69 protein-coding genes (1 of these 69 running past the window's edge) are annotated in these 57,671 nt (G+C 30.1%); 51 read left to right on the top strand and 18 right to left on the bottom strand.

The window, feature by feature from the left end; genetic code table 11:
* The 14 genes from AC6H33_RS11450 to AC6H33_RS11385 all read left to right on the top strand — a co-directional run.
* Positions 1-367, top strand: the end of a protein-coding gene (locus AC6H33_RS11450) for an oxidoreductase (RefSeq protein ID WP_497606016.1). Its footprint begins 404 nt before the window's first position; 367 of the gene's 771 nt are visible here — the last part of the coding sequence; its start codon lies off the left edge, out of view; the stop codon is at positions 365-367.
* On the top strand, positions 364-756 hold the full coding sequence (locus AC6H33_RS11445) for an acylneuraminate cytidylyltransferase family protein (RefSeq protein ID WP_497606015.1): 393 nt from the start codon (positions 364-366) through the stop codon (positions 754-756). The genes AC6H33_RS11450 and AC6H33_RS11445 overlap by 4 nt, the downstream gene beginning before the upstream one ends.
* A gap of 2 nt (positions 757-758) precedes the next feature.
* Positions 759-1,478: a hypothetical protein gene (locus AC6H33_RS11440; RefSeq protein WP_497606014.1), complete on the top strand. Its 720-nt coding sequence runs from the start codon at positions 759-761 to the stop codon at positions 1,476-1,478.
* A complete protein-coding gene (locus tag AC6H33_RS11435) occupies positions 1,475-3,724 on the top strand; it encodes an NACHT domain-containing protein (RefSeq protein ID WP_497606013.1) in 2,250 nt (749 codons plus the stop codon). Before AC6H33_RS11440 ends, AC6H33_RS11435 begins: the two co-directional genes overlap by 4 nt.
* A gap of 53 nt (positions 3,725-3,777) precedes the next feature.
* Positions 3,778-5,193, top strand: a complete 1,416-nt coding sequence (locus tag AC6H33_RS11430) for a DUF8371 domain-containing protein (protein WP_497606012.1) — start codon at positions 3,778-3,780, stop codon at positions 5,191-5,193.
* A gap of 1 nt (position 5,194) precedes the next feature.
* On the top strand, positions 5,195-6,424 hold the full coding sequence (locus AC6H33_RS11425; protein ID WP_497606113.1) for a CDP-glycerol glycerophosphotransferase family protein: 1,230 nt from the start codon (positions 5,195-5,197) through the stop codon (positions 6,422-6,424).
* A 115-nt stretch (positions 6,425-6,539) separates the two neighbouring features.
* Positions 6,540-7,904, top strand: a complete 1,365-nt coding sequence (locus AC6H33_RS11420) for an IS4 family transposase (protein WP_497603908.1) — start codon at positions 6,540-6,542, stop codon at positions 7,902-7,904.
* On the top strand, positions 7,892-8,893 hold the full coding sequence (locus AC6H33_RS11415) for a hypothetical protein (RefSeq protein WP_497606112.1): 1,002 nt from the start codon (positions 7,892-7,894) through the stop codon (positions 8,891-8,893). The genes AC6H33_RS11420 and AC6H33_RS11415 overlap by 13 nt, the downstream gene beginning before the upstream one ends.
* On the top strand, positions 8,871-10,139 hold the full coding sequence (murJ, locus tag AC6H33_RS11410; protein ID WP_497606111.1) for a murein biosynthesis integral membrane protein MurJ: 1,269 nt from the start codon (positions 8,871-8,873) through the stop codon (positions 10,137-10,139). Before AC6H33_RS11415 ends, murJ begins: the two co-directional genes overlap by 23 nt.
* 14 nt (positions 10,140-10,153) lie before the next feature.
* The gene (locus tag AC6H33_RS11405; protein ID WP_497606110.1) at positions 10,154-10,963 is read left to right on the top strand and encodes an aldolase/citrate lyase family protein; all 810 of its coding nucleotides are present in this window, start codon (positions 10,154-10,156) and stop codon (positions 10,961-10,963) included.
* Positions 10,964-11,530 (top strand): sugar transferase, encoded by a 567-nt coding sequence (locus tag AC6H33_RS11400; RefSeq protein ID WP_497606109.1) that lies wholly within the window; start codon positions 10,964-10,966, stop codon positions 11,528-11,530.
* Position 11,531: 1 nt separating this feature from the next.
* Positions 11,532-13,283 (top strand): asparagine synthase (glutamine-hydrolyzing), encoded by a 1,752-nt coding sequence (asnB, locus tag AC6H33_RS11395; RefSeq protein WP_497606108.1) that lies wholly within the window; start codon positions 11,532-11,534, stop codon positions 13,281-13,283.
* 39 nt (positions 13,284-13,322) lie between these two features.
* Entirely contained in the window at positions 13,323-15,053 is a 1,731-nt protein-coding gene (locus AC6H33_RS11390) for a polysaccharide biosynthesis protein (RefSeq protein WP_497606107.1), read from the top strand.
* A gap of 42 nt (positions 15,054-15,095) precedes the next feature.
* The gene (locus AC6H33_RS11385) at positions 15,096-15,431 is read left to right on the top strand and encodes a hypothetical protein (protein WP_497606106.1); all 336 of its coding nucleotides are present in this window, start codon (positions 15,096-15,098) and stop codon (positions 15,429-15,431) included.
* Between the two features lie 33 nt (positions 15,432-15,464).
* Here the strand turns inward: AC6H33_RS11385 and AC6H33_RS11380 are convergent, their stop codons facing one another.
* Positions 15,465-15,833, bottom strand: coding sequence for a hypothetical protein (locus tag AC6H33_RS11380; protein WP_497606105.1), 369 nt, complete (start codon positions 15,831-15,833; stop codon positions 15,465-15,467).
* 336 nt (positions 15,834-16,169) lie between these two features.
* On the opposite strand from AC6H33_RS11380, the gene AC6H33_RS11375 reads away from it, so the two are divergent.
* The 32 genes from AC6H33_RS11375 to AC6H33_RS11220 all read left to right on the top strand — a co-directional run bounded on the left by AC6H33_RS11375 (position 16,170) and on the right by AC6H33_RS11220 (position 35,924).
* On the top strand, positions 16,170-16,469 hold the full coding sequence (locus tag AC6H33_RS11375; RefSeq protein WP_497606104.1) for a hypothetical protein: 300 nt from the start codon (positions 16,170-16,172) through the stop codon (positions 16,467-16,469).
* Positions 16,470-16,790: 321 nt separating this feature from the next.
* Positions 16,791-17,876 (top strand): PD-(D/E)XK nuclease family protein, encoded by a 1,086-nt coding sequence (locus AC6H33_RS11370; RefSeq protein WP_497606103.1) that lies wholly within the window; start codon positions 16,791-16,793, stop codon positions 17,874-17,876.
* 282 nt (positions 17,877-18,158) lie between these two features.
* Positions 18,159-19,178, top strand: coding sequence for a hypothetical protein (locus AC6H33_RS11365; protein WP_497606102.1), 1,020 nt, complete (start codon positions 18,159-18,161; stop codon positions 19,176-19,178).
* Between the two features lie 95 nt (positions 19,179-19,273).
* A complete protein-coding gene (locus AC6H33_RS11360) occupies positions 19,274-19,414 on the top strand; it encodes a hypothetical protein (protein ID WP_497606101.1) in 141 nt (46 codons plus the stop codon).
* 10 nt (positions 19,415-19,424) lie between these two features.
* Entirely contained in the window at positions 19,425-20,531 is a 1,107-nt protein-coding gene (locus AC6H33_RS11355) for a CHC2 zinc finger domain-containing protein (protein WP_497606100.1), read from the top strand.
* 83 nt (positions 20,532-20,614) lie between these two features.
* Positions 20,615-20,818 (top strand): hypothetical protein, encoded by a 204-nt coding sequence (locus tag AC6H33_RS11350; protein WP_428016893.1) that lies wholly within the window; start codon positions 20,615-20,617, stop codon positions 20,816-20,818.
* 132 nt (positions 20,819-20,950) lie between these two features.
* Positions 20,951-22,057, top strand: coding sequence for a DNA polymerase III subunit beta family protein (locus AC6H33_RS11345; RefSeq protein WP_497606099.1), 1,107 nt, complete (start codon positions 20,951-20,953; stop codon positions 22,055-22,057).
* A complete protein-coding gene (locus AC6H33_RS11340; RefSeq protein ID WP_497606098.1) occupies positions 22,041-22,319 on the top strand; it encodes a hypothetical protein in 279 nt (92 codons plus the stop codon). Before AC6H33_RS11345 ends, AC6H33_RS11340 begins: the two co-directional genes overlap by 17 nt.
* A gap of 9 nt (positions 22,320-22,328) precedes the next feature.
* Positions 22,329-22,571: a hypothetical protein gene (locus tag AC6H33_RS11335; protein WP_497606097.1), complete on the top strand. Its 243-nt coding sequence runs from the start codon at positions 22,329-22,331 to the stop codon at positions 22,569-22,571.
* Between the two features lies 1 nt (position 22,572).
* Entirely contained in the window at positions 22,573-22,767 is a 195-nt protein-coding gene (locus AC6H33_RS11330; protein ID WP_497606096.1) for a hypothetical protein, read from the top strand.
* A gap of 25 nt (positions 22,768-22,792) precedes the next feature.
* Positions 22,793-22,957, top strand: a complete 165-nt coding sequence (locus tag AC6H33_RS11325; RefSeq protein WP_497606095.1) for a hypothetical protein — start codon at positions 22,793-22,795, stop codon at positions 22,955-22,957.
* Complete coding sequence (locus AC6H33_RS11320; RefSeq protein ID WP_497606094.1) at positions 22,957-23,334, top strand: hypothetical protein; 378 nt, start codon at positions 22,957-22,959, stop codon at positions 23,332-23,334. The genes AC6H33_RS11325 and AC6H33_RS11320 overlap by 1 nt, the downstream gene beginning before the upstream one ends.
* Entirely contained in the window at positions 23,334-23,525 is a 192-nt protein-coding gene (locus AC6H33_RS11315; RefSeq protein WP_151944467.1) for a hypothetical protein, read from the top strand. The genes AC6H33_RS11320 and AC6H33_RS11315 overlap by 1 nt, the downstream gene beginning before the upstream one ends.
* A gap of 101 nt (positions 23,526-23,626) precedes the next feature.
* Positions 23,627-26,374, top strand: a complete 2,748-nt coding sequence (locus AC6H33_RS11310; RefSeq protein ID WP_497606093.1) for a helicase-related protein — start codon at positions 23,627-23,629, stop codon at positions 26,372-26,374.
* 108 nt (positions 26,375-26,482) lie between these two features.
* On the top strand, positions 26,483-27,640 hold the full coding sequence (locus AC6H33_RS11305; RefSeq protein ID WP_497606092.1) for a hypothetical protein: 1,158 nt from the start codon (positions 26,483-26,485) through the stop codon (positions 27,638-27,640).
* Complete coding sequence (locus AC6H33_RS11300; protein ID WP_497606091.1) at positions 27,637-27,846, top strand: hypothetical protein; 210 nt, start codon at positions 27,637-27,639, stop codon at positions 27,844-27,846. Before AC6H33_RS11305 ends, AC6H33_RS11300 begins: the two co-directional genes overlap by 4 nt.
* Before the next feature lie 103 nt (positions 27,847-27,949).
* The gene (locus tag AC6H33_RS11295; RefSeq protein ID WP_497606090.1) at positions 27,950-28,711 is read left to right on the top strand and encodes a hypothetical protein; all 762 of its coding nucleotides are present in this window, start codon (positions 27,950-27,952) and stop codon (positions 28,709-28,711) included.
* 71 nt (positions 28,712-28,782) lie between these two features.
* Entirely contained in the window at positions 28,783-29,022 is a 240-nt protein-coding gene (locus AC6H33_RS11290; RefSeq protein ID WP_497606089.1) for a hypothetical protein, read from the top strand.
* Positions 29,012-29,365: a type II toxin-antitoxin system PemK/MazF family toxin gene (locus AC6H33_RS11285; RefSeq protein WP_497606088.1), complete on the top strand. Its 354-nt coding sequence runs from the start codon at positions 29,012-29,014 to the stop codon at positions 29,363-29,365. Before AC6H33_RS11290 ends, AC6H33_RS11285 begins: the two co-directional genes overlap by 11 nt.
* A gap of 165 nt (positions 29,366-29,530) precedes the next feature.
* The gene (locus tag AC6H33_RS11280; RefSeq protein WP_497606087.1) at positions 29,531-30,547 is read left to right on the top strand and encodes a DUF6094 domain-containing protein; all 1,017 of its coding nucleotides are present in this window, start codon (positions 29,531-29,533) and stop codon (positions 30,545-30,547) included.
* A gap of 8 nt (positions 30,548-30,555) precedes the next feature.
* On the top strand, positions 30,556-30,777 hold the full coding sequence (locus AC6H33_RS11275; protein WP_497606086.1) for a hypothetical protein: 222 nt from the start codon (positions 30,556-30,558) through the stop codon (positions 30,775-30,777).
* An 89-nt stretch (positions 30,778-30,866) separates the two neighbouring features.
* Positions 30,867-31,187 (top strand): hypothetical protein, encoded by a 321-nt coding sequence (locus AC6H33_RS11270; protein ID WP_497606085.1) that lies wholly within the window; start codon positions 30,867-30,869, stop codon positions 31,185-31,187.
* 8 nt (positions 31,188-31,195) lie between these two features.
* Positions 31,196-31,366, top strand: coding sequence for a hypothetical protein (locus AC6H33_RS11265; protein WP_216081139.1), 171 nt, complete (start codon positions 31,196-31,198; stop codon positions 31,364-31,366).
* A 64-nt stretch (positions 31,367-31,430) separates the two neighbouring features.
* Positions 31,431-31,634, top strand: a complete 204-nt coding sequence (locus tag AC6H33_RS11260; RefSeq protein ID WP_497606084.1) for a hypothetical protein — start codon at positions 31,431-31,433, stop codon at positions 31,632-31,634.
* Positions 31,631-32,308 (top strand): hypothetical protein, encoded by a 678-nt coding sequence (locus AC6H33_RS11255; protein ID WP_497606083.1) that lies wholly within the window; start codon positions 31,631-31,633, stop codon positions 32,306-32,308. The genes AC6H33_RS11260 and AC6H33_RS11255 overlap by 4 nt, the downstream gene beginning before the upstream one ends.
* A complete protein-coding gene (locus AC6H33_RS11250; RefSeq protein WP_497606082.1) occupies positions 32,292-32,750 on the top strand; it encodes a hypothetical protein in 459 nt (152 codons plus the stop codon). Before AC6H33_RS11255 ends, AC6H33_RS11250 begins: the two co-directional genes overlap by 17 nt.
* A 36-nt stretch (positions 32,751-32,786) precedes the next feature.
* Entirely contained in the window at positions 32,787-33,314 is a 528-nt protein-coding gene (locus tag AC6H33_RS11245) for an HD domain-containing protein (protein ID WP_497606081.1), read from the top strand.
* 10 nt (positions 33,315-33,324) lie between these two features.
* A complete protein-coding gene (locus AC6H33_RS11240) occupies positions 33,325-33,570 on the top strand; it encodes a hypothetical protein (RefSeq protein ID WP_497606080.1) in 246 nt (81 codons plus the stop codon).
* Entirely contained in the window at positions 33,563-33,877 is a 315-nt protein-coding gene (locus AC6H33_RS11235; RefSeq protein ID WP_151944449.1) for a hypothetical protein, read from the top strand. The genes AC6H33_RS11240 and AC6H33_RS11235 overlap by 8 nt, the downstream gene beginning before the upstream one ends.
* 79 nt (positions 33,878-33,956) lie before the next feature.
* Positions 33,957-34,427, top strand: a complete 471-nt coding sequence (locus tag AC6H33_RS11230; RefSeq protein WP_497606079.1) for a hypothetical protein — start codon at positions 33,957-33,959, stop codon at positions 34,425-34,427.
* Complete coding sequence (locus AC6H33_RS11225; RefSeq protein ID WP_216081138.1) at positions 34,420-34,581, top strand: hypothetical protein; 162 nt, start codon at positions 34,420-34,422, stop codon at positions 34,579-34,581. Before AC6H33_RS11230 ends, AC6H33_RS11225 begins: the two co-directional genes overlap by 8 nt.
* A complete protein-coding gene (locus AC6H33_RS11220; RefSeq protein ID WP_497606078.1) occupies positions 34,578-35,924 on the top strand; it encodes a hypothetical protein in 1,347 nt (448 codons plus the stop codon). The genes AC6H33_RS11225 and AC6H33_RS11220 overlap by 4 nt, the downstream gene beginning before the upstream one ends.
* A 151-nt stretch (positions 35,925-36,075) precedes the next feature.
* Here the strand turns inward: AC6H33_RS11220 and AC6H33_RS11215 are convergent, their stop codons facing one another.
* Together AC6H33_RS11215 and AC6H33_RS11210 are read right to left on the bottom strand one after the other, a co-directional pair.
* Entirely contained in the window at positions 36,076-37,356 is a 1,281-nt protein-coding gene (locus tag AC6H33_RS11215) for an HNH endonuclease (protein WP_497606077.1), read from the bottom strand.
* A gap of 37 nt (positions 37,357-37,393) precedes the next feature.
* The gene (locus tag AC6H33_RS11210; protein ID WP_497606076.1) at positions 37,394-37,987 is read right to left on the bottom strand and encodes a plasmid pRiA4b ORF-3 family protein; all 594 of its coding nucleotides are present in this window, start codon (positions 37,985-37,987) and stop codon (positions 37,394-37,396) included.
* A 151-nt stretch (positions 37,988-38,138) separates the two neighbouring features.
* Between AC6H33_RS11210 and AC6H33_RS11205 the strand changes: the two genes are divergently transcribed.
* The 5 genes from AC6H33_RS11205 (at position 38,139) to AC6H33_RS11185 (ending at position 40,128) form a co-directional block, all read left to right on the top strand.
* Positions 38,139-38,348 (top strand): hypothetical protein, encoded by a 210-nt coding sequence (locus tag AC6H33_RS11205; RefSeq protein ID WP_497606075.1) that lies wholly within the window; start codon positions 38,139-38,141, stop codon positions 38,346-38,348.
* A gap of 67 nt (positions 38,349-38,415) precedes the next feature.
* A complete protein-coding gene (locus tag AC6H33_RS11200; RefSeq protein ID WP_497606074.1) occupies positions 38,416-38,943 on the top strand; it encodes a hypothetical protein in 528 nt (175 codons plus the stop codon).
* Between the two features lie 210 nt (positions 38,944-39,153).
* On the top strand, positions 39,154-39,444 hold the full coding sequence (locus AC6H33_RS11195) for a hypothetical protein (RefSeq protein ID WP_497606073.1): 291 nt from the start codon (positions 39,154-39,156) through the stop codon (positions 39,442-39,444).
* Between the two features lie 6 nt (positions 39,445-39,450).
* Complete coding sequence (locus tag AC6H33_RS11190; RefSeq protein WP_497606072.1) at positions 39,451-39,792, top strand: hypothetical protein; 342 nt, start codon at positions 39,451-39,453, stop codon at positions 39,790-39,792.
* A gap of 63 nt (positions 39,793-39,855) precedes the next feature.
* Positions 39,856-40,128 (top strand): HU family DNA-binding protein, encoded by a 273-nt coding sequence (locus AC6H33_RS11185; protein WP_497606071.1) that lies wholly within the window; start codon positions 39,856-39,858, stop codon positions 40,126-40,128.
* A 43-nt stretch (positions 40,129-40,171) separates the two neighbouring features.
* On the opposite strand, the gene AC6H33_RS11180 is transcribed toward AC6H33_RS11185, so the two are convergent.
* From AC6H33_RS11180 to AC6H33_RS11110, 15 genes are all read right to left on the bottom strand, one after another.
* On the bottom strand, positions 40,172-41,086 hold the full coding sequence (locus AC6H33_RS11180; RefSeq protein WP_497606070.1) for a tyrosine-type recombinase/integrase: 915 nt from the start codon (positions 41,084-41,086) through the stop codon (positions 40,172-40,174).
* 419 nt (positions 41,087-41,505) lie between these two features.
* On the bottom strand, positions 41,506-42,639 hold the full coding sequence (locus AC6H33_RS11175) for a Fic family protein (protein ID WP_497606069.1): 1,134 nt from the start codon (positions 42,637-42,639) through the stop codon (positions 41,506-41,508).
* 83 nt (positions 42,640-42,722) lie between these two features.
* Complete coding sequence (locus AC6H33_RS11170; protein ID WP_497606068.1) at positions 42,723-46,856, bottom strand: conjugal transfer protein TraG N-terminal domain-containing protein; 4,134 nt, start codon at positions 46,854-46,856, stop codon at positions 42,723-42,725.
* A complete protein-coding gene (locus AC6H33_RS11165) occupies positions 46,856-47,629 on the bottom strand; it encodes a TrbC family F-type conjugative pilus assembly protein (RefSeq protein WP_497606067.1) in 774 nt (257 codons plus the stop codon). Before AC6H33_RS11165 ends, AC6H33_RS11170 begins: the two co-directional genes overlap by 1 nt.
* Positions 47,619-48,641 carry a TraU family protein gene (locus AC6H33_RS11160; protein WP_497606066.1) on the bottom strand — a complete coding sequence of 341 codons (1,023 nt, stop codon included), beginning with the start codon at positions 48,639-48,641 and terminating at the stop codon, positions 47,619-47,621. The genes AC6H33_RS11165 and AC6H33_RS11160 overlap by 11 nt, the downstream gene beginning before the upstream one ends.
* A complete protein-coding gene (locus AC6H33_RS11155; protein ID WP_497606065.1) occupies positions 48,622-49,191 on the bottom strand; it encodes a hypothetical protein in 570 nt (189 codons plus the stop codon). The genes AC6H33_RS11160 and AC6H33_RS11155 overlap by 20 nt, the downstream gene beginning before the upstream one ends.
* A 31-nt stretch (positions 49,192-49,222) precedes the next feature.
* Entirely contained in the window at positions 49,223-49,717 is a 495-nt protein-coding gene (locus AC6H33_RS11150) for a S26 family signal peptidase (protein ID WP_497606064.1), read from the bottom strand.
* Positions 49,677-50,087: a hypothetical protein gene (locus tag AC6H33_RS11145; RefSeq protein ID WP_445696832.1), complete on the bottom strand. Its 411-nt coding sequence runs from the start codon at positions 50,085-50,087 to the stop codon at positions 49,677-49,679. The genes AC6H33_RS11150 and AC6H33_RS11145 overlap by 41 nt, the downstream gene beginning before the upstream one ends.
* 56 nt (positions 50,088-50,143) lie before the next feature.
* On the bottom strand, positions 50,144-50,377 hold the full coding sequence (locus tag AC6H33_RS11140; RefSeq protein WP_041135062.1) for a hypothetical protein: 234 nt from the start codon (positions 50,375-50,377) through the stop codon (positions 50,144-50,146).
* 8 nt (positions 50,378-50,385) lie between these two features.
* Positions 50,386-52,098: an HD domain-containing protein gene (locus AC6H33_RS11135; RefSeq protein ID WP_497606063.1), complete on the bottom strand. Its 1,713-nt coding sequence runs from the start codon at positions 52,096-52,098 to the stop codon at positions 50,386-50,388.
* A gap of 4 nt (positions 52,099-52,102) precedes the next feature.
* Positions 52,103-53,545: a type IV secretory system conjugative DNA transfer family protein gene (locus AC6H33_RS11130; RefSeq protein ID WP_497606062.1), complete on the bottom strand. Its 1,443-nt coding sequence runs from the start codon at positions 53,543-53,545 to the stop codon at positions 52,103-52,105.
* Entirely contained in the window at positions 53,532-54,248 is a 717-nt protein-coding gene (locus AC6H33_RS11125) for a hypothetical protein (protein ID WP_497606061.1), read from the bottom strand. The genes AC6H33_RS11130 and AC6H33_RS11125 overlap by 14 nt, the downstream gene beginning before the upstream one ends.
* 10 nt (positions 54,249-54,258) lie before the next feature.
* Positions 54,259-56,445: a conjugal transfer protein TraN gene (gene traN, locus AC6H33_RS11120; protein ID WP_497606060.1), complete on the bottom strand. Its 2,187-nt coding sequence runs from the start codon at positions 56,443-56,445 to the stop codon at positions 54,259-54,261.
* On the bottom strand, positions 56,442-56,885 hold the full coding sequence (locus tag AC6H33_RS11115) for a lytic transglycosylase domain-containing protein (protein ID WP_151029545.1): 444 nt from the start codon (positions 56,883-56,885) through the stop codon (positions 56,442-56,444). Before AC6H33_RS11115 ends, traN begins: the two co-directional genes overlap by 4 nt.
* 12 nt (positions 56,886-56,897) lie before the next feature.
* Positions 56,898-57,671: a DsbC family protein gene (locus AC6H33_RS11110; RefSeq protein ID WP_497606059.1), complete on the bottom strand. Its 774-nt coding sequence runs from the start codon at positions 57,669-57,671 to the stop codon at positions 56,898-56,900.

Raw genomic sequence — 57,671 nt, 5'->3', positions numbered from 1 at the left:
AGGTTATGGAAATATTGTAAATATTAGCTCAATTTATGGGGTAGTTGCGCCACGATTTGAAATATATGAAGGTACAACAATGACTACTCCAGTAGAGTATGCAGCTATAAAATCAGGGCTTATACATCTTACAAAATATATGGCTAAGTATTTTAAAGGGATGAATATCAAAGTAAATGCTTTAAGTCCAGGGGGAATATTTGATAGTCAACCAGAACCATTTTTGGCAAAATACAAAGAGCAATGTTTAAATAAAGGAATGCTTGATAAAAGTGACCTAAAAGGAACTTTAGTTTATTTATTGAGTGATATGAGTAAATTTGTTAACGGACAGAATATTGTTGTTGATGATGGGTTTTGTTTATGAGTATAATTTTACAACCAACATCACCACTTAGAGGTGCAAACGATATAGATAATGCGATAGAGTTTATGTTTGAAAAAAATGGTGATGCAGTAGTATCAGTATGCGAACTTGAACATCCAATCCATTGGAGTGGTACTTTACCAAAAGATAAAAATATGAGTAAATTTCTTGATAATGTAGCAGTTCAGTCAAGAAGTCAAGATTTGGAAAAATACTATAGACTTAATGGAGCTATTTATATCTGTGATGTACAGAAGTTTTTAGATGAGTGGTGCGTGTTTTTAAAAGAGAATATTTTTGCATTTGAAATGGCTCAAGAAAAGTCTGTTGATATAGATACAAGATTGGATTTTAAGATAGCTGAAGTTATGATGGAAGAATATAAATAATTATGAACTCATCTCTTCAGGTTAATATCTCAAATAAAAAACAGTATCTCTATGTTTGGCTTGATATCCTAGGGTTTAGTGATATTTTAGATAAACAAGATAGTTATAAAGAGCTAATAAATCTGTTGAAATATTTTAGAAATAAATTTGAGAGTATGGAATTAACAACTAAAACATTAATTATCTCGGATGGTATAGTTTTGATTTTTGAGTTAAATAAAGAGATAGATTCATTAAATAAAATTTTCCAAAATATTGCCAAAATACAAGAAGAGTTTGTGCTTGAGAAGAATTATTTTTTAAGAGGTGGTATGGCTGTAGGTACTATTGAAGAAAATGAGCAAGATGATGGTTTGAAGTATTTAATTAGTAATGCATTATCAAAAGCTTATAATCTTGAGAGTAAATTTGTGAAATACCCTATAATAGCTACAAGTAAAAGTGAGATAGCTAAACTCAATGAGTTTTATTTTGCAGAGAAAGGCATAGAAGAGTTTGGATTACTAAAAAGCTATAGTACATCATCAAAAACTGGAAAAGAAGAGTACATCTATTTTATAGACTTTATAAGTAATAAAAGGTTTGAAGATATTTTAAAAGTAGGTTTAAAAAAACATCAATCTTCACCTCAAGTTTTAGAAAAATATATATGGCTTTATAGATACTATAATCAAAAATTTGAATCAAATGCCAATAGCCATATCGGCGGTGTTGCACTATGAAATTCATTGATGTACCTCTAGAGAACACTATCTCAAAAGAAGTGATGTTTTTAAGTGATACTATAGAGAAATATAATAATCTTGTGCTACTTGGCTCACCTGGAAGTGGTAAAACCTCATTACTTGATAAATATGCTAGTGAAAATAGCAATGCTTTTAAAGTGTCTGTAAAAGAATTTTTGAAACTAGATGTAGAAGTCCCTGAAAGCAGTAACATATTACTACTTGATGGTTTAGATGAGTATAGAAGTTTTGAAAAGGATAAAGCTTTTGTTGTTACAGAGTTGGCTCATAAACTAAAAAAATACAGTTGTAAAAAACTTATAAGCTGTAGAGAGTTAGATTGGTACGGTGACAATGACAATAGAGTACTTCAAAATAGTCTTAATGAGTATTTTGAGATTTATAGAATAAACACTCTTAATAAAACTTTACAAGCTAAAATGATAGGTCTTTTTGATAGCAGTTTAGACTCTAGTAAAGTAGTTGAAAAGTTTGCTTTTACAGGCTTACTTCAAAACCCACAACTTTTAAAAATGATTGTACAAACATACAACAAAACAGAAGAAACTTTAAATACCAAAAAAGATATTTTTGAAGCTTTTATAAAAATAGCTGGACAAGAACATAATTCTCAGCATAGCAGGATAACTATTAATAACGAGGATATCTTTAAATACAATGGCTATTTGGCATTTTTTTATATGCTAAGTGATGTAAGTACTTTTGATGATGAATTTTTAGCTCAAGTTGCTAATGAAAAATTTAATTTGGATATTTTAAAAGATGTTGTTAAGTCAAAGCTTTATACTCAAAATACTATTTTTATACATAGAACTATAGCAGAGTATCTGTGTGCGAGATTTATAGTTGAGTATAAACTCAATACAGATAATAAACTTTTCAAAAGAAGAGTTAAGACTCTTTTTATAACTAAGCACGACAAGATTGTTTCTGAACTCAGAGGTGTTTATAGTTGGATTGGGGTTCTTACTCAGGATATGGAGTATATATCTGTTGATCCTTTTTACCAGTTAGTCTATGCAGATAATAGTTTTTTTAATGCCGAGTTTAAAAAAGAGATACTAACAAGTATCAAAGAGTACTCTAAAAAAGAGCCTTATTTTTTTAATGCACATATAAATACAAGGCTAAGAGGTTTTTATGCAAAAGAGTTAGATGAGTTTTTAATAGAAGAATTTCAAAATTCAATAAAGCAGAGTAATCATTATTTACTTTTAATATCACACATTATCATAGATGCACAAAATATTTCGTCAAAATTAAAAGAGTTTATAACTGACAAGATAAATGATAGTGCAGTAAATCCATATATTAAAGAAAATTTGATAGTTCATTTTGATAAAGATGATAAAAAAGAGATTTTAAAAAAAGTACTAAATGGAATCATAGAAGATAATGAATACAATACCCTCAAAGAAAAACTTATTAGAAAACTTTATCCAAAAGATATAGCGATAGAAGAACTTATAGAGGCACTAAAAAAATATAATAAAAGCAATATGATGGGGCAGTGCTTTTATCTTTTTGATACAAAGTTTGAGGATAAGTATAAACTAATAGATGAACTTTATAAAAATCTACAAGAGCTTACAAGTGATGAAAATATACTTAGTTTTGAAGAAAGAGAGCCATTTTATAGTATAGAGTTTTTTATAAAAGATTATTTTGTGGAGCTTTGTTTGAATTACAAAGAGAAGTACTCTGCGAAAGATATATATGATATATTAGTACATTTTCATAGCTACTATGAGAATTATGAGCAGTTAGAGTTTGAAGCATATACAAAAGAGACAAAAGAAAAGTTAGAAACTTCTCATAAGCTATTGGAAGAGTTGTCAAATGAGCTATTTACTATCTTTGTAAAAAAAAGAATTAAAGTAAGCAGTATAGACTTTTATGATTTTGACAATATTTTTTCATTGGTAAAACCTACTCTTAAGTCAGAAATATTTCTCAAAAATATGAGTGAAAAGCAAAGTGAAACTATAAATAAAGAGTTGTTCTATAATGCTATGGTGTACTACAAAGACAAAGAACTAAATAGTGAGTTTGAAACTACAGCAAAGAGATATAGCTTTGAAAATGTTTTAGAGCAATTTAAAAACCCTTTAAAATCAAAGTGGGAAATAGAGTCGGAACAACGACAGCAAAAAAAAGAAGCTGAATTAAAAGAGAAAAGCATAAAACATATTTTGAATCTAAAACTGATAATGATATTTTGAATTCGTTTAATGACTTGAAGTGGGCATACTTTTTTCTAAGCCAAGGAAAAGGCTTGATAGATGATGAAACTAAAAAAAGACTTGAAAGTATACTAAAACAACTTTTAGAAAAGTATCTTTATCGTGATGAAGCTAATTTAACTAAACTTTTGCCTAGTATAAACAAACACCGTGAAATCGATATGATTTATTATGAAGCACTTACTCTCAATGAAGATAAAGTAAATTTTGATGCTTTGGATAGAGATCTAAAAGAGTATCTGTATGTTTTAGATGTGGAAAGAGAAAATGTCATAAATGTAGATCATGCAGAAAAGTTTAGAAAGTATGCTGAAGAGAGCTTTGCTTTAGAAGTATTAAGAAGAGCAATAGATAAATTGCTAGAGGATGAGAAGTTAAGGTGCTATATCGAAACTTTGGAAGATATAAAGATACTAAAAAACTTATTACATTTTTATAACTCTCAAGATACTAAAAAAAGCATAGTAGAAAACTTGGTAGAAAATATACATTTTACGATTGGTAATGATGATTTAGAATATATTTTTGACACCTATGGAGTACTAGAAGCAAATCTGATTTATAAAGTAAAAAAAGAAGAATTGCTAAGTCAGGAAGAGCTTGTAAATTTGTATTCAAAGCTATTTAGATTTGATGATTACAAGCATAATTTTAAAAAGTTAGATAGCTCCTATAAGAGACAACTAATATACAATATGATGATAATTTTTAAAAATAAAAGAATGTTAAAGTTTAGTAGTGGAGTTCAAACTAGCTATGATGAAGTAGCAAACTTTTTAAACCAAAAATCATTAGGTATTTTAGAAATTGAAGAGTTAAATAAGTTATTAGAAAAAGTAGATACAGAGAGCTTTTGGCATGACTATATTTTAAATGAAATTAGTACTAAGTCTCAAAATGAAGCAAATAATTTTAATAGGCTCAAAGTCCAATCTCTTGTAGAGTTTATAAACAAAAGTGAGATTTTAGACTACAAAGATTTTTTTGAAGAGTTTTGCTTAAGACTCTTAGATATTAAAATAGCAATAGAGGATAATAGAGACAATGAAAGAGAACTGTTTTATGTAAATCGAAAAGCAAAAACAGAAAATGAATGTAGAGATGTGATTGTTGGGAAATTAAAAGATAAGTATCAAGATATCATAGTGTCAAGAGAACAACAAGAAGCAAACAATAGAGCTGACATAAATATAAAATACAAAAAAAATAATAACCTTGAGATACAAATTGAGTGTAAAAGAGATGATAATAGTGAGATATACGCAGGCATAAAAGAACAACTTATAGATAAATACTTTGCGACACATGTGAGTTATGGAATTTATTTAATTTTTTATTTTGGAGAAAAAAAAGATATGCAGAAAATGCTTGATAAGATAAAAGAAAATATTTCATCGGAGTATGAAAATAGTGTGAAGATTGTGTTGATTGATTTGAGGATTGATTGATATGAAAAATATTTTTTTAGTTTGCTATGGTGCAGGACACATAAACATAATAGAGCCAATCGTTGATCAACTTCTTAAAAGTAAAAATTATAATGTTAAACTGTTAGCATTAACAACAGCATATTTAAAAGTAAAAAATAAGTATGATAAAAATATTTTAAAGTCTGTTTCTGACTATCTTTTTTTATTTGATGAAAATATTGATACTATTTTTCAAAATGCTTTAAAAATATTTGAAGAGAACTATAATGAATCTATCGGCTTGTCAAAATTAGAAGTTTTATCTTATCTTGGACTTTCTTATAGTGAATCAATAACAAAGCTGGGAAAAGATAATGCCTATGCAGAATATAAAAAAATAGGAAGACAAAGTTTTTTACCAATAAATACTATTAAAAAAATTTTAGATTACGAAAATATTGATTTGCTTATTACTACAAATTCTCCACGATTTGAGAAAGCATCTCTTTTTGCAGCTAAAGAGCTGAATATAAAAAGTATTCAAATCATAGATTTATTTGGAGATGATTTGATAGAACAAAATGCTACATACACAATAGTAATGAATGAAATGGTAAAAAATAAACTTATAAAAAAGGGATTTGAAGAAGGTAGTGTTTTTGCTTTGGGGCAACCTGCGATTGAAAAAAGCATTGAAAAAGTAAATTCAATTCAAAAAGATAAAATAAAAATTAAACTAGGTAAAAATAAGAAAAATTTAGTTTATTTTTCACAAGTACCTGTAAATCTAACTGATAATAAAAATTTAACCCCAAACGAAATGTATAAAAATATAAATGATGTTATTTTTAACATATTTGAAGAATTAAAAGATTCTTATAATATATTCATTAAAGCTCATCCTAGTGAATCAAAAGAATTCTATGAGATATATTTAAATAAACATACATATGTGAATTTTCTTGAAGGTAAGTATGATACAAATAGTATATTGTCTATAAGTGATATAGTAATAACACCTTTTTCTACGGTTGCATTACAAGCTATTTGCTTAAATAAATTAGTTTTTACTTTTAAACCAAAATTTTGTAATGTTTATCCAATAAAAGAGTATCAAAACAAACCTTTTATCTATAGCAATAGTTATGATGAATTATTTAAAAATATAGTTGATATTAAATTTTTAGATAGTAATTTAAATCAAGATAATAGTTTTTTAAAACTAAATTTTTTTAAAAACTTCAATAAGTTTATTGATAATTATGTATAAAATTACTCAACTTTCGCACATAGATTTTGATGTTTAATTTATCTACGAAAGCCCATAAATAGGCGCTTTTTAGTATAATTATGTTACCACTAACATCATTATAAAGGTCTATTTTATGGAACTTGCAAATTATATAGAAACTGCTATGAAAAGCATATTAAAGAATCCAATCCTTGAAGTGCTAATAGAGATAAAAATCACAAAAATACTCAAGCAGAGCAACTTCATTAAACGAAATGTCGGCTATCCACCATTTCAAATAATCTTACACTTCGTGTATATGCTTATCATGAATAAAAGACAGTCTACATTCATAAAAAAGAGCGATAGTGCATTTGGCAAAGACGCTTATTACCGATTTATCAAAGAGAGTCGTTACAACTGGCGAAAGTTTTTAATACTAAGCACTACTGCGCTTTTGCAAAGAATAAAACCTCTACATAAAAACGGTGAACATCGCTTGCTCATTATTGATGACACAGTCGAAGCTAAAAGTGGTAAACATATTGAAGGAAGCTGTAAATATATTTGGAGCAATAAAGAGCACAGAAGCATAAATGCGCTCAATATCGTATCTCTAAATTATGCAGATTCACATTCAACATTTCAACTTGATTTTTCCATCAAGATGAATGATAGTCGTCGAAAAGATATATCTGAATTCACTTCAACTGTTCATCATCGTAGTAATTCTCATAAGCGTAAAGTTGAATCTCTCAAAGGTAAAAACATTTTAGCTATTGAGATGCTTGAGAGAGCGTTAGAGCAAGGGGTAGATGCAGACTACCTACTTATAGACAGTTGGTACGCTAAACCAGACTTCATACATCAAGCTAATGAGCTTGGCATGCCAGTAATAGCAAGACTTCCAAATAATAAACTCATTTGGAACTTTAAGGGCAAACATAAAACTATGAATGCAATCTATGATAGTATGAAAAACTCTCGTCATAAACAGAGTGGCAAACATGGAAAAATATCTTATAAATATTTCGATGCAATTGTAGAACATGCTGTTCTAGGCAAAGTCAAGCTCGTATTTTTGCACACAGGTAAAGACTTGTTGGTTTTTATCTCAACTGATATTATCATTATAGGCAAAGAGATTCTAGCAACTTATAAAAAGAGATGGAATATTGAGCAAGGTTACAAAGATTTGCGAAACCTGTTTGGGTTTGGCAAAGAAGAGAATCGTATCTATGAATCACTAATTGCAAAAATAACTCTCTCAATGTTTGCCTACAACATTGTAAGCTATATCAATCGCATAAAACATGAGCCACAAACTCTAGGAGAATTATTTAGAGACTTAGAGTGTGAGCTTGAAACTCTTGCAATATCAATGCAACTCTTCATTCAAATACTGACAAAAATCTCTGAAATTGAAAATGTTGTCAAGGATAATAAAGATTTACTGACTATTCTCGCTGTACTCAACGCTTATACTCAAAAAGAGTTGGGTTTTATGTGCGAAAGCTGAGTAAAATTAAATATTTAGAATTATTATCCTTTGCTATATATTTTTTGTTTATAATATTTGGAATTAAAGAATTTTCAATCTGGTCTCAAATAACTGATTTGCTTATTGAAAATGACATTGAATCTAATATAACAACATTGGCTACATTGGTAGTTACAGAACACCCACATACTTTGAGAGTATTTTTAATTTTCCCTATTTATTTATTGGCAGAGTTTTTATTTTTAGATGTAAAAATTGTTTTTTCAATAGTAGCATTGTCTATATTGTTTTTCACCTACTATATGATTTTGTTTATCATAAAGGATTATGTCAGTCGAAAGAAAGCTTTTTTAATTTTAATCTTTCTTATAAACATAAGTTTCTTTATGAATGGACGAATAATGTTTTCTATATTTGGAAATACACTATTATTATATTTATTATATTTAAATTTTTATACATTAATAAAAATGAATATTTTTAAAAAACTATTTTTATATATACTTGCTATGTGGTTTGTATCAGTTAGTTCGGGCACATTTATGGTATTTTTATTATCAGTAGCTTTTTTTTATGGGTTGCATTTCTTAGTTAAATTACCTTATTTAAATAAGAAAGTAATGTGGGCTTTTTTAGCATTTTTGTTACTATTGATATTAATACATCCAATAATTGAAATATTTATCGATAAAAATTTAACATATTATGATGGTAGTATTATAAATATGCTTTCGCATGGAATTGGTAAATATTTAATAAAATATATAAGTATAATAATTCCTTTTTTTGTTTTAGTTGCCTTATTGGGACCAATTGTTTTTTTGTACATAAAGAGTTATAAAATTCTTATACTTCCTTTTTCTATGATACTTGCCTCAATTTCAGTTGGTTTATTTGGATTGTCTTCATTGGTATCTGGTATGTCCGCATATTTATTATTTATGTATATGTTTTTCAATAAAAAAAGAATAAAAAGGCAGGATATTGTCAAAAAAAATATTAATTAATAGTCTAGTACTTAGTTTTGGAATCTTACTGGGAAGATTTAGTGGATATATAAGAGAGCTTATAATTGCATATAAATTTGAAGTGAGTATTGAAGCAGATAATATTATTTTAATGCTAACAATTCCTGATTTATTAAATAATTTATTATCAGCTGGTGTTATATCTGGTATTTTGATTCCTTTACTGAGTAAAAGCGAACAAATAGAAATGATAATAAGTGAGTTTGTGAAAAAACTATTTATTATTTGTGTAGCATTATATTTAGTCGTTATTTCTGTCATCTTTTTTATGTATGATTTTTATCTTTTTGGTCTTATGGGATTATCATTATTATCAATATTTCCAAATATTATTACATTTCTTTCCTCTTCTTATCTTCAGTATGAACAAAGATTTAAAGCACAGTCATTAAATACTTTGATTTTTAATACTGTTATAATTTGTTTTTTATTATTAGGATTTTATAGCTATATTTTTGCTATAGGAGTTATATTAGCAAGTATTGTTAGAATGTTATGGATAATAAATGATTTAAAATATACAAAAATAGATGTTAAATCCTTTTTCAAAGTAAGTCAAAATAATATATTAAAATATAGAATTGTTATTTTTATGATTTTTTCAAATGGTATAATATTTATTTTACCTATGATTGATAAACTATTTGCTTCAAAATTAGCAGATGGCTCAGTAGCAATACTATCTTATGCAGAAAAAATATATCTTTTACCTGTTTCTGTATTTTTGACTACTTATGCTGTAGCAATGTTCCCAAATTTAACAAAACTTGTACAAGAAAAAAATTATGAAGAAGTCAGTAAGACTTTAAAAAAATCGATCATATTAAATATATTTGTTTCATTATTATTTATTTCATTACTATTTATTTTTAATATAAAAATAGTAGAGTTGTTTTATGGAATTGTTGGTGTAAAGAGTGAAAATATTTTACTCATTTCTCAAACTTTAGAAGCCTATTTAGGGGCTATGCTTTTAGCGGGAACAAATAGTATTTTATTGAATCTATTTCTAGCAAACAGGTGGTATTACAAATTGATATACTATTCTTTGTTTATGCTATCAATAAAATTAATTTTAAATACACTTATAGTACATAACCAGTATGAAATAAAGTATATAGCATATAGTACTTCGTTTTTAATGCTAATTTCAGTGATAGGTTTATTGATAATATATGCTTATAAAAAAAATTCTGGTAAAGCTTTTGACAAATTTAAATTATAAAAGGTAGTGTATTTATGACAACAATGATTTTAGATAATAATATTGATAATATCAAAGTGTATGATATTTCTGGCGTTGATAGAATATTTATTGACTTAGAAATTCTAGGTAAAAAAGAGAGGCAAGGACATCTTGATACTGTTATTAGTACTCATAGTACAGAAGATATAAAAAAAGCAAAACAAGTATTAAAAAATAGTAAAGTTCTGGTTAGGATAAATCCAATTCACAATAATAGTGCCACTGAAATTTATCATGCTATTGAAAATGGTGCAGATATAATAATGCTACCTATGTTTAAAACACCTGAAGAGGTAAGACTTTTTATAGATTATGTGGATAATAGAGCAAGAACTTGTTTGCTCCTTGAAACCTCTGAAGCTTTAGCAAGGCTTGATGATATACTTGAAATAGATGGTATTGATGAAATACACATTGGTCTTAATGATTTACATTTAGCTTTAGAATTAGACTTTATGTTTGAATTAATGGGAGATGGAATCGTTGAGTATATAGCCAATAAAATAAAATTCAAGAATATTCCTTTTGGAATTGGTGGGGTTGCTCGAATGGATGAAGGAATGCTTATGGGAAGAATTATAATTAACGAGCATATTAGATTAGGTTCTTCAATGGTCATACTATCAAGAACATTTAAAAGAGATTTAGAAGTTGATAAAGAAATAATTAAAAAAGAGATAGTAAAGCTACAAAATTGTGCAAAAGAAGCGAGAGCTATGAGTGAGAATGATTTATTAAAAAATAAACTTATATTGAAAAAACTTGCTAAAGATGTAGCTGCATTAATAAGGGAAAAAAAGTAAATGTACAAAAATATAATTAAAAGAGTTATTGATGCTGTAGGTGCTTTACTTCTACTATTAATATTAGTAATACCATTTATTATTATAGCAATTCTAATAAAATTTGACTCAAAAGGAAGTGTCTTTTATCGACAAATTAGAGTGGGACTTAACTGTAGAGAATTTAAAATTTTTAAATTTAGAACTATGGTATCAAATGCAGATCAATTAGGCGGATATAGCACAGTCAAAAATGATAGCCGAATTACAAAAATAGGGCAAGTGCTACGAAAAACAAGTTTAGATGAATTGCCACAAGTTATAAATGTAATTTTTGGAAATATGAGTTTTATTGGTCCAAGGCCCGATGTACCAGATCAAAAAAAGAATTATACTGAAATAGAGTGGATAAAAAGACATCAAGTACTGCCTGGTATAACTGGTTTAGCACAGTGTAGAAATAGACATGGAACAACTAATAGTAGTAGAAAAAAATATGATCTCTTTTATAATAGAAAAGTGAACTTTTGTCTCGATATAAAAATAGTATTGTGGACTTTAAAAGTATTGAAAAAAGGAAGTTATTAATATGTGCGGAATTGCAGGCTTTATAAATAAAAATAATTTAAATCAAGATAGATATATAAACGATACTATAGAAAGTATCAAGCATCGTGGTCCTGATGAATTTGGTGTTTTTAATGAAAATGGAGTATGTTTAATAAATACAAGATTGAGTATCATTGATGTTGCTCATGGTCATCAGCCTTTTGTGAGCGACGATAAAAATATTTATGTAATTCAAAATGGTGAAATTTATAATTATCTAGAAGTACAAAATGAATTAAAAAAATTAGGTATTCGATTTGATACAAATAGTGATACAGAAGTTATATTAAGAGCTTATGAAGTCTTTGGAAGAAAATGTTTTGAAAAATTCAATGGAATGTTTGCCATTGCTATTTTTGATAAAGTAAAAAATAAATTAATTTTGGCAAGAGATAGACTCGGTGTTAAGCCTTTATATTTGTATGAAAAAGATCAAGAACTACATTTTTCTTCAGAGATAAAGAGTTTCTTAACTTATGAAAATTTTGATAAAGAAATAAATAATCAGTCAATTCACAACTATTTAAAATTTAATTATATACCAATCCCAAATACAATTTATAAATTTGTAAAACATGTGGAGCCAGCACATTATTATGAAATTGACTGCAATTCTTTACAGATAGAAAAAACTAAATATTGGGAAATAAAAAATTTACCAGAAATAAAAAACATTTCAGAAGACGAAGTATTTGAGAAAATTGATGAAATATTGACCGATGCTATAAAAATTAGGCTTAGAAGTGATGTTGGGATAGGGGCATTTCTGAGTGGAGGGTTGGATTCTAGTTTAGTTTGTGCGATGACTAAGAAAAAATTTGATGTATCTCTTGATACTTATTCTATTGGATTTAAAGAAAAAAGATTTGATGAATCAGATTGGGCAAAAAAAGTTGCCCAATATTGTGGATTAAATAATAAAGTGCATATTTTAGAAAGTGATATTATAGATTTATGGAATACTACAACATGGCATAATGATCAACCACATGGAGACATTTCGTTTATTCCAACTTATATAATTTCAAAATTTGCAGCACAAGATTATAAACTTGTTTTTACAGGCGATGGAGGTGATGAAGCATTTGCTGGTTATACAAAATATTTTAGTGTATTTAATAATAGCTTGGATGATTACTTTGATTCTATTTCTTTAATTAAAGATGATGATGACTTTGATAAATTATACACAGAGAATTTTCGTAAAGATATTGACTATAGTGTTCCTAAAAACATATTTAATGAAGTGATTAGTGAGGTAGATTCAAAAGATAATGTAAATAAAATTTTACATTTTGATACAAGGCAGTTACTACCTGGAAATAACTTAGTTAAACCTGACAAGATGGCCATGGCTAACTCTTTAGAAACACGAAGTCCTATGCTTGATTATAGATTGTTTGAATATATGCAAAGCTTACAAGGCAGTTTTAAATTAAGAGATGATGAAACAAAATATATTTTGAAGAAATTTGCATTAAAGTATTTGCCAAAAGATATAGTATATAGAGATAAGCAAATGTTTACAGTTCCTGTGGGAGAATGGTTTAAAACTCATTTGAAACATTATGTTGAAGACATTATAAAAAGTGATTCGTTAAAAAATAGAGGTATATTTAATAGTAAATATTTAGAAAATATTTTACAAAAGCATATCGATAATGAAAAAGATTATACAAGAGAGTTAAGAGCTATCGTAAACCTTGAAATATGGTTCAGAGAATTTGAGTAATAAGTCCAAAATAAAATTAATTATATGGGAGGTTTTTTTATGAGAATTAATAAAAAGATACTAAATTTGATTGTGATTATTTTTTTCTCTATTATTACTTTTTGGTGGACTTCTTTTATATTTCATCTTGATATGGCTTGGAATGTTTTGGTTACTATTATTGGGTTTAGAATAGTAGCTTCATTTTTACTATTTAAAGACTATTCCCTCTCTTGGAGTAAATCTACTCAAAAAACATTTTTGATAAAAAGTATCGTAGTAGCTATTCCTTTAATACTTTATATCCCTATATTTTATGGTGAGGTTAGAATCGCATTTATGTTAAATGAAGCCTTGACTTATTTAGTTTGTATTAGTTTTGTGATGTATTCATACCACTACTATATCAATAAAAGTGGTATAACAAAAACAAAATCTCTTGTAATTTATGGAGCTGGGAAAGCGGGTATGAAACTTGAAGACGAGTTTAGAAATACTGAGTACAAGGTAAAATATTTTGTAGATGATGATCCTATAAGCCAAGGAAGAAGTATCGATGGTATCAAAGTTATATCAAAATCAAAGCTTAAAGAACTTATAGGTGAGGATAAGTTAGACTTATTGGTCATAGCAATACCAAGTGCAAATAAAAATAGAGCTAAAGAAATACATGAAAATTTAAGTCCATATTTCAAACAAATCAAAATACTTCCAACTATAGAGGAGATTTTGCGAGATAAAAACTTCTCTGCACAGCTAAAAGATATCAGCGTGGAAGATTTATTGGCACGACATCCAAAAGACCTTGATAAAAAAACTATCAAAAAGTTTATAGGAAATAAAAAAGTTCTGATTACAGGGGCTGGTGGAAGTATAGGAAGTGAAATAAGTCGTCAGTGTGCTAGTTTTGGAGCAAGTGAGTTGATTCTGCTTGATCATAGTGAGTTTAATCTCTATCAAATAGCAGAAGAACTGTTTGAGTTTAAACCCCATCTTGTGATGCAGTCAGTTTCAAACCTTGAATTACTAGATAAGACATTTGAAAAATATAAGCCTGATATCGTTATCCATGCAGCTGCTTATAAGCATGTACCTCTTGTAGAGGATAATATCGGTGAAGCAATTATAAATAATATTGAAGGGACTAAAAATACAATTGATTGTGCTATCAAATATGATGTTAAAAAATTTGTGCTAATTTCTACAGATAAAGCTGTAAGACCAACAAATGTTATGGGTACGACAAAAAGAATATGTGAACTTTATGCACAGAATATTAATACTGAAAAAAATACAGAGATAGTAGCTGTGAGATTTGGAAATGTTTTGGGAAGTAGTGGAAGTGTAATACCAAAATTTAAATCTCAAATAGAAGCAGGTGGTCCTATAACTGTAACTCATCCTGATATCACAAGATATTTTATGCTTATACCTGAGGCTTGTGAACTGGTTCTTCAAGCAGGAAGTATAGGAAAAGGTGGAGAGATATTTATCCTTGATATGGGTGAACCTATTAAGATAGTAGATTTAGCTAAAAAGATGATAGAGCTTAGTGGAAGAAGTGAAATACAAATAGAGTTTAGTGGGCTTCGACCTGGAGAGAAACTCTATGAAGAGCTACTTATCAATGACAGCGATATGAAAACAGAGTATGAGTCGATTACAGTTGCTGGGAAAACGCAGTACGATATAGAGAAACTAAACCAAGATATAAAAGAGCTTTTATCTTGTGATAATAAAATAGAAAAACTAAAAGAGATAGTACCTGAATTTGATCATAAGTTGAATTAAGTTTTGATAAAATATATTTATACTAAAAATGGAGAATAAACCATGGAAATAGGAACAATAATTGGTAGTACGATCGCATTTTTGATAATGGGCTTTTGGGCTTTGGTGATCTATAGAACTAAAGATAGAAAAGAACCACTTACAATAATGGAAGATGGAGATACTGTTAGATTATTTTTAACAGATAGCGATTATGATGAATTTAGCATAGCGGATATCAAAGAGAATAAAGAAAGAGTATATGAAGAGATTAAAAAACTAGTTCAATATCTCTCAAAAGAGTTGGTTCGATTTGTAGATAGAGTTACATTTTTTAAAGATGGTGATCCAAAAAAAGAACAAGAACTTTTAAATATAATCTTATCAGCAAAAGCATAATAAATGCTTCGGTTATGGTGAAATAGCATCCTGTTAAGATGCTATTATTTGAGAATTAGGATTTGTTAATATTGTGTAGTCATACTCATCAAGTATCGAAAACTCAAAAAATGTAGCATTTTTTAATTCATCAATGCCTATTCCATTGTTAGAGCACACATCAAGTAAACACTCAAAATCCTCATCATCTACTTGCATATTTACAATGATTTTTTCCCTATTTGGGAGTTGAATATTGGAATATTTTGAGTTTTTAAACTCGACTAAATCAAAAGATATTTCATTGTTATAATATTTCACAAGCATATCTTTTTTAAATGTATTGTAAATATCCTCTGGCAATGCAATATCTGCAACAATATGAGAACACTCTCGTGTTGAAATATCAATTTCTTTCATCATTAGTTTATTTTCCTTATGTATTAAAGTAAGTAATGAATTTTATAAAAAAAATTGTGATTTGTGATTAGAGTTGAATATTTTTCAATTTATAAAAATCACAAATCAAAATTTTTAATATATACTTCTCTCATATTAAAACCAAACCTCTGTCTTTATGACATGTTTGCCGATTTTCGGCATTTTTTGACTCGTAACATACTTTTTAAAAAGTATTGATAGTTGTATGTATTTCCACAAGGAGTTTTTTAAACATTTCTCCTTGGTGGAGATATTTGTCGTTTAAAACCCCTTATGGAAGTACATCAGTATTTCACATTTTATTTTAAGGGGTTCATTATGGACAAAACAATTAAAAAATCAAGTGCAGGTGCCTTATTTAAAGGCAATGAGGGTTATTTAACTCTAGGTTTACAAAGAGTAAATGTCAAAATGGTTAAGGCTACAGAGCAACAAATGGCTAAGCCTAACTCTCCAACTTTTAGATTGGTGCAAATTGACAAAAATAATCCTGAATTCAGAAAAGACTTGTGCGGTTTGTTCTTAAAACAGACAAATGGCGGTACAAATTTTTATGAAGGTTCACTTGAAATTGGTTTTGGTGTGATGCAAATCACAATTTGGAAAACTAATGCTTGAGAGGTTAGATAAAAACACTGATAATAACAGTGCAACTAATTCAAATCAAGATATACCTGAAGTAAATATAGATGAAGATGAGATACCGTTTTAACGGGTCTCATTGATTCATATTCTACTTCCTACTTCTTATCACTAATGGCTTCATAGAGCCGATAAAGAGACTTTATAGTTTCAAGATTTATCGGCTACTAGCCATATCTCTTTTTATCTATTTATATCTCCTTGTCGGTTGTTTGAAGTCATTAGTTGATTTCTTATTAAATCAGTCCAAAGCAGTGATTTAGTCATTGATTATTGCGGACTCTAAAGGAGTGTAATATGACAAAAGATGAATTAGGTGAGCTAATTGATAAAAGCAATGCTTATTACTCAATATGCTCTTTGATTGACAATAATCGTGGTCGAAAAGTAATTATTAGACCTTCTGGCGTACAAACTTTTTTGGCGAATCGATTAGCTTGGGCAACAGCACAACTTCTTGGCTTGTTTTTTGATGGAAACGATAGTACTCACACGGGTACAGCATTGCATATTGCAGCGGATCATTTTTATCAGAACAAAATACAAGGCAAGGTTGCAACATTTAAAGAGTGTATGCTTGTGTCTGCTAGAGCTATTAGATATATGTGTAAAGCAAATGAGCGATACTCCATATACTGTGAAGCCAAAAGATTATTTGTACAATATTTCGAACATGCACTACTTCAAAACCCTCTATATTCAGAGATGCCTTGTGGTATTGAACTTGATGAGTGGTTAGAGGTAAAAGGCACGCTTGATAGAATTGAAGTTGATGAATATGGCGAACATATCGTTGTAGATATTAAAACATCAGCTTCCAATGTCTATGGCACAAAAGTTGAAGAACCTACTGAATTAGTAGAGCTAAAATTTCAAAAAACTCTTTTTGAAAAAAATATCAAGGAGCAGTTTAAATCACTCAATTCAGAAAAAAGACTCAAAAAAACATCTGATGAGAGAAAGGTTGAGATTGAAAAAGAGGTTCAAAAACTTGAAAATGAATTAGAACTTCAACTCTCTTTATTTAATGAAAAAATCAAACCTTTAGAAGATGAAGTTGCTCATCAACAGTACTTAAACGATTGTATTGCTGCTAAGACAAAGTATGGCTTTCAATTAGCGATTTATGCAATGCTTTATCAAATAGAAACTGGTGTAGAGATACACAAAGCAAGAATAGAGCTGTTAGTAAAAACCAAAGAACCAAAATTAAGGGTATTTGAGTTTGAACTGGATGACTTAAAAGTAAAAGTTGATGCAATTTTACTTCATATCAAAGAGGTTTTAGAGTATTGGAATAATGGTGTTCCTGCTTCTGTACTATTTGGATTTAATCCTGAAAGTTTCAGAGGTAGTGAATTAAAAGAATTTTTGGATTTTTAAAGTAAGTAAGATCCCCCTCACAAGACTATAACAGAGTCGTTTCTGTCTTTGAGGTAGGCAATTACTGAAATTTTATCGATTTTAATCTTATTGTTGCCTTACACTCCAAATAGGGGAGATAAATATTTCCCTATATTGGGTGGATATTTTCTCTTCTTTTGAAGCTGTAAAGCTTATAAATCAACACAATCCCTCTCATTTTAAAACAATCAAATCCACTTAAAAGTGTTACTTAGTGCAAAACAGATTTTGGGAAATCTGTAAGTGGTGAAGGAAAATATCATGGCACAAAATATTCAAACTTTAACAATTTTCAATCCTGATTCTTTCAATAGAACCTGGGATATGGCTAATCAATTTGTCGGTACAAAATCTACTCCAAATACTTTACTACCTAAAGCATATCAAGGAGAACCTGGTGCATTTTTAATAGCACTAGATATTGCAAATGATCCTAATGATCCGCAAAGAGTTCTAACTGTTATGCAAAACCTTGACATTATTCAAGGAAAGCCTTCTTGGTCCTCTACTTATGTAATCGCAAAACTTAACTCGTCAAATAAATTTCCTGATGGTGTTGATTTTGAGATGAAGGACTTAGGAGAGATAGAGGTTGAGTATGAAGACTGGGGAGATGTAAAAGGTCAAAGAGTTAAGAAAAAACTCAAAGTTCAAAATAGAAGTTGTTATGCGTATGCAACTAATCGTAGTGGCAAACTTATCAAGGGTGCAACTATTGATATGGTTATGGCTGTTAAAGAGGGTTGGTATCAAAAGAATGGCTCTAAATGGCAAACAATGCCTGAGCAGATGTTAATGTATAGAGCAGCTACTTTTTTTGCAAGAGTACATGCTCCTGAAGTATTACATGGGTTTAAAACTGTTGATGAAGTTATTGATATTGAGTCTTCAGATACCCTTGTAATTACTCCGGCACCCTCAAAAGAAAAAGCCAAAGCAACTCCAGGTGGTTTACTTGCAAAAGCAAATGCGGCTGTAAGTGATACTCCTAAAGCTTCAAATACAGATGAAAAAACAATTGATGTAACAGTTATTGATGAATCATCAAATCAACAATCACAAACGAATGTAACACCAAAAAATGATGAAAAATCAAAATCTCTTCCTCAAAAGCTTTTAGCTTATTTGGAATCTCAAGGTTTAACAAGAGATGAAGCAGGGGAGTTTGTAAAACAAGGGTTGAAGATTACATCAAATGATGTGGATCAGATTCAATTGTTACTTGCAAATACAGAGGTTATTGACATCAAGTTACAAGAGTTTATAGCACAAAAGAAATAGCAAAAATCTTCTAAGGAGCTTTTAGCTCCTTAAATATTCACTAGTCGTCAGACTTATTCAAATTATACAAAAAAATCAAACACAAAGGATGAAAGATGAAAATTTTAGTAGTAGTTGCAATGTTTTGCACAATACTAATTTCTGGAATTGAGGTGATTTCAAAATCTATTGAGGATGCGAAATCAAAAAATAGTTATATGGAAAATGTTTTAGACAAACTAGAACAAAAACACTAAGGAGTTTATCATGACTACAACCGCAGAAGAATCTGCTGCTGTGGCAACAATGCTTGGATTTGAAGTTAATAGAAATTTCAAATTTCATGTTCACTCTAAAGATACGGAAGATTTTTCCATTTATAAAAAAAATGGAATGTTCAAGTGTTGGACTGGAGCATTTGATGGCGGTGATGCCATAGCATTTGTAATGTATATCAAAGATTGTGGCTTCAATGAGGCTAAAGAGTTTGTTATTGAAGCAATAGGACAAAGTGATACTTTAGTTTTTAAAGAAACTGCAACTAAAAGTGGTAGTTTAAGTGCAGATGAGAAGCAACCTATCCCACAAAGCTATTTAGATGCTTTTACAAACAGTGGAGATGAGTACTTTAATGAGTTAAAAAATCTTTTTACAGGTGAAGTTGATGGTAAGCAATTACCTGTATGTGACTTTGAGTCTGTAAAAAAGATAGCTTCAAAATTTGAGATTAAATTTGTAGAAAAATCAAAAAGATTGATTATGCCTGTTAGAAATCTATATGGCGAGATTATCACTTTTTGGAAGTATAAAAAGTATGGTGAAGTCTATATTAATAAAGATGGCAAGGCTATCATACATAAGAAAGTTTTGTACTCAAAAGAGAGACATCGTCCCCCTTTTGCAATTGCTCAAATGCTTGAGTATAGAAAAAACAAAGATGAATATGTTTTGATAACTGAGGGCGAAAAAGATGCATTAGTGGCATATGCAAATGGTATTAGAGCTATTTGTATTGGTGGTGCCGGTGCTAGTGTATCTTTAAAATATGAGTATCTTGAACTATTTAGAGATATGAAAGTAATCATCGCAGGTGATTATGATAAAGCAGGTTTTGAGTTTAACGAGAATCTTCAAGAACAACTCAAATCTGTAGCAAAAAAGGTGGTGGTTTTAGACTGGGTTACAAAGTCAAAGAAAGAGGGATTTCACCTTTTTGATAAATTTGATTTGAGTGATTATTTTGCTTGGAAATACAGTAAAACTGTAAATACTCAAGTAAAGGTGTTTAAATCAATTCTACCTACGCTGTACACATATATCTCTTATGACAATACGAATTTTAATACAACTGTAGAGTTTCCTCTAAGTTGGTAAGTAGCTGGTGAGCCAGAAAATATTTGGCTCACAATGCCTTTGTTTTCTGTCTTTTTTTCAAAAATCAATACAAGGATAAAGGTATGCAAGCAAATTTTGTTTATAGAAAAATCAAGGATTTTAACCCAAAAACAGGTCAATATGAATCTGTTGAAAAATGGGTTTTAAATGTCAAAGAGGATGAGAATAGTGAGCCTGTAACATTTTATTATTCATCAAAAAAACAGTTTTTAGAACATCTAAAAGCTATTGATGAGCAAAAATCAAAAATGAGTAAAGCTTCTTAACTCTCTTTCATATCGTAACTTTCGTAAATTAGGCTGTAAGCCACTACAAATATAGTGGCTTATGGCTACTTCTTTATATCTTGTAGTGGTTTATCAATTTAACAAATATCAAAAAACATAAAAGGGTAAATCATGAAAATTAGTGTAAATACAATGAGAATATTAAATGCGGCTGCAACTGCAAGTAGTTATGTTGCTAAAGATGGAGATCATGCAGGAAAATTAACAATAAGTGGCATCGATGGTCATTTAGAAGTTAAGGTTACAAATTATGTTCAAACAGTAGTACTTAGAAAAATTCCTTTTTCTAGTTCTGACATGACACTTGATAGTATTGAAGCATTTAGTATTGATGGGAAAAAACTTTTAACAGCACTCAAAGCGGTTAAAACAGAGAGCATAGAACTTGAAAGAAGTTCAGATATTTTGCAAATAAAAGCAGGTCGTTCAAAGTTTAAAATCAATCTTTTTGATGAAGTTCAAGAGGTAGAGATTTCTAAAAAAGGAAAGTCTCTTGATATAGGAGATAATCTAATTGAAAACTTCAAAAAAGTAATCCACTCTGTTGGTATCAACATGCCAAAATATGAGGTAAATGGAGTACTTATCGAAATTAAAGGCGGTCTTTTAAATACAGTTGGAACAGATACTACAAGATTATCTTTGGTAACTGCAAAAACAAGCAATGACGATATGGAAATAATCGTTCCTAAAGATGCTATTAGCTCAATTATCAGGCTATTTGGACATTTAGATGTTACTGCTTTTGTTGATGAGACATCATTGACAATTTCAACTGAGATTTTAGACTACAGCACAAAATTAATTAGTGGGAAATTTCCTGCATGGCAAAGAATAGTTCCTCAATCTTTTACTCAAAAGTTTACTATCAACAAAGATAAGTTTGCAACTTTAGTCAAAGAAGCTTCATTGTTTGATTCTCAAATAACTGTAAAAATTAAAGATCAAAAAATCTTGATTAAAGACTTCGATGGCAATACGGAAGTTGAGGATACTGTAAGTGATTCTAATATTGATATGAATTTTCATGTCAATGCAAAAAATATTTTAGACTTCATATCATCATATAGTGATGATGATATAACTATTGGTTTTAACCATTCTAATCTTCCATTTGTACTTATTGCAGATGCTTCATACAAAGAGATTGTGATGCCTATCATCATTCAAGATGAGAAAGTAATTGAGCAAGGAGAGGACAATGCAAAAGCTGCCTAATCATGTTCAAGTTCACAAAGTCTTTGGTTACTTTTTAAAAAAAGTAGGGGTCTTTCCAAAATTTCGTAAAACAAAATACGGATATAGCACATTTGATGGAGTTTGGAGACTTTTCCTTGATACTTTGACAATTACACAAACAAAATCTATCAAGCTATTTAATGGCTATGACTACGATACAAGATCCCAAGAGAGCAAGTATATGATAGTTAATGATGATGGTGTAATAAAAATCAAATTTGTACTTAGAAAAGTCTATTAGGAGAGTGTTATGGCAATAGAAGTTCAATTAATAGATATCTACTCAAAGCCTTCAGATTTTAAAGTCTGCAAGGCTTGTAAGAGATTAAATTGGTATGAAAACGAAACCTGCATCAATACAGATTGCACTAGTAATTTGTTTGATGATAGTGAGTGTGAAGTTGAAGAAGCTTTTTCAAATGAATGGCTTTATTGGCAAGATGAAGAGGGTTACTCCGAAATAGAAGCTGATAGAGTTTTTTTAGAGGTGTAAGATGAACATAGAAAGAGAAAATCAAAAGTACAAAGAGTGTGGTCAATTTAATGTCGCACTCGATTATGTTTCATTTGAAGATGGAACATATGAGTGGCAAGTAAGCATAGAGTGGACGGATGGTGCACCAAGTACGGATATGGATTTTAAAACATACGATGAGGCTTTAGCGGAATATAACCGTTGGGGCTTTTGAAAAGAACAAATAGTAGGAGAAAAGTATGAAACATTTAGCAATAAAGTTTTGGCTTATTTATATTTTAGGATTTGCAGTAATTAGTGCATCAGCACTTATGGCACATGAAACACTTGGTAAAAATTTTTCCAATTCAGGTTCTATTTTTACAAGAAGTTTTACAAATTTACTAGTTACAAGGGAGTTTTAATGGAAGCAACGAAAGCTTATCTCAACCAAGAGTATAAAAAAGGTTTCAAAGACTGGACATTACCTTATTTGCAACATATGCATATTAAAAATCATCCTGTTTCAAAAAAAATTACTGATGCAATGAACAAGCGTTATTTAGAGCTTTGTGCCATTACATTAAAAGAAGACGGTGCTGTTCAATTTGTTTATAACGGGTTATTTTATGATCTGTTTGAATCATCTTGTGAAGATGGATGGGTTGTTAATGTCTATCCAAACGACAAAGAAAAAATCTTTGATGAAGATAATCAACTAATAGATGATGAGCAAGTTGACGGTGGCTTATGCACTGGTAGTGCAAAAGATGCTGTTTATTTTATGATAGGAGAGGTTTGATGTTAAGCGATATAGAGATTGATAGTGGAACACTTGAAATTAGCGGTTTTGATGTAAGAATTTACAATAGTGAAGTTAAAAATGCATTTCAAAAGATTTTGCATTGCATTGAAACTGATGGCGATATTTTGAGTGATGGAGAAGTCATAGATATGATTCATTCATATCTTCAAGCTATTCATGTTGAATAATTAAATGTTGCCTACAGGCACGAATTTATTTTGTGCCGGTGTAGGGACAAAATAGTTCTGTCTTGTAGGTTTGATTGAAAAATTTTAGTCAAAGGACTTACATGTACATTGAAAAATTAGAGAGTTTAATTTCGCAGAATAAAGATATATTCTATAAAGAGCTAAAAGAGGTTATTAAACCCTCTTTTGATGGTTTGGATAATCCTTCAAAATACAAAAAAATTGTTCATAATATGCTCAAAAAAGCTAATAGAAAAAGTTTTGCTAGACAAGCAAGATTAGTATCTGCTGCGACTGAGTATATTACTAAGAAAAACAATAAATCCTTGCTTATATCTTCAGAGATGGGTACAGGAAAAACTGATATGGGTTTAAAGCTTTCAATGGCTGATAAATTCAAAGTTAATTTTATTTTATGTCCTCCACATTTAGTTGATAAATGGGAAGATGAGATAAAGGTCAATTATGTTGATCATAAATCATTTAAGGTAATTAAAGTCAATAGATGGGAAGATTTAATCCCTTACACAAAAAGAGATATGAGAAAAGATGGTATTAAATACTATTTCATTATCTCAAGAGAAACAGCAAAACTTGGCTATCCAAAACAGCCTGCTATAAAAATTTCATTCAAGCAAATTATTAAAGAAAAAATGCTTGATGGTGAGTCTTTAATGGTTAAACAACTTGTTAAAGTTGCTCGTTGTCCTGATTGTTATAGTGTTTTGGAAGAGGGTAATAGTGAGTTTATAGATACTTCTACTATCCCTTACAAATGTGAATGTGGAGCTGTTTTAAGAAGTGTAGATAGAACTGTAAGTCCAAAAATGCAAACTAGAGTTAGTATTGCTGAATATATAAAAAGAACCTGGACAAAAGGTGCTATTGATCTATTGATAGTCGATGAGATTCATGAGTATAAAGGGGGTAATACCGGTCAAGGAAATGCTTTAGCACAACTTGCGTCAATGAGTAAAAAAATCGTTGGACTTACTGGTACTCTCTTAAATGGATATGCTTCAAGTTTATTCTATATCTTGTATAGATTAAATCCTAATTTGATGAAAAAAAGATTAGGTTATGACTACAATCAGGTTAAATTGTTTGTAGAAACATACGGAGCACATGAACAAATAGTAGAAGCTAAAGAGGTTACACACGAGGGTGTAGTAACAAAAATGGGTAAACAGATTTCATTAAAGGAAAAACCTAAAATCTCTCCTTATCTATTATCGGTTCTATTGGATATGACAATATTTCTTAGACTTGATGAAATTAAGATGAATGGTGGTTTAGGTTTACCTGATTATGATGAGAGTATAGAATTAGTTGAAATGGATGAAAATCTAAGAAAGCCATATATGGCGTATCTTGGAGAGATTTCATCAAGAATTAGAAGAGACAAAAGGTTTTTAGGGAACTTAGCAACAGATGCTATTGCAGTACCTGATATGCCTTTTCAAATCCACTCTGCACAAAATGAGATATTCTATGAGCCTGAGTTTACAAGAGAAGATTATGGCTACACTAACAAAGAGAAGAGACTTCTTAAGATTGTCAAATCAGAGTTAAAAAATGGTAGAAGATGCCTTGTGTATGTTCACTTCTCAAATAAAGGGGTAGGGGATGACATAACAGATATGTTAACTAAAGAGCTTCCTCAATATTCCACAAAATTTCTTTCACCTACTATTGCAGCAAAGAAAAGACAAGCATGGATTGAAAAAAATCCTAGTGATGTTTTGGTGTGTAATCCAGAACTTGTAAAAACAGGTCTTGATTTGTTGCAGTTTCCCACAATTATATTTTACGAGACTACTTATAATGTGTTTACACTCAAACAAGCAAGTCGTAGAAGTTGGAGAATAGGGCAAAGAGATGATGTTAAAGTAATGTTTATGGCCTATGAAAATACTCCTCAGCATAAAGCTTTGGAACTTATTGGTGCAAAAGTGGCTGCTGCAAATTCACTTGAGGGTAGATTATCAGGTGATGATGATTTATCAAGTATGGCTGATGAGGATGACAATATACAGTTAGCTCTCGCAAAAGCTATTTTAAAAGGTGAATCTGCATCTAAAGATATACAGATGAACTCTATTAAGAACTTCGGTAATGATAGAGATTGGGATAACTTTGAACTTTGGTACAAAGAACAGATGGAGCTTTATAAAGAGCTTCCAAAATCTATTAGTGAACCAAAAATCGTTGATGACTTATTCAAAAATTTTGAATCAGTTAAAACAGTAGCATTTAGCAAAGATGATAGAGATTGGCAGATGTATAAAAATATGGCTAAAGAGCTTTTGGAGATTTATCACAATGGCAATTTGTATGGAAAACAAAACAAGTACACTGATGATAAAGGAAAAGAGCAAACATCGTGGTCATATGCTGGTGGAAGTCATTGTTTTGAAAGATGTGATGAATATAACAACGGTTTAGTAGATGGTCTTTCTTATAGTATTAATAGAGCAAGTAGTAATTACTGCATTGTAAATGGTATTGAGATATATAGGGTTAAAATAGGAAAAGCTCCTTTTGAGCCTGTTCCTAATTCAAAAATCTTAATGCCAATTTTAAAATTTGAAGAGTTTATAGATGAAAGTAATGAGGAGATCGAAGCTCTAGCAAACTTGATAAAAGAGTTTGTTAATTCTCATAAATCAGAAAAAGCTGTTATTGCTGATTCATTATTTGATTTTGATGAAGAGCTAGCTACAAATACTTTCTTCTATTATTCAGGTAAAGGTAAAAACAAGAAAAAAGTTGAAGTAAATTCAGCAAATCTTGTGGGTTATGTTCCTCCTGAAGATTTAAAAGGTGGGATACAACTAAGTCTTTTTTAGAAAATTGTTTTAAATAATCGGCAAAGATAGCCACATTAAGAGATTAATAGTGGCTATATGCCCCGTTTTCTCTTTTGTGGTTATCAATAAATTACATGGAGAAAATAGATGTCGCAATATAAATTAAGTGATAAAGTCTTAATAGACGGAAAATGGTGGAAAGTAGTTGAGAATTGGAAACACAAAGATATTTTATGTGTGGAAAATCCTTCAAGAAGTTATGATGTAAGACCTATTGGTGAGATAGAGCACTTAATTGAAGCTCATGAAAAATATATGCCTAAAATTAGATACAACGGTGCTGTTGCTGATATGGAATCTTATATCAAAGATGGTGGAACACTGGTTTATTTGGAGTGTGTAGGGCAAGAGTACATGGTGAAATCAATCACTTCTGTACTTATGCAAGGTCGTGTTAGAATGAATGATCATGCAGTTGATGCTTCATTTGGCTTTTTTGATATAAATAAAGCAGGCAATAAAAGAAAAATGGTTTCCCTTGATGATGGAGTAGCACATGCTATTTTATATCATTCACCTTCTATCAGTGATGTTGGTTTCAATATACTTATTGGAAGGAGTAAAGAGGAGCTTTTGCTTTCATTTGCAAGTTGGCTTGAAAAAAGTCAACCGCTACCTTATCCTAAGCATCTTACTCACAAAATATATGAAAAATTACAAGATAGGTCAAAAATAATCGCACTTCAAACATTTAATATTGAAGCTGTAAAAATAGACCTTACTATTTTAGAAGATGAATACAACGATATTCAAGAGATGATTTTAGAAGTTTGTAAAGAAAATTCTCTAATCAGTCCTGATGCAGTTCCTCTAAAGCCAAAAGCACCATTGCCTAAATCTCCGTATTTAACGGAAGCTCAAGTCAAAAGAATCTTTGACACACTAGATAAGATGCCTAAGACTTATGAGCTTGATGGTGTAGATATAAAACCTGTTGGTTTAAAACTATTTGGACCGAACTTCAATTTATATGTAGTTGAAGCAGATAAAGGAAGTTATGAAGATGAATTTGAAAACATGCATACTCAATGTTTTGGATATGTTGAAAATTTGTCTGCTCCTGAGTGTTCAGAGTGGGGATATATCAATATTCCATACTATCTTGAAATAGGGGTAAAAGTTCCTGCAATTGGTACAAAAGGTGGAATTGTCGTTGGGTTTGAGCAAGATCTTTATTTTGAAGATAGATACATTACTCAAAGTGGAAAAATTCTTACTAAAGAGGAGATGGAGCGTCTAAAATGAATAATTCAGCAGTACAAAATGAGATGAAAAGATTAAGAAGTGTTGCAAGGGATTTTGAGTATGTACTTATGATGATTGACAAAGAAGTTCAAATTCATCAAAGGGCATATGAACAAGCAATTGATTCTAAAACTCAAGAGAAGTGCTTTCATGCTCTTGAGCCACTTAAAAATCTCAAATCAAAAATTGATTCGTTTATAAATTAGTTTATCTCCTTTAGTGGAGTTCAACCTTTTAGGTTATAGGACTCCATAAAAAGGATTCCTATTGCCTATTTTTTAGAAAAATTTAGTCTTTAGGGGGCTTATTATGGATGCAAGAAACTTTTTAAAAGTTCAAAATTTCAAGTTAAAAGTTGAGAAGTTTGAGTTTGAGGATGTAAAATTTATGACCTCTACTCAAAAGTCTAAAATCTACAAAAACTTTGTTTCATTTTTAAATAATCACTTCAAACCAACTAGTTTCAAAAAAGATATATACGAACATTGTCACTTACATTGTGGCTTAATTGCTCATTACAACATTAATGGGTTTTATGGCGAGTATTTTGGAACAGCTGCAAGATTTCACAAAATTGCTAATGGATTTGAAAAAGAACCAACAGAATATGATGGTTTCTATGTAGGTAGTTTAAAACATGAAGGCAAAGATAGTTTATCTGCAAAACAAGCTTTTTATAAGATATGTGAAGAGCTTAATGGAACAAGAAACGGTTTAGGTGCATTTTATGACACCATTATCAATAATAGAAATTACGGTGGATATGGAGATTATGCTGATTTAGACAAAGCTATCAAAGATGCTTTTTATAAGTACCTTGAAACTTGGAGATATGAAATCAAACTGGCTATTAAAGCTTATGACAAATTCTCTAAAGATGAAGAGGTATTAAGACTTCAACAAGAACAAGAAGAAGCTCGAAGAAAAGCAAAAGAGTTGGAAATTCAAGCTCAAAAGATAGAAGATAAGTTAGTGGAGCATAGCTCAAGTATATCTACTTCTTCAAAAACTACAGCAGTACCTAAAAAACAACTCTCTTTATTTGATTTGTTAGAGCAGGAGGTAGCGTGAAGGAAAAAGCTATTATATTTGACTTATTAAATTGTTATAGATATAATAAGGAAAATAATAAGGAGTATAATATGACAGCTGAAAAAATTACTGTTACGATTCCACATGAACTAAAAGAAAGACTTGTTTTTGTAAAAGATGAATTAAAAACTTCGATGTCTGCAATTTACAAAGAAGCCTTAGAGAGTTATTTAGAAAAAAAAGAGCTAGAAAAATGGGAAAGAGGATTTAAGCTTGCTTCACAAGATGAAGCATATATAGAGTTGTGCAATGAGTTAGGTAATGATGATGGAGGATTGTATGAATATTAATCAAGCTGAAATCTGGTTGGTTTCATTTAATCCAACAACTGGGCAAGAAATCGGAAAAAAGAGACCTGCAATTGTAGTTAATAGTGACCATGTTGGAAAATTAAAACTACGAACAGTTGTACCTATTACAGACTGGAAATATACTTATGCTAACTATCCATGGATGATGAAAATTAGTCCTAATATAGAGAATAATTTGTCAAAAGAATCAGCAATTGATTGTTTTCAAGTTAAAAGTCTTTCTACTGACAGATTTATTCAAAAAATTGGTGATGTAAAAAATATCTTCGATATACATAGCACAATTACCAAAACTTTTAATCCACTTTACAAACTAAACTAAAACACCACTTCAAACGAAACAAGGGAGAGTTTACATTTTCCCTATATGGGTTTGGTGTTATGTAAATTTTTCCATTTCAAAAAATCAAATTAACCATTGTAATCTCACAAATCATCACTATTAAAGGGATATTAATGTGTGTTGCAATCTTAAAAGGAATTAAAAATGGCTAGATTAGCTTGTGAAACAAAAATGGGGTTTTATCCAACAGATATAAAAACCATTCAAAAAGTAATTGATAAAACTCTACTTTTACCTGAAGCGAAAACTGTTTATGCATTAGATTGTTGTGCAGGTGAGGGTGAAGCTATAGAGTTTATAGGTAAAGAGTATAAATGTAGAACATTTGCAGTTGAGCTTGATGAAAATCGTGCTAAAAATGCTTTTGATAGGAAAATTGACAAGGTATTAAATGCAAATGCTCTAAGTGGTGTTAGAAAATCAAATCATTGGGTCGGAATTAATTTTTTAAATCCTCCATATGATTTAGATGCAATGGGAAATAGACTTGAAATTGAATTCATCGAAAGATGGGGACTTACAACAGCTATTGGCGGAGTTTTATTGTTAGTTATTAATCCTTCATCTGCTGATGAGGAGATGGCTAAAAAACTTCAATTGCAAGGATATAAGCCAATTATTTCATTCTATGATCCAAATAATGAAGATTACAAAAAATTTGGACAATTTTTCATTGTATTACATCAACAGTTACCGAACTTCCGTTCCCCTATACCTAAGTTTCTTAGTTTATTTGAGAACCCTTTAAACATCAATGATGATATTGATTTTGAGAAAATCTCTATTAAAACTGGTGGTGAGCCACAAATGTTTAAAGAGATAGAGATTCCAAGATGGAAAATTGATGAGCATTTATTAAAATCTAAACTCAAAAAAATATTTTTTGATGAGCTTAGAAGTGCAAATTTACTTAATTCATCCATAGAACATCCAAATGAAGGTCAAGCAGCAATTTTAATTGCTAGTGGTGCTTTGAATAAAGAGGTTACTTTAAACAATGGTGACCTTGTAATTTTAAAAGGTACTAGTACAAAGGTAAAGAGTTCGGTTGAACAAAGTGATGAAAAAGGAAATATCGACAAAGTTAAAATTGTTGATTCTTACAAAACAGTTGTTTATGGATTAAATTTAACTCATGGACAATTTGTTAAATACGAATAGGAGTGTCAATGCAAATTGAACAAATTGTAGATAATCTAAAAGAGAAAAATCTTCCTATATGGCAAGAAGGAATTTTATTTAAAGCTTTGGAGTTTGATTTTATTCAAATTGAACAGCTAGATGAAGCGGCAAATATTCTTTTGAACTATACCGGAGAAGATGACTTCTTTTATAACTGTTGTGATGCAAATGGTTTAGCATATACACTAGCATTAGCCTCACAAATTTAATTTAATACCCAAAATAGGGGAGTGATTAACACATTCTCCTATGTAGGGTTTGTGTTATATCACTCCAGAAAAATATATGGAGATAAAAAATGATAAATAATACAAATCCCTACAAAATTCTTTTCAAAGAAGATGTAAATACAAGTCGACTCAACAACACTACTAAAATAGTGTCTTTGAATGTAAATCAATTACACCCAATGCTTATAAAAGAGCTAGACCAATTAGCTGATTTTGTGCCAAACGATCCTGCATATACACATGCTTGGATATTCACTTATGAAACGGTGTCCTTGATTGAAAATGAAGATGATTCACAACAATTTGACACTCTTTTGGCATTAAAAAGTGCATTACTTTCTTTACTTGATGCACATGAAGCAAAATATCTAATGTTAGATTTTGAGTGAGGTGTGATGTGAAGTCAAAAAAAGTAAAAAAATGGTTCGTTCATTTTCCTGGTGATGTGTATGCAACAGAGTTTTTTGATTGTAAAAGTTTACAAGAAGTAAAAGACTCTGCTCGTAAATTTTTGGGAGTTTCACGACTTCCAAAAGGTACGCAAATTTGGGGGAATTGCAATGGATAAAGATAGAATTAAAATCACGACAAACCCTCCTTTATTTAAAATTGTTCCTACATGGCACTTTATTATGCAATTAATTAGAAGAGCTTTCGAACTTTCAGTATTGGTTCCTGCATATTTATATGTCAAAGACAATTTGGAACAGATTGAAAAAGACAAGGAGATAGAGTTTGATATAGGTCGTTCAACTATTGTGTATTCGGTTGATGAGCACAACACTATTCATCTGATAACTGGATGGGTAGGCAATAGAAATAAGGATGTTAGATGAGTGCTAGACAACCTAATTTATTTGAATTTGACCAAAATATTCATGAAACAAGTAGCACTGGTGCTTATAAGAATAATGAAGTAACTCAAGATAGTGATAATCTCGATGAGCTTCTAATAAAAATGAAAAAATTCATTGATTTAGGCATATTATTCCCGTCTGATTATTACTACAACATCGCATATTACAGAAAAGAGAGGATTTATCAAGACAATCAAGGTATGTATTGTCTTGACTTTGCAATATCTTCAGATAGTGAAAGACTATTGAGTGCTTTTGAGAAAAATCCTGCAATTACTGCTAAAGAGTTGTTAGGTGTTGGAATAGCTAATGGTGCTGTTAAAACTATTCAAAGGCATATCGATGAAAATTCACAAATTACTACAAAAGAAATACTAATTAAATTCGGAATTTTTGATAGACCAACATATTGGACCTATGCAAAAAGTGACTCAATCGATGACATAAATTGTGTTAAAGAGCTTTTAATTGAATTTGCATCATTACGAGATTCTTTGAATCTTACTGACAAAAAATTCAATTTTATGAGAGTTAATAAAAGAACAAAGTTAGAGGACCAAACTGCTGTAATCCCTAGATGTTTTGATGGGTTATGTTTAGAATCAAATATAATGAAAATACTACAAGGTGTAAAAGATGGAAAAGAAAATTAAAGAGCATATTATGGATGATATTTTTTGTGACAGACCATTTGATGAAGATGACTGGGATAGTTTTATGAAAAACTCTACATTAGAATTTCCAGATAATTTTCAAGTGTGTCAAGAGTATGAATTAGACAATGCACGAGATATTAAAGGACTAATGCAATCAAAATATGATGATTTGGTTCGTCTTGTGGAGTCTATATTACCAAAAAATATTTATGTTGTAGAGCAGTTTGATGTTTGGTTTAGTGATTCAAGTAAAGTTGTTTTTGGAATGTTTGATACATACGAAAAAGCTCTTAATGAGATGCAACTTGGCTTTGAAAAACTTTATCCAGGTTTCAATGCTGATTTTTACGAAAATGGTGCTAATCAATGGATTAGTGATAGGTTTGAATTTGGTGTCACGATAAGTGAGTTACCAATCAATGTATTTGACGAGGTGTAAAATGGCGAAAATAAAAATAAAAAATAGAGGTGAGAAATGTTAGTAATGAATGCATCAGGGAGAATGATTAATCCTTATGAATTAAATACAGTTGATTTTGAACCTCGTATAATCGCTCAAACATTATCAAGAACTTGCAGATTTTGGGGGCAAACATCAGAGTTTTACTCTGTTGCTCAACATTGCTTGATTATGGAAGAGTTGTTTGAAGATTTAGATTTAAAAAAATGGGCTTTAGGGCATGAAGTTTTTGAGGGGCTAACAGGAATGGATGTTCCTAGTCCTATTAAACATTCACCTGCAATGAGTGAGTACAGAAATGCTGAGGAAAAAGCTTTGGAGATGTTTGCTGAAATTTATTCATTGAGCAAACCTATGCCAGCTGAGATTAAAATAGCTGATAAAAAATTGATGGTAACAGAGGCATTGAGATTTATGAATAGTGTAAATTATGATTGGACTCAAATTGCTCAACCATATAATCTTTCAATAATAGGAAAACCATTAAGTATGAAAGAGGCTGAAATAGCTTTTATTACGAGATGGTATGAACTATTTGATTAGGAGTATGCAAGTGGAAACTTTTCAATTTACACTACTTCTTGAAGATGACAAAGGCTTAACGACAAAGCAAAATGTTATAGCTTCCGATTCAATGGCAGCTGTTAACGATAATGTACCTGGTACTTGGTGCAAAATGGATAATAATGATATACCACGAGGTATCTATGGAGTTGGTACATATTCATATAAAAATGGCTATGTGCTAGTAAAAAAACCTAACGGAGTTTGTGATTGGTTTAGGAGAATTCATGGATAATTTAACATCAGAATTTGAACTATATAAGATTGCAAATGATTTTAGGTTCTATTTTTTACATCATCTTTCACAAAAAGCTGTTGAAAACTCTTGGAGATCTTCAATAAATGTACAAACTAATCTATCTCAAAATGCATTTTATTTTTCTCAACAAGTTAAATATGATACTTTGAGAGTAATTGAGGGAGTATATAGAGATATCCAAAATGTATTAAAAAGTCTTAGAGATTTTGGTTTTGAGTTTGATGTAAAAACGGTAAAAAAAGGTTACTCAATTGAAGTAACAAATATTAGCTGGAAAGATTAATTAACCCATACAAAGGGGTAGCAATACCCCTTTATGAGGGTACTTCTACCTCTTTAATATTACATATTAAGGAGAAAATATGTCTGCAAAAGAATATAAATTTTTATCTACTGTGAAAGTAGCAAGTGATGTTGCTGCAAAATATCCAAATTATAAAATCAATGGATTTACTCCAAAAACCTTAGCAAAGCGTTTAATATCAGGTAATAGTGAAAAAGGAAATATGAGAGACTTCGGTTTTGAATATAAAACAATTCCTTTGAACCCAATTCAAAAACTTTTTGTTGTTCAAGAAGTGGTTGTTTTTGGAGATGAAGTTAGAACTATCACTGTTTTATTTGATAAAAGAATTGCCGAAGAATATACACTAACATACAGTAAAAAAGTGTATAAGGGAGTATGCAATAGTAGAGGTGAAGAGATACATTTTGATAAATGTACAAGTTATGATGATATATATGAACTTGCACTTGCCAATCAAGACTCTTTAGAGTTTATGGTAAAGCTCAATGAATTAGATATTACTTCTAAGGAGCTATATCATGGCTAGAATAACACAAACTAGAGCAACTTCATATAAGTATAGAATTGAAGATGCACAAAAGGCATTTTTCAAAGAAAGAGTTATTGAAATTGGTTTTATTGATGGTATTAAATACTTTGATCGTAAGACAAAACAAGAGATCAAAGGAGAACACAAATGAGCTGTTGTGTAATTCCAAAAGCTAAAAAAAGTTCTTCTATTAAACAATTAGACCAACTGAGAGATTATTTTGATTTTGTAGAACTTGAAGATTTAGAAAAATATAGAGTTCTCACTTTAAAAAATCAAGTTAAAAAAAGAGATACCATTATTGAGTATGAAGTGTGGTTGCAGGTTAAAATTGCCTATGCAAGTGGGATGTATAGCAGTGGACATGAAAAATTGCTAGAGCATGTATGCACACAAATACTAGAGTGGAAAGATAAACTTCTGTATTTTGATAAGCAAAAGAAAAGTGCTCAATTATCTTTATTTGGAGATGAGACAACTGAGGATAAACCTCCAGTTAGACCTGAATCTGGTGAAGAAAAAAGTTGGTCAAAATACTGGGCTGAAGAGAAAAAATACAAAAGAAAACAATTAGAAAAATTTAGTTTCTTTGAGTTGTGTCCATTAAATGGCCATACCTATGGAACTTATCAAGATATTGACTACAGAGAGCATTTACCAAAAACAAATAAGGAGATGATTAAGCTTGTAAAAGATGCCATTATAAGGGGTACTACAAGTGAAAAAGGTCATGGAAGATTTGATGATTTTTGGTGGGATGATGAATATAAATGGATGACTAGAGATGGAGCTTTAAGTGATTATGAAATCATTTCAAGGGTAAAAAATTTAGTCAGACTCTATTTAGTTCCATATCATAGAGATAGATATGTAACTGTAGATTTATCCTATACTCATTGGATTATTGAGGCAAAAACCGATTATAGGTTTTGGTTTGATGGTAGAAAAATTAATTCACATGGGCATCACTGGTATGAGGAAAAAGACTTGCCTTCATATGAACTTTATGATTTAGAGTTCATAGAGTGGCTTAGAGAGTTTTTTAATATACCCTATAAAGATATGATTAGTGATGAAGATATCCTTAAAAGCAAAGTTGTTGAAACATTAGAATCGATGCTTTGGTATAAAAAAGAGGAATATAATTTACTTCAAAAGATTAGAACATGTAAAAATTGGAAGCATCTAAAAGCTGATTTTATGAGCTTTATGAAAAGTAATGACTTAGATTCCAATGGCGGTTCTAGTGGATATTGTATCGATGGATTTTCATCATCTGTCAATAGAGATGGAAAATTGCCTGAACTTACAATCAAACAAAATATATATGCAAGAGAACTTGCTGGTAGAAGTATTGATGAGCTAAAACGAAGCGACTATAATGGCAATGAAGTTATCGTATTTAGTATCAAAGGTGATGAGATTTTTAGGTTAGCCTATGAGCTTACTAGAAAAAATATTGATCCGATACAAACTACTTTATTTGATTTTTAAAAACTGTTAATCAGTTTTTCCCCATTTGGGGGTTTTTAAAGCTCTTATTGTGAGGGTTTTAAAAATTCCCATTTTCTAATTTTTTGTCCCAAAATTTAGAAGTTTAAATAATGGTTGACTTGACTTCACAGAAAAGTTCACATCTTCTGTACTAGGAGTAGTCTTTCCTTTGTTCAAAGTTAATATTAAAGTTCAAATCTTTTTCTTCATTATCTGAAAAATCAACATAATTAAACTCCCCAATATTAGTTACTTGTTTAAAACATTTTAAATAATTTTCATATTCATCATATTTCAGAAAATCTTTTTTATCTTGATTAGAGAGTGGAACAATAAATATGTACATGTAAAATGTGAATTTAAATTCTCCAATTAAATATGGTAAGTCATAGTTATCATTATTTCTTAAATATAATGTTATTTCAGGTTTTTCTGTAAAAAATTTGTAGCTATGCCAGACACCTATTATAGGTAGTTTTTGAATTTCTATTTCATTTCTTAACCATTTGATGGTACTTTCAAAATTTATAATATATTTTGAGTCAATAACACTTAACGCGAATTTACACAAAGATTTATAAATATTTTGTATTTTTATTTTATTCCCTGTTTTAAAAACTATATGTTTAGGTGATTCATTTGTATTATCTTTTTCTGTATCTTGAAGAATAGCAATAGATAAATTGTTCCCGTCATTGAAAAAATTAAAGTTGTTACCTTTCATTTTAGGAGAATTATTATCTTTATTTTTAATACCAAACATGGTTCTTGCCAAATCATGGTAATAAATAAAATCTCTTTCAATATTTTCATCAAAAAACTCATTACAAGAGTCACATTCTTCATTTAATATAAGTTTTTTATTTCCCAATGCTTCTGATATTGCATGAGCTTCTTTTTTGAATTTTACATCAGGCTTTTTTTTATTACAAAATCTACAAATTCTTTTATCTCTATTGTCTTCACCAATTTTAATTTTTCTATCTTTGTCTAAATCAAAAGTTATTAATTCATAATTATTCATTATGCACCCAAATATTTCTAAAACTTTTTCTTCACTTATATTTGAATTATAATTATTTAGTATATTAAGTTCTTTCTCTAATTCATATTTCTGCTGTGTTGTAAATTCAATTGCAGGTAATACAAAAAACCATTCATTTTTTTCTAACTTTTTAAATTTGGAACCTAGCTGTTGTATTTGTGGTAAAATATTTTTATATTTAAAAATAAAATTTTCTAGTCTTGATTGAAATTCTTCACTATTTTTGTGTTTGTAGTCAGCTTTTATTTCTTGTTTAGAAGTGTCAAATTCTGCATTAAAAACATTTAATAAGTCAAAAATAATTTCACTTTGATTTGCTTCGTAACCAATATCAAGAATGCCACCAAGTTGACTTGTTGAAAAAAGTTGAATTTTAAAATGTTCCAAAATATTTTCCTTATATTAGCCTAACTATGGCACTGTTTTAATCTTCAAAATCTAATAACATCTCTTCAACTATAGAATCAAAACTTTTAAAATCTTCATTAATTTGGTCTTTTAAAAACAACTCCTCATCATACATTCCGCCATACCATGTTTTCATCTCTTTAAATTCAGGGTGCTTTCTATTGCCCATAATCTCTTTGAAATCCTCAAAGCCATATATACCTCCACAATCTTCAGGTGGACGGTTCATCGCACCTTTGATACATTTTGGATAGAAAGTTTTTTTAGGCTCTAATATTTTTGTAACTTGTATTTCGTGTACCCAATGATCACCAAAATCATATATATACTCAAATTTATCTTTTTCATTTAATCCTGTCTGAAAGAGTCTTATAGTTTTTTCCTCAATAGTATGGTCATCTTCAAACTCATCAAAGTCACTCATCCCTATTCTATCATCACCAATTTCAAAGATATGCAGGTGAGAATTTTCCCAACCGAATGCAATTTGAATGGCTGCATGTAGCTCAAAGAATGTTCTATTTTCTTCAATTTGTATTGTTCTGTATATTGTAGGTTTGATACCTGATAATGAAATTTTCAATTCATAAATTTTTGTTGAGTCTGACATATATTGCACCTATTTTTTGATATGAAATTCTAGCTTATTTGCATTTATAGTGAGGTAAGTGTATTTATAATTGAAATCTAATGAAATTTTCTTATATTGACAAAATACAATATATACTATAAAATCACATTACAAATATTAGGAGTTAACAATGGACGAAATTTTTATAAAACAAACAAATACAACTGTTAGAGTAGATGAAGATAATAAAGTATTATTAGCATTTGATGTCGTGAATGGTATTGTAGATGAGCAAAGTGAGGGTATACTAGCTGAAGTATCACCATTTATGTATGATGAGATTAAAAATGGGTTGTCTATTAACCCTCAAGAATACGGTGTTGATTGTGTAGATAAGTAGAAATTCACAATAATCACAAAATACAATATAAATATTATAATGCCATAAATACTTTAAAAGGATAAATATGGCAGAAAAACAACAAAAAAGAAAAAATCTCTCTCTTGCAGATAAACTAAAATATCTTGAAAAACAAGATATTGCTTGCACCAATACCAATGAGGTATTCGTAAACAATTTGTACAACGCAGTCATTAAAATGAATAAAATGCCTGATATGCAAATTGCTACAGTATTTACAAACTCTCAAACAACTATTAGATTGATGAACATAGCGACAATTGTTGACACTATGATGAATTCAATGAATAGAAGAATCAGGGGATTTGATACTGTTGGTGGTTTTAGAACTGATATTGATAGAACTGTTAAAACACTTGAAGATCATAAATATTTTACATCTAAGATTGATGAGCTGACTCAACTCTTTGAGGATATCATTGATGAGGCAAGACAAAAAGGTTATCTGTATCAAAAACAAAATCAAACTAAAGCAGATGATGCAGTAGAAACTGTAAAACCTGATGAGCCAAAGCTAGAGGAACCGAAAGTTGATGAGGATACAACTAAAAAGACAAGTAAAACAAAGACTTAGATACTATAAATTAGAAACTCAGAAGTCCCTATTTGGGGATTTCTTGTTAGTTATATACTATGGCTCATTCCAAAATGCTACATTCACTAGAAAGTATTTTTTGGAATTTAAGTCTTTTGAAGAACTCAAAAAACAGTATAACCTCATAGTCTCATCCAAACTAAAAAAAGGCTATCGAAGTTATTAATTATAAACAATAAAGGCGATACTTTGAAAACATCAATTAAATATGAAAATGAATCATTACAAGCTATTTTAACTGAGTTATCTTATGATAATTTAGAACATTTCGAACTTGATCTTATGATGGACAGCATTTCTCAACGAAGAAAAAGGATTCTTGCAGAAAAATGTATAAACAAAGGCTCAAGATTTTCTTTAGATAAAGGTGCACAAATTACAACTCACGATTTTAATGAGAAAATCTTAGTTGTCATAAGTGTAAATAACTCAGTAGAAATTGGTTTAGCTACAGATGATAATAAAATTTTTAGAGTGTGATTATTGATGGTTGGAAACTACATAATTACAGATATATATAAAAAAAATAGTCTTGATGCATCTGTTTCTTTAGCAAATAATTATTTATCTATTCATGATAAGCTTGTCAATATGGATAAAATTATTACTATATCAGTGAATGAAATAGATAGTGATAATTATATTGTAGAGGGACAAACATCAGTTATTCTGGCAAAATATACAGTGGATATGATTTGTGGAATTGAACCTTCTTGCGTTATTGTTCCTGATAGTGTAGAGATTGAAACATTCAATAATAGTGAAGAAGCAAAATCATTTGTTAAAATACTCTATAAAATGATTACAAAAATTAATCAAAGCTCTTAATTGTGCTAAAACATATCAAAAATTAGGTAGAATCTACTTACAATTTATAATGGAGATACTCATATGAACAAAAATGATTTTATTGATATCGTTGCTGAAAAATCTGGACTAACTAAAAAAGACTCAAAAGCTGCACTTGATGCAGTACTTGAAACAATTACTGAAACCCTTTCAAAAGGTGATAGTGTAAGCTTCATAGGCTTTGGTACATTTTCTACTTCTATGAGAGCTGAGAGAATAGCAAGAGTTCCTGCAACTGGAGCAGAAGTTAAAGTACCAGCAACAAATGTTGCAAAATTTAAAGTTGGGAAAGCTCTTAAAGACGCAGTTAAATAAATTATATAATAAGTATCTTTACACTTTAATAGTGTATAAATACTTATTTCATAGTATCTAAATAAGCTTTTTGCACTTCTCTTTGATTTGGATTAGTGTATATCATTGTTGTTTGAATATTTGCATGACCGAGAAGTTCCTTTACAGTGACAATATTAACATCTTTAGCTATCATCGATTTTGCAAATGTATGTCTTAAAATATGAGCACCACTATATTTGATACCAATTTTTTTATATGTGTTATTTAAAAATCTATATATTTGAGAACCATCCATAACTTTACCAGATTTTGTAGTTGCTATAAAGTCAATATCATTTGCTATGTAGTAAGAGATTTCATCTTCTATATACTTTTTTGGTATATATAAAGTTCTCTCTTTATCTCCTTTTCCTATGGTATGAATTATATAAAGCTCCCCGTCTACAACGAAATTCTTTGTTTTTAATACCTCAAGCTCCCCTCTTCTTGCCCCTGAATATAGGAGTATTTTTAATATTAATGAAGCTCTGATATTTAAAAAATTGTTTAGTTGTAGATTCTCCAGGTAATGCTCTAAAATTTCTACATCTTTATTTTCAACACCCTTTGGGGTTCTCTTAGGTACTTTTATATTGATCTTAAAAATAGTAGAGAGCTTTATATCAGTATCAAGATTTTCATTGACAAATGTAAAAAATGTTTTTAGATGAGTGATGTAGAGTTTTTTAGAACTCATCTCTAATTCACTTTGTTTTTCTAAAACCATATTTTTGTATTCAAGAAAATTCATGATGTCAATTTTTTTGAGATTTTCAAAAGATAGAGGTTTTTCATACTGTCTTATAAACTCTATGAAACTTTTAATTGTTGTGTTGTAGGAGATGATGGTGTATTTTGATTTATTTGTGAGTTTTAACTCATTTACGAAATACTCGAAAAATCGTTCTATTTCTAGTGCAAACGACTCGTTTTTCATCAAATCCCCCTACTTTTTACAAATTTTTCTATATTATACACTATTATAATCATAATAGTGTATTAATTAAAAGCATTTTTTTAGATTTAAAATATATTTACTAGTACAATGAAGAGAATAGGGCAATTTATTGACAAGAGTTAAAAAAGATTATATACTTACAAAACACAATATATATTAAGGAAAATAATTATGTTAAATGACACTAATCCAATCAGTGGTTTACCATCTCACAATGGAATTGATGTAATGGGCAATCCACATGGAATGTCAAATGAAACTCATGATTCATACAATAATGACAACTCAAGCATTCATCTAAATTGGTGGACTTGGAAATTAGATATCTGTCTCATTCTATTAATAATTGCTATAAATGTATATGTTTTTATATAGTAATACACTAAATAAGTATATTACTAATTATGATTTATCATATATCTAGTACCTCTTCCTATTGTACCCTCTACTTTTTTGATGCACCCTTTTTGAAGTAAATCTGCAATATCCCTTGAAGCATTGGTTTCGGCGGTATTAGCAATTTTTACATATTTTGCTTTTGTAAGATCGCCTTTAAAGTTTTCACTTCCAATATCAAGGAGTCGATTAAGTACTTTTATTTGTCTTGAATTGAGATCATCTTCTCTATGTGCATCCCAGAACTTTGTTTTTTCTATGATATAGTTTAACTGTTTCCCAGCATCTAACAGTGCATGGTGCAAAGTTCTAAAAAACCACTCCATCCAGTAAGTAATATCTAGTGGATCATCTTTTTGAAATCTTCCTGTTGTTTTATCTAAAGCTTCGTAGTAACCTTTTCTATCTTCGTAGATACTCTTTGACATGGTATAGATTTTTGAAAAAGTAGATTGTTCTAATTTCGATAACACTCTATCAGTTAGTGCTCTTGTAACTCTTCCATTACCATCATCAAAAGGATGTATGATTACAAACCAAAGATGAGTAATAGCAGCTTTTTCAAGTGTAGTAGGAGCATCATTGAACCAATTTATAAAACTAGTCATCTCTACTTCAAGCATATCATGAGGCGGTGCTTCGTAATGGATTCTCTCTTTGCCATAGTCACCTGATACTACTTGCATAGCACCCTCACCTCTAAACTGGGCTACTTTAATCTTTGAAAATCCACTATACCCTTTTTCAAACATCGCATGGTGCCAACCAAAGAGTTTATCAACTGTTAAATCCTCATCATAATTTGTGTTAGCATCGATAAGGATATCTACATAATTATCCTCTTTTCTTAGAGCCTTATAATGTTCATGGGACTCTAGTCCAAGTTTTTGTTTGATGGAGGAACGAACACTTTGGCGATTGAGTATCTCGCCCTCTATTTCACAACTTGCAATAATCTCATTTTCTAAAGTTTGTGCTAATGAATAGTTTGTACTCTCTTGATCCATCAAAAGCATAAAAGATTTTAGTTTACCTTGCTCATAAGTAATATCTCTTAACAGTGGTTCTAGTTTTTCTTTATCGTACTTAAAATTGGGATACTTATCATACTCCCATATCCATTTTTGTTTTTTCATAGAGTAAGTATAGCTAAAGTGGAGTGAAAAATCAAGATTTACACACCATTAAATGGTATGTAAATTCTATCTTTACATACCATCTATTTTTTATTCTTATTAACAATATTATCAATTCTTTGACTTTCTTGCTTTAAACTTTTTTCTGGATCATAATTTGGAGTAGGGTTGTAAGTCTGTAACTTTTGTTCAGGATCATACTTCATATTACCTACTGGATTATATGTCTGTTGATTGCCTGAATTCAATGTCTTTAAATCAATATTTTGTTGGTTAAATTGTGAAGTAAATTTTTCCATTTCAGGCGAATTTACTGGTGGTAAATCTGAACCTTGCCCTAAGGGTGTAGGAATTAGCAATGAACCTGCACCACTAGCTAAATTTAGTCCTGCTTCAACATACTTACCTACATTTTCATCAGCATTTGCAGCAGCTCCGGCAAAAGCTGTTAATCCAATTGTAGATACTACCATACTAAAAAAGCCTCCTGCTCTTGGAGTGTGTGGTTCAGTATTTCCATGCATGCTAGATGGAGTATGAGTAGAATTACTTGGATTAACTTGACTTTTTAATTCAGGACTTGAAGCAACAATACTTGCACCGGCTTTATTAAAATCAAAATTACCACTTTGAGGCACTGATTTAACATTCTTCAAATCTTCCTGAGCTATTTTTACAGTGGCTTCATTTCCAGTAGCATTATTTTTAAAATGAACACTTGCTGTTCCATCTTTGTTAAAGCCTGTTACTGTACCATAATTCGAATGTCCCTTATCAAATGCTTGTACAGTTGAACCTACTTTTATTGGTTCATCAACAGGGGCACCTGCACCAAATCCAAAATTTGCCATTCTTTTATTACTTATTGGTTTGCCATCAATAACATCTTGTTTTAATGCATTTAGTCCTTTAATTTCTTTTGGATCATTGGAATGTGTAATTGCCTCATCAATTCTCTTAGTAAATTCTTCTCTACCTACTTGCTCAACACCTTTAGAAGCTTGAGGACGATTTCCAAAAGTCTCTTCAAGCTTTCCTTCAGCTTTTAATGCATTTTGTTTAAAAGCAGTTGCTTTTTCATCTACTGAGCCATCATTATTAAATATAAAACCATTTTTCTTTGCTGCTTCTCCTAATCCTAAGTCTTCAAAGGCTTTTTTGGTTCCTGCTCCTCCTTTACCAGTTTCAATTGCTGTTTCTGCTTTTTTTGTAGCCTGTTCTATGTCATTTACAGCTTTCTCAAAATCTGTAGCTTTGGAAAACTTCTTCTCAAATGCTTCTTGAATTTGAGGGGCATATCTTGAACCAAATAAACCTGCCGCAACTCCTGATAGTAATACAGCAGCTTCCTTTTTAACACCGTCTTGTGTTTCCTTACTAGCATTTGCTAAATTACCTAAAAAATCTTTTTTTGCTTGTTGATATTCAGGATTTTGGTTATTAGTTACACTTGTTCCTTTAGTAGTAATCTGATCATCTGTTTTTGTTGCATCATCAACTTTTTGAATTTCATCTTTTACATCATTAGCAAAAACAGAATTTGGTTCTGGATTAGAAGCAATAACTCCATTTTTCAGATCTCTTTCTGTTTTAGAAATATTACTATTCATCCTTTCAAGAGTTTCAACTGCTGTTTCATTTGCATTTTTAGATTGCTCATCTTTAAATAGATTTCTAATAGGCTCATTTGTTGAAAACTTTTGACCACTTACTTCACTCTCTTTATGAGCATATAATTGCTGTAGCTGTTTTGTAGAACTATCATCAAGTTGATAAGTATCTGATTTTCCATCTTTATTTGTTACAACTAATTGCCCACTTTTATTTGTAGAAATAGAATCGCTATCAGTTAGTGTAACTCCAACTGCTTTTGTAGCAATATTTGTGGCATTAGCTAATGCTCCTCCAAAACCACCTTTACCTTTAAATAGTCCAGAGAATGCATTTAATCCAGAAGTAGGAGATACCTGTGCCACATTTGCTGTTGTATTGTCTTTTGAATAACCTGTAGTATCGTTAACAGAAGTATCTTTACCTTCTGTATCTGAATGAGTATATGCTTTTTTAAATGCTTCTGTTAAGACACCACTTGTTGCTTTTTCAACTGCTTTTTGTTTAGCATACTCTTCTGTTGCCTTAACTTGAGCCATATCAACATTTTTAATATCTTTGGCTCTACCATTTTCATCAATTGTAAATGTTCCTTTAGAACCACTAGAAGTGGTTACATTTTGAGTTGAAGTGCCATCTCCATTGTAGGTTGTTTCAACTGTTGTACCGTTTTCATTTCTGATTTTAGAATGCGTTAATTCACCATTATTATAATCAAACTCACCACTTACAGTTTTTCCTGAACTATCTGTTGAAGTATATTTAATGCCTGTACCACTTAAAATTTCTCCATTTTTTCCAAATGTCATAGCTCCATTTAGTTGTGTAACTGTTCCATCTGTACCAACATTTGTCCATGTTCCATTTTGATATGATGAACCATCAGAATTATTTTTTACCTGAGTATTTGCACTCCAGTTAGCTCCTACATTACCTCCTCCGTGATGTCCAGCAATCGTATTAAGCCCCTGAGAAATACCTTGCATTGCTCCACTTACCATACCTTGATTCGATTGACTTGTCATGCCTTGTGTTGTTGTTAAATTGTTTGCTCCAAAACCTTCTCTTTGAATATTATATGCCTGTCCCATACCTAACATCGATGTAGTGTCATGTTTGTTTGCCATAGTGTTATCCATTCGAATGTTACCGCTTTGCCAACTTCCTGTACCCATCTCACTACCTACTGCTTCACCTTTTGCAACTCTTCCGGTAATCCCTCCTGTCATCATTGCTAATGCTCCCATTGAAAACCCTCCAACTATAAGTCCACTAATTGTAGGAACCATCCAATACATTGAAGATATCATATTAATATAGTCTAATGATGTTGACTCAACTAGTGGTTTAGTCATTGAAGTTAATGTGCTGTCTGCATAAGCATCTATTACCCCTTGAGCTTTAACTGATACAAGATGATTTAATATGATTTCTCCTAAATGCCATGTTGCTAGCCACATAAGCATTGTTAAATATCCAACAAAAGATTTAAAAGCTAGTGGTGTTAACATAATAAGTGCTAGCATCGGTGTAAGTCCAGCAACAACTGACATCAATATACCCTTTGTTACAGGGATGTATTTAGAACCTAATATCCCTGAAACAATCATATTTGAACTAGCTACACTTTCAGCTTTACCTGCATACATTGCTAAACTTTCTGAGTTTGAAGCATTCATAGCTGCATAACTTTTAAAGGCTCCATTAAAAGCATTTATTGAAGCATTCTGCATTAACATAGTATTTGCTGAAGCTGTGGCACCATGAAGCCATTGATGTGTTGTTCCAAGTTTAGAAGATATCGCAGCAGCACTACCAAATCCCATTTGTGTAGCTAAATTTTGCATTGCTTTGCCACCTGCGGAAAAATATGTAGTCATATCTGAATTAATTGATGAATATGCATCTGTACAGCTCTTAACCTCTTTTGTACCATCTGATTTTATATATTCCACTAAGACTGCTGGATTAGTTCCTCCCATATATGACCATAAATCATTACTTTGCATTGCTAAATCATAATCTTTAATACCATCATCAAAATCTGGTAATGCACATTCTATTGAATAGTTATAAACATTTTGAGATAATCTTGTATCTGTGATTTTGTAGCTAAGTGATGAGTTAAATAAATTCAATGGCAACATCATTCCACCATCTGTATATCTAAGGGTTGCAGGTATTGAAGAAGCACTTTCATATGCAAGGCCTAGCTTATAATCAAGGGCTGAAATCAAACTCATGGGATATCCAACTGCCCAAGGTACACCATTAATTACTTTATTATTGCCAGTATTTGTTAGATCATCTATTTCAATTGATACTTGAGCGACTGCAAAGGCTGACCATACACCTGTAGAAAGCAAAAATATTTTTGGTACTTTTAAAATATCTGAATTAGGTATAACTGTTGCCATTGCACCTACAAATAGTGCTAATGACAATGTTAATTTCCAAGCATCTTTATAATCATCATAATGAAATAAAAAGGCTATCATTTGTAATGTTTCGCCTAATATATCTCCATACCCCCATGAATATACAGTGTAATCAGCACCAAATAATGATGTGCTGAATATTAAAAGAAAAACACTTATCCACTTCATTATTTAGGCTCTCTAAGTTTTTTGATTAGTTTTGTTAATGAAATATCATTTGACTGTTTTTCTAATTCCTCAAGATGATATAGCATATTCCAATCGCCACAACTTTTATATATTTTTCCTGTTTTAACTTCCTCTTTTGAACCTTCACTCCCTTGAAAACCTTTATTCAGATAAGAAACATCTTTTGCATATACAATGCAAGGGACTTCATTTATTTCATATCTTTCAAACAACAAGGGGTCTAATAATATAGATGGGTTCATCTTTTCATTTGGCTTGTATTCAATAACTTTTTTTAGAAACTCCATTGTTGGCATAATCTTTTCACAACCATTAATACAACCTCTTAAAAGTAAAGAACCATTTCTCAATTTATTTTTATCCAAAAACAAACCATATTCATGCCATATAGAAAGTGGAACAGAACTACTCATAAATATATATATTCTATTGTTTGATATAAAATCTTCAATATTAATATCTATCTTTTGACCACCATTTTGATTTAAAGAAGTTTGAATATTGCTAAATATCTCTTTTTTTGTTGCTCCGCCATAAACTTTAGTTTCATAAGAGTTAATTCTATCTTGCAATCCATTCATGGCATTTTGAATTTGTTCTTTATAGATACTTGTATCAGGTTTTTTAAGGGTTTTATTCATATCAAAATATAGATCTTCCCTTTTTTTATCAATTTTTTCTATCTGATCATAAAAATCTGCAAAAGCATTTATACATATAAATAGTGTAAATATAATTATTTTAGAATACACAACAATCCCTTTTTCTGTAAGTCATAATTGTCCAAACATGATTATTAACACCTGGTGTATTTTGTCCGTGTGCCCATATCATTCCACTTCTTCCAATTGGTGTTCTAAATGGCCATAGCATTAATGGATAAATTGGATAAAGTGCATAAGCTGATTTTCTCATTATTGGCATTGGATATTTACCACATAATCCGACATTGCCCAAACTACCCCATAAGATTAGTTCCCTGTGCATTTTAAATATCATTCTAGCTCCTGCTGCCATTGCATTATCTGCACTTGCTACACCACTATTTGATGAACCCAATGGAAAAATATTCCCCCATGAACCAATACACCAATAAAGAGGGTCTAATGGAAAACCAAAGTTTGCAGCAACACTATCAGCTATGCAAGCAAATTGAGCAAACATATTAGTAAACAACAATGCATCCGGAGTTAATATTATTGACCAACTATCACTTTGCCATGTTGGATCAATTGAAGTTGGGTATAAACTATCCACACTAGCATCTGGTGATAAACAAGCTACATCTACAAGTAACTGAGCTAATTTGAGAAATGGATATTTGATGTATGTAACTTGATAACTCTCATTATTACTTGCTCCTTGAGCTGATGGAGTTCCTGCTTGAAAATTATTACCTAATCCTGGAAGAGGAATTGATACTCCTAAAGATGGGATACAATTCGATATTCCACTTACATCCATTGTTGCAAAAGGCTCCCAAAATGATAGTGTTAATCCTATTCTTGGAAATGGATCAGGACAAACACATATAGGACTTGAAACATCAGCATAATCTTCCGCCATTGTAGAAACACCTAATGGAATACCTGCAAATCGTATTGGTAAAAGATTATAAACCGTAGTAATCATATTTGTTAAAACGATACCTAAAGAAGCTCCTCCTCCTATTGCAGCTTCACAAGCAGCTGCATTTGGACTAGCATGTGCAAGTTGAAATGTTGAAAAAATGACTAAAAGAATCTTACTTACTTTTTTTAGCATTATATACCTCTACTTTAATCTTATTAACACTTTTATCAACACTAACAATGCTGATAGTTTCTTTGATTTTAAATTTCTCTTTTATATTTTTTGTCAACATAAAAGCATGCTTTCCTAAATCATCTTTAACAAGCTCTTTTGCCTTACACATTGTTGATGTAGCTAAAAAATGTTTATCTTTATATCTAGTAGTTCTAAGATTTTGTACAAAACTTTTTTCATCAGGATCACAAGGATTAAAAATTACTATATCTGGTGGAATAGCTTTAATAAATTTGATTGGGTTTACTTGAGTTCCTTTTTTATATAAAACTCCTTCATATTGACCATACCGATTGTATTTTGGTATATCTTGCTCTAATGTATATGTTGGATCAATATAATAAACATAGCTTTTTGTTGCACTTATTGTTGATTCTCCAGACATATTTTGTGCGTCGTTTTTTAGCTTTTTTACATATTCTTTTGCATTCTTTTCTATAAGGGGTTTTCTTTCCATTACTTCATCTATAAAACTTTTTTCTACAATAGAATATGTTTTTGCAAACACTGCACTTGATAAAATTGTTATCAAAAATATTTTAGAAAACAGGGGATGCTCCTCTCTCAATTTGTGATAGATCTACAAATCCAAAATATTTGCTGTCATATGCATATGGATGTGTAGCTATTGCAAAGAATTTATCATTTGGAATAAAACCATTGAATATAAACTGTGACAATGGTTTGCCTGCCATATCTGTTTTTTTAGCGGTACTAATGTAACTCCCATCACAATAGTAATTTAGACCTCTAGTCTCCAAATATTGGCCACTTTTGCAACCAACATATTTCAATAAATATTTTGCTTTTTGAGTATATGAATCTTTTTTCGGTACAAATAAAATGTATTTATGTACACTGGGATTAAATTCTTTATATGTAATCCAAACACTCTGAGGCAAACAAGAATCAAGGGTGTAATCAATTCTAATTGGCAAGTTCTTGTAAACCGGCGGGAAAAGTGTTAAAAACAATAATGAAATATAAAAAAATCTACTTATGAGAATGTATTTGAATGTCTCTATAAACTTCATCAGTAATATCCACTATTTTATTGCTTTTAAAACCTTTTACATCGATTACTGCCCCTTTTATTAGAAATAATGTATTTGGTTCATCAATTAAAAATCTTTTCAAAGATGCTTCAAGAACTTCCAAATTTTTTTGCAAAGTAATTGCATATTGATTCTCATTCATCTCTTTATTTAGAAATTTTTTTACTGTAATGGGATCTTGAATAATTTTTTGCATATCAACAGTCTTAATATGAAGAGATAAATATCTGTCGTACAGGAAAAGAGTTAAAACATTAGTGAATACAATAATTGTAAGCCACATCAGTTTTGGCATGTATTTTTTTGTAAGATTGAAACTAGCATCTCTTTTTTGTGCTGTATTTTCCATATCTATCCTTCATAATTAAGATAGTGAAATAATACAACACTTATTTTGTTTTGTGATTATATTTGAAATTTTTCTAATTTTGGGATAACACTTTTTATTTCAAATTCTTCACTCATTTCAATAAGAAGATTGTATATATCTGTCGAAATCTCATTTAACCTCTGTTGATAAAGCAAAATATCTTCATTTGAAACATTTTGTCCTAGCTTTTTATACATTTTATCGAAAACTACATCTGTAAATAATGACAATTGGTGGAGTTCTTTTGCTTGTGATGTATTAAACTTCATATATCCTCCTAAACGCTTATTGTTTCTGCATTATGAAAATATCTTGAAGCTCTTTGTAACATTTTCATTTCACTTTCGCTATAGCCTAAATATTTACTCTCCATTCGATAAGTAGTATGAGCAAGTCTTGGAGAAAATACCATAGGAGCATTGCTTATAAGAATTTTTTGAGACTTGATAATGTCATTATTTGTAAGAGCTTGTAATACGGGTATAACTTTTTTATCAGTTATTTTTATAAATTCATCTCCATCACTTAAAACTTGTCTGATTACATTTTTAAAATATGTAAATTGAAAATATACATATTTTCCTGATTTACTAGCTATAGAATTTAATCTATTTCGTCCTTGTGGCAGTTCCTCTACACTGATTAGGTTTTGTTTTAATAACGACTTGAAAGTAAACTCATTAAAATTGTCTATTATGAGTTGATCACCTAACGATAATTCTCCCATTCCTTTATTATTTTGCATATCATCCTCCTCTGTTTGTTGATTTTTTTCATTAGTTTCATTTTCATCAATATCTTCATTTTTTATCTTTTGTGTTTTAGATATCTTGTGTTTTAAAATTTGGATATTTTTCTGATTTAAAATTGGTGTATCATCATAATAATCTTGACTACTTTTTTGTTCTGAACTTTGATCCTCTTCTTCATTATCCTCTTCATTTTTTTTATCTGATTCAGAATTGTCTTTTTTTGTCTCTTTTTCTCTATACTCTCTAATTTCTTGTTTTCTTGCACTAGAATCCGCTTCTTTTAAAAGTGTTCCTAAACTATAAATGACACGGTTCTCTTCAGTATCTTCAATAGAAAGATGATGAAATTTCACTACTTCTGAAATTAAATCTATTGACTTATAAGATGGGAACTTATTTTTTAAAATAAGATCACTAATAAATTCATGATGCTGTGTCGCAAATATTTTTTCTTCTAAATTTAAGTGATGAATTTTATTTAATGTTTTAAAATTTGTTATTTTTCCTATGTCATGACTCAATGCAGCAATGAGCATTTTAGGTGCTTGAATATTTACCATGCTCTTATCACTTTTTAAACCCATTTCAAATATATGTCTTACAACATTTAGTGTATGTTGCTCCAATTTAATATTTTTCAGTATCTGATATGAATTCTTTTTATTTGTGATAGAAACTTTCTCAAGTTCTATTTTTTCATTATCTTTATCAAATAAACTGACAACACTAGGCACATCTCCATGGTGTTCAATCATTGCTAACAAAACACACGCAATTTCTATTTCATTCTCATCATAGGCATTTATATACTCTACTATATAGTCTTTGATAATGTCTGTATTTCTAATACGGTAATTAAACACAATATCAAGAACGCTTGTTTTAACCATACCTGATTCATAAAAACTATTTGTAAGTGAGTTTTTTTTATTTTGTTCTATTCTTTCTATATCACTTCTATCAAGCCATATATTTGAGATTTTTTCCATATCAACAAATTGAATTTGACAATTTGCTCTATTATCTAGTTTATTTTTAAAAAATCTTCTTTGTATCACAATAAAAAGTGTTAAGAAAGAAATGATTGCTATAGATAGTAAAATCAGCTTCGTCTGAAATGAAGCAATATTTTGAAAAATTTTAATGCCAAAAGTTCCGTGGTCATAATAATGAAAAATATTTCCTAGAACTAATGAAAAAAATAAAATCCACACAAAGGCAATAAAGTAATACAGCATGTTGTTACCTTGATGTTTTTTGAGCTGGCATTACAACTTTAATCTCTGTACCATCAACCCGCTGCACCTTACCTTTGTAATTACCTTCAAAACCAAAATAAAAAAATTCTCTAGGCTTTAAATCTAAAAACATTCTTGGCTCTAAAATTTCTTTTTTATCTTCCCTCATCATGAGATTTTGAGTTGAAATCAACGATGAAAATTGTATGCTCTCGCCTCCATATTGAGCAACACTTTTAGCTGTTTCAATATCAACAAGTTTTAAAAAAATTTTTGTGTTCGTATTTGCCAAAATCATTTTTGCTTTTTCTTCACCAACTGCATCATCTAAATCTGCAAAACTTTGAGAAAATGCACTAATCATCACATTTGCTGACCGAGATTTATTAAATAAATTCTCAATTCCCATATAGAGTGAATTAGAAGCTTCATCAATATAGATTGATAAAGGTTTAAGAAAAGGTCTATTGTCAACATTTCTTCTACCAATTGAGCTTTGAATCATAGACAAGACTGTTTTAGACAAAGTATCACTATTTAATTTTGACAACATTGATGGAGTTTGAACATACATTACAACTCCTTGGTCACTATCTAATTTATCAATAAATGCATTTGGCTTACCATGCCCTATCACTCGCCCTACGCTACCTATTGTAAGTTGAGTTAGAGTTGTTCTAAGTGTTGTAGTAACTTTTCCAAAATACTCAACAGGCGAAGATAATACATTGTGTAAAAGGTTTAAAACCAATTCCAAATCATCTTCTAATACATATCGAGGAGAAAGCTTTATAGCTTTTAGACTTGTTTCTAACTTTGTAAGTCCTGCATGACTTGCATAGCTGTAAATATCGTAAAAAGTTAAAGGAGTAGTATCTCTATTTTCTTTTTTTTGAATCAATCGTGAATAAACAATTGCACTTGTTGTTTCTTGAGCTATTGAATAAAAAAATGGATCTTTTGCAGGTACTGAAGCAACTGTATGATTTATAATTTCATCAACCATGTAGTAGTTAGCTAGTGGGTTTATCTTAATAGAAATGTCTGGATAAACAGTCGATAATAGCATAAAATCGTTCATTCTATCTGACTGTACACAAGACTGATATGCTCTACTAATTAGCTCATTGTCAATTTTTGGATCAATAATTACTACATTATGACCATTTTTTATATCTTGCTCAACCATCACTTCAATAAGTCTTGATTTACCACTTCCTGTTGTTCCAAAACAAAACAGATGCCCTTTTCTATTTGCATTCATCATTTTTATAGGTATAAAATTTTTTTGTTCTAAATCATTAATATCAAATCCTGCTCCAATTTCAATAAACTCTTTATATTCTTGCTCTTTTTCTTGAATATATTGATTATATTGCCCTTTAAAATACTCTTTTAAGATATTTAAGTACTTAAAATTTTGACAACAAGGTTTAATACTTTTCATATGTATCTTTCATATCTCCGGAAGTAAAATAATTCCTAAATTTGAGCATTACTAGTGCTAAAAAAGATGAAACTACCACTTGAAAAATTAACATTGAGATAGCTTGATTATAGTGTTGCAATATGGCTGTTATATCAAGATGAAGATAGGATATATATTCTTCAAATTCACCACTTTCAAGAATACTTTTTAAAGTATAAACTCCAAAGAGTATTAAAACTCCTGAAACTATAGATGATGTCATTTTCCCCATAAAAAGTACTGTAATCATTTTCTTAGTAACTTCACCACTAACATATCTTGAATACGAGCCAAGCCACATAGTTAATACGATTATCAACACAACCCATATATTAATAAAAAAAGTATCTGCTAAAACACTAATTCGGGGAGTTTGAGATGTAAATCCATAAAAACAAGCCAAATATAAAACAATCAATATATTCATAAAAAGCCCAGTTTTAAAGCCCAAGGCAAACCCATTTAGTGACTGTCCTATTGTAAATAAATCCTTATCTAATTTATTTGTTACAACTTTTTCTTGCACTGATAATGTTTGAAGGTGTGACAAATATTCAAATAAAGATAATTTGTTAAATACACCTTTCTCTTTTTGCCTGTTATGTTGATTGTTAAATGCACTAGTATCAGTCCAATTTATATCAGGTCTAAACCCTTGTCCGCTATTATTTGATGTACTCATTCAATTTCTCCTATTTTGATATGTTGTTACCTAGATTTTTTAGCCCACTTATAATTCCATTGATGTCTGAACTACTAGGTAAATCGAAAGCATCTGTAAAATCCATTTTAGAAAAATCTAATTTTTCAAAATCTTCTACTTGAAAGCCTTGACAATTTGGTGATTCTGCACTTCCAAAATTACGACCTAATTGAATATTCCCTTGCTCTACGATTGTTTTTGCAAGCTTGCTATTAAAACAGCAATATGATTTTTTCTTTTGCACACATATTTTGGCAAACCCTAATTTGATTTTTTTGGAGCAATACTCCCCAATTTCTCTACATAATTGAGCATCCTTTTTCTTAGCTAAAAGCTTCTCATCATCTTTACAACTTACAAGTCCCCACAAAGTATCTTCATAGCCACCACAACAAGCATGTCCACTAAGATTGTAAAGTGCATCCCAACTTCTACATCTTAAATCTTGTCCACTAAAAATATATATATTTCCTGCACAATTACCATCTTCAGTCCACCCATCATTATTTGTATCATTAGAGCCTTGAACAGAGCCTGCATTTTCAAAATCTGTCATTCCAAAGCATGGAAATGGACTACATTGCCATTTATTGTCAACCAATGAACACGGTCTATCATCACTAACTTGGCAAGTAAATTTTTCTCTTTTGCAATTATTAACGGGTGGTGTTGAGCTATTACATGCATCATCAAGAGTTGATGAATTATCAGCAGAAGTGTTTGGATCAGTTTTACTTGAGATGCAATCTCCACCTGTATTTTGTGGTATAAAGTTATAACCTTGAGATGTTTGGCTATCTGAACAAACATAGGTATAATATGTGTAATTAACACTTTTTTTACAAGTGCCATCAGGTTGTACACTTGGATGTGTAGAAGGACATGTTAGAGCTTTTTGTTTATAACACTTTGTAGGGTCTGCACTTATTTGTGAACCATTAACATATGCACTATCATCACAAACATAGCTATCTGAAGTATTTAGTGTAAAAGTATTTGATAAATAAGGGTCGCCTACTGCACTTCCACCACACCATGCATTTTGAAAATAAATAGAGCATGCCCCGCTAGAATTACAAATTACTCTACCTTGAGAGCCTGTATAAGGTTGATAATAAATGCCGTTTAGAAACTGATTCGCATCAGCAATATCTATAGTCTTTTTTAAACTTCCTTGTGTTGGACAACAATCATAATATTTTATTGTTGCACTATTTCCACTACAAGTAATGTCTATATGACAGCATGAGTCTGAACCAGGAGCACATAATATTGATTTAGTTACACAAGATAGATTAGTTACCTTTGTTGCATCTTTTACGCTATTGTCATAACAAATTCCATTTATCATTACTCCATCACAAATTTTTTGAGTATAGTCTTCTGCTGTTCCTGTATTTTCAACACTATAACCATTTTCATAATCCCACTCTTGAGCACATTCTGCCATTTGACTAGGACAATACTCTGTTCCTTTTGTATCTGTTTGACAATCTACCAAAGAAGCTGAACCGCTTAAAACTTCACTGTCTTTTATCTGCGTATTACATTTTCTACCCGAAAATTCTTCAACAACATTAGATGGTGCTTCATAACAAGTAGGTTTAGTATCGAATTCAATAACAGCACTAAATTTTGGTGATGGATTATTATAATGAGGACCATAATCTCTCCATTTTCCTGTTGTTCCAGACATCAATACATAATATTCACCTGGATTTTCTATTAATACTCTTGTGCCATCTGAAGTACCAATATTACTTGAATCTTGAGAATATACTAAATTTGAAATATCCATAGAATCCCAATTTGAATAAGATAATGTAGTATTTAAAACCGTTTGAAATCTGCTCCTATCATACTTAGTTGTACAAGTAGTATCAAAACAATAATTAGTTGATTTATTTGGATCATATACCCCAATCCAACTTTGCGAATTTGCACCTATCATATCTTTAATAAAACTATTTTCGCCACTACTGTTTGGGATAGCTAAATATCCTCCATTTGCAGTTGCAAATCCTTTTGCTGTTTCAAAATCCATAGTGTTACCACTTATTGCATAGTAATGGCTACCATAGCTTTTGAATTCTCCATCATAGTCTCCACAATTTATTGCAAATAGTGAACTTATAGAAATAATTAGCGACAATAATATTTTAAATATACGACTCATGATATGTCCTCTTTTTTAATTTGAGGAAAAAAATTTAAAGAATAAAAGTTCTTTAAAACCTTTTGGTAGTAATTATTATTATGAACCTTTCCGTTGTAGCAATTAAGAGCTTTATAGTTTTCTCCATGTTTATTGACACAACTTCTTAATACCCAAGCACCCACATATATATTGATTTTTGGATTAAAAAGATCATCTTTTTCTATTCCATATTTTTTTAAAAATGGCAAATGTACACTATTTATTTGCATCAAACCTATGTCTAAACTTCCATTACGATTTTTTGCTAATGCTTTTGGGTTTAAATTACTTTCAACCTTTGCTATTGAGTACAACATCTTAGGATTGATGTTGTACTTTTTTGATGCTTCTAAAAAATACTGCTCGATATTTCCAAATGCACTTACAATTAAAGCTATAAGCAAAACTATAATTTTCATTTACTGCTCTTATTAGTTAAAATACTTTTCTATTTGAGGAATATTTGCACCATTAATTACATCAATGATTTTCTTTTTATCATTATCAATAACAAATATTTTAGGTGTACCTGTGATTTTTAAATTATGAGCTAAAGATTCCATTTTTGAAAGTTTATTTTTTGCCACATCTGTTATTTCAACATCAACAAGCTCAAGGTTTTTAATTTTTTGTGCGGTGCTTTTAGGGTCACTTGAACTTAATATTTGAAGGCTCATATTTCTTGCATTAGGATGCATTTCTAAAGGTAGAAAGTTTATATATAGCCTCACATCTTTTGTGGCAAAAAAATCTTCTGCTTTTTTACAGAATGGGCACTCTGGATCTGTAAAAATTACAAAGTCATATTTTGATTTTCCATTTCCAAAACTCATCTCAAGAGCATTTTTAGTTAGTTGCTCTAAAGAAATGCTTTTAATTTGTTCATTTTGTAAATGTTCTTGCCAATTTTTAACATCGTTTTGAGTTAAAGACTGCCCTGAAGCTGTCCAGATTTCGCCGAAAATTATCAAATTTTTAAAAGGACTAACATAAAGCATTTGCCCATTATCTAAATAAACTTTATAGTAGCCCTCAAGCTCTTTTGATTTTTCATATTTGGTAAATTTTGTATTTGGAATTACAGATTGAACATAGGATTTTTCAATATCACTTTTATTGTGAAGTGACACAACTGCTGTAGATTCTTTTGCATTTAAAGATAGTGCTAAAATTGCACTTATGCTTAATGTAGTGAATAATTTCAT

It is taken from the genome of Sulfurimonas limnophila, assembly GCF_059705345.1.
The sequence above is the reverse complement of the archived record's forward strand: the minus strand, read 5'-3'. Positions and strand labels throughout refer to the sequence as shown.

Excerpts from the sequence above, each read along its gene's own strand:
- AC6H33_RS11300 (WP_497606091.1), top strand. The coding sequence starts at position 27,637 with ATGAATAATTCAGCAGTACAAAATGAGATGAAAAGATTAAGAAGTGTT.
- AC6H33_RS11370 (WP_497606103.1), top strand. The coding sequence starts at position 16,791 with ATGACAAAAGATGAATTAGGTGAGCTAATTGATAAAAGCAATGCTTAT.
- AC6H33_RS11365 (WP_497606102.1), top strand. The coding sequence starts at position 18,159 with ATGGCACAAAATATTCAAACTTTAACAATTTTCAATCCTGATTCTTTC.
- AC6H33_RS11280 (WP_497606087.1), top strand. The coding sequence starts at position 29,531 with ATGGCTAGATTAGCTTGTGAAACAAAAATGGGGTTTTATCCAACAGAT.
- AC6H33_RS11375 (WP_497606104.1), top strand. The coding sequence starts at position 16,170 with ATGGACAAAACAATTAAAAAATCAAGTGCAGGTGCCTTATTTAAAGGC.
- AC6H33_RS11380 (WP_497606105.1), bottom strand. The coding sequence starts at position 15,833 with ATGATGAAAGAAATTGATATTTCAACACGAGAGTGTTCTCATATTGTT.
- AC6H33_RS11325 (WP_497606095.1), top strand. The coding sequence starts at position 22,793 with ATGAAACATTTAGCAATAAAGTTTTGGCTTATTTATATTTTAGGATTT.
- AC6H33_RS11235 (WP_151944449.1), top strand. The coding sequence starts at position 33,563 with ATGGATAATTTAACATCAGAATTTGAACTATATAAGATTGCAAATGAT.
- AC6H33_RS11435 (WP_497606013.1), top strand. The coding sequence starts at position 1,475 with ATGAAATTCATTGATGTACCTCTAGAGAACACTATCTCAAAAGAAGTG.
- AC6H33_RS11445 (WP_497606015.1), top strand. The coding sequence starts at position 364 with ATGAGTATAATTTTACAACCAACATCACCACTTAGAGGTGCAAACGAT.
- AC6H33_RS11320 (WP_497606094.1), top strand. The coding sequence starts at position 22,957 with ATGGAAGCAACGAAAGCTTATCTCAACCAAGAGTATAAAAAAGGTTTC.
- AC6H33_RS11270 (WP_497606085.1), top strand. The coding sequence starts at position 30,867 with ATGATAAATAATACAAATCCCTACAAAATTCTTTTCAAAGAAGATGTA.
- AC6H33_RS11190 (WP_497606072.1), top strand. The coding sequence starts at position 39,451 with ATGGTTGGAAACTACATAATTACAGATATATATAAAAAAAATAGTCTT.
- AC6H33_RS11180 (WP_497606070.1), bottom strand. The coding sequence starts at position 41,086 with ATGAAAAACGAGTCGTTTGCACTAGAAATAGAACGATTTTTCGAGTAT.
- AC6H33_RS11425 (WP_497606113.1), top strand. The coding sequence starts at position 5,195 with ATGAAAAATATTTTTTTAGTTTGCTATGGTGCAGGACACATAAACATA.
- AC6H33_RS11140 (WP_041135062.1), bottom strand. The coding sequence starts at position 50,377 with ATGAAGTTTAATACATCACAAGCAAAAGAACTCCACCAATTGTCATTA.
- AC6H33_RS11130 (WP_497606062.1), bottom strand. The coding sequence starts at position 53,545 with ATGAAAAGTATTAAACCTTGTTGTCAAAATTTTAAGTACTTAAATATC.
- AC6H33_RS11310 (WP_497606093.1), top strand. The coding sequence starts at position 23,627 with ATGTACATTGAAAAATTAGAGAGTTTAATTTCGCAGAATAAAGATATA.
- AC6H33_RS11145 (WP_445696832.1), bottom strand. The coding sequence starts at position 50,087 with ATGGAAAATACAGCACAAAAAAGAGATGCTAGTTTCAATCTTACAAAA.
- AC6H33_RS11245 (WP_497606081.1), top strand. The coding sequence starts at position 32,787 with ATGTTAGTAATGAATGCATCAGGGAGAATGATTAATCCTTATGAATTA.
- AC6H33_RS11305 (WP_497606092.1), top strand. The coding sequence starts at position 26,483 with ATGTCGCAATATAAATTAAGTGATAAAGTCTTAATAGACGGAAAATGG.
- AC6H33_RS11330 (WP_497606096.1), top strand. The coding sequence starts at position 22,573 with ATGAACATAGAAAGAGAAAATCAAAAGTACAAAGAGTGTGGTCAATTT.
- AC6H33_RS11260 (WP_497606084.1), top strand. The coding sequence starts at position 31,431 with ATGCAATTAATTAGAAGAGCTTTCGAACTTTCAGTATTGGTTCCTGCA.
- AC6H33_RS11175 (WP_497606069.1), bottom strand. The coding sequence starts at position 42,639 with ATGAAAAAACAAAAATGGATATGGGAGTATGATAAGTATCCCAATTTT.
- AC6H33_RS11250 (WP_497606082.1), top strand. The coding sequence starts at position 32,292 with ATGGAAAAGAAAATTAAAGAGCATATTATGGATGATATTTTTTGTGAC.
- AC6H33_RS11295 (WP_497606090.1), top strand. The coding sequence starts at position 27,950 with ATGGATGCAAGAAACTTTTTAAAAGTTCAAAATTTCAAGTTAAAAGTT.
- AC6H33_RS11115 (WP_151029545.1), bottom strand. The coding sequence starts at position 56,885 with ATGAAAATTATAGTTTTGCTTATAGCTTTAATTGTAAGTGCATTTGGA.
- AC6H33_RS11420 (WP_497603908.1), top strand. The coding sequence starts at position 6,540 with ATGGAACTTGCAAATTATATAGAAACTGCTATGAAAAGCATATTAAAG.
- AC6H33_RS11205 (WP_497606075.1), top strand. The coding sequence starts at position 38,139 with ATGGACGAAATTTTTATAAAACAAACAAATACAACTGTTAGAGTAGAT.
- AC6H33_RS11345 (WP_497606099.1), top strand. The coding sequence starts at position 20,951 with ATGAAAATTAGTGTAAATACAATGAGAATATTAAATGCGGCTGCAACT.
- AC6H33_RS11150 (WP_497606064.1), bottom strand. The coding sequence starts at position 49,717 with ATGAAGTTTATAGAGACATTCAAATACATTCTCATAAGTAGATTTTTT.
- traN (WP_497606060.1), bottom strand. The coding sequence starts at position 56,445 with ATGAGTCGTATATTTAAAATATTATTGTCGCTAATTATTTCTATAAGT.
- AC6H33_RS11350 (WP_428016893.1), top strand. The coding sequence starts at position 20,615 with ATGCAAGCAAATTTTGTTTATAGAAAAATCAAGGATTTTAACCCAAAA.
- AC6H33_RS11185 (WP_497606071.1), top strand. The coding sequence starts at position 39,856 with ATGAACAAAAATGATTTTATTGATATCGTTGCTGAAAAATCTGGACTA.
- AC6H33_RS11335 (WP_497606097.1), top strand. The coding sequence starts at position 22,329 with ATGGCAATAGAAGTTCAATTAATAGATATCTACTCAAAGCCTTCAGAT.
- AC6H33_RS11110 (WP_497606059.1), bottom strand. The coding sequence starts at position 57,671 with ATGAAATTATTCACTACATTAAGCATAAGTGCAATTTTAGCACTATCT.
- AC6H33_RS11400 (WP_497606109.1), top strand. The coding sequence starts at position 10,964 with ATGTACAAAAATATAATTAAAAGAGTTATTGATGCTGTAGGTGCTTTA.
- AC6H33_RS11405 (WP_497606110.1), top strand. The coding sequence starts at position 10,154 with ATGACAACAATGATTTTAGATAATAATATTGATAATATCAAAGTGTAT.
- AC6H33_RS11285 (WP_497606088.1), top strand. The coding sequence starts at position 29,012 with ATGAATATTAATCAAGCTGAAATCTGGTTGGTTTCATTTAATCCAACA.
- AC6H33_RS11255 (WP_497606083.1), top strand. The coding sequence starts at position 31,631 with ATGAGTGCTAGACAACCTAATTTATTTGAATTTGACCAAAATATTCAT.
- AC6H33_RS11225 (WP_216081138.1), top strand. The coding sequence starts at position 34,420 with ATGGCTAGAATAACACAAACTAGAGCAACTTCATATAAGTATAGAATT.
- AC6H33_RS11160 (WP_497606066.1), bottom strand. The coding sequence starts at position 48,641 with ATGCTAAAAAAAGTAAGTAAGATTCTTTTAGTCATTTTTTCAACATTT.
- AC6H33_RS11125 (WP_497606061.1), bottom strand. The coding sequence starts at position 54,248 with ATGAGTACATCAAATAATAGCGGACAAGGGTTTAGACCTGATATAAAT.
- AC6H33_RS11385 (WP_497606106.1), top strand. The coding sequence starts at position 15,096 with ATGGAAATAGGAACAATAATTGGTAGTACGATCGCATTTTTGATAATG.
- AC6H33_RS11275 (WP_497606086.1), top strand. The coding sequence starts at position 30,556 with ATGCAAATTGAACAAATTGTAGATAATCTAAAAGAGAAAAATCTTCCT.
- AC6H33_RS11230 (WP_497606079.1), top strand. The coding sequence starts at position 33,957 with ATGTCTGCAAAAGAATATAAATTTTTATCTACTGTGAAAGTAGCAAGT.
- AC6H33_RS11220 (WP_497606078.1), top strand. The coding sequence starts at position 34,578 with ATGAGCTGTTGTGTAATTCCAAAAGCTAAAAAAAGTTCTTCTATTAAA.
- AC6H33_RS11290 (WP_497606089.1), top strand. The coding sequence starts at position 28,783 with ATGACAGCTGAAAAAATTACTGTTACGATTCCACATGAACTAAAAGAA.
- AC6H33_RS11355 (WP_497606100.1), top strand. The coding sequence starts at position 19,425 with ATGACTACAACCGCAGAAGAATCTGCTGCTGTGGCAACAATGCTTGGA.
- AC6H33_RS11340 (WP_497606098.1), top strand. The coding sequence starts at position 22,041 with ATGCAAAAGCTGCCTAATCATGTTCAAGTTCACAAAGTCTTTGGTTAC.
- AC6H33_RS11315 (WP_151944467.1), top strand. The coding sequence starts at position 23,334 with ATGTTAAGCGATATAGAGATTGATAGTGGAACACTTGAAATTAGCGGT.
- AC6H33_RS11135 (WP_497606063.1), bottom strand. The coding sequence starts at position 52,098 with ATGCTGTATTACTTTATTGCCTTTGTGTGGATTTTATTTTTTTCATTA.
- AC6H33_RS11210 (WP_497606076.1), bottom strand. The coding sequence starts at position 37,987 with ATGTCAGACTCAACAAAAATTTATGAATTGAAAATTTCATTATCAGGT.
- asnB (WP_497606108.1), top strand. The coding sequence starts at position 11,532 with ATGTGCGGAATTGCAGGCTTTATAAATAAAAATAATTTAAATCAAGAT.
- AC6H33_RS11200 (WP_497606074.1), top strand. The coding sequence starts at position 38,416 with ATGGCAGAAAAACAACAAAAAAGAAAAAATCTCTCTCTTGCAGATAAA.
- AC6H33_RS11360 (WP_497606101.1), top strand. The coding sequence starts at position 19,274 with ATGAAAATTTTAGTAGTAGTTGCAATGTTTTGCACAATACTAATTTCT.
- AC6H33_RS11170 (WP_497606068.1), bottom strand. The coding sequence starts at position 46,856 with ATGAAGTGGATAAGTGTTTTTCTTTTAATATTCAGCACATCATTATTT.
- AC6H33_RS11440 (WP_497606014.1), top strand. The coding sequence starts at position 759 with ATGAACTCATCTCTTCAGGTTAATATCTCAAATAAAAAACAGTATCTC.
- AC6H33_RS11390 (WP_497606107.1), top strand. The coding sequence starts at position 13,323 with ATGAGAATTAATAAAAAGATACTAAATTTGATTGTGATTATTTTTTTC.